The following is a 57,671-nucleotide window of genomic DNA, read 5'->3' on the forward strand; positions in this document are numbered from 1 at the left end:
GGCCCATGACCAGTACACGGAGCTGAAGACCATCTGGATCAACGCTTCGTGACCTGAGCAAGACCGGTGCTGTTCTGACGGAGTTCGGCACCTGGCCGCTTTTGTGGTGGCTTTGCTGGCCCTATCGCCGGCAAGCCAGCTCCCACAGGGACCCCACAGTCTTCACGGCCTGTGCAGTACCTGTAGGAGCGGCCTTGTGTCGCGAAAGGGCTGCGAAGCAGCCCCCAGGATTTTAATGCAGATGCACGAATTGCCGGGGCCTGCTCAGAACTTCGACAAGATCCAGTCCCGCATGCGGCAACAGGCGCTGTCGTCCTTCTTCTGCTCGTTGAAGGTCAGGAAGTGCTGGCTGTCCTTGTGCACCAACTCCTGCGCCACCGGCCGTACCAGCACCCCCTCCTCGATCAGCGGCTCGATCAGGTAATGCCAGCCCAAGGCGACCCCCTGGCCCTTGATCGCCAACTGAACCAGCGAGCCGTAATCGTTGGAATGCAGCAATTGCGCACCTGCCGCCACCCGCGCACTCAAGTCGACATTGTGGTACTCGAACCACATGTACCAGTCGATGTGCTCGGCAATCTGCGAACGGCCGTAAGGGCTGAGGTTCAGCAGTGAGCCCTGGCTGATACCGTCCAGCGTGGCCACTTCCGGGTGCTGTGCCAGGTAGCCCGGGCTGCAGATCGGGTAGATCACGTCATAGGCCAAAGGGTGGCTGCTGTAGCCTTCCCTGATCTTCGACAGCTTGTTGATGAACATGTCAGGCTGGACCCCAGGTTCCATGTTCACGAAATTCTGGGTGATGACCAAGTTCAGGTCGATGTCCGGGTTCGCTGCCAGAAACTCCGGCAACCGCGGCGTCAACCACAAGCCGGAAAACGCCGGTGTACAGCACAGTGTCACCACCCGCTTGCCCTTGTTCTGCCGACGTATGCGGCTCGAGACCTGGGCGATGTTGCTGAGCGATAGCTGTACGGCATCGAAAAAGATCGCGCCTTCGGGCGTAAGCGCCACCGCCCGCCCGTTGCGGATGAACAGTTCGGCGCCCATGAAACCTTCCAGCTCACGTATCTGTTTGCTGATGGCCGCCTGGGTGACGCACAGCGACTCCGCCGCGCGGGTGAAATTGAGGTACTTCGCCGCCGCGACGAACGCCTTTACGGCGCGCAGCGAAGGCATTTGTATAAGCGCCTGATCGGGCTCTGTGTGCTTGACCATTGACCTCTACCAGTTATCAGGAAACGGGGGGCAGTCGCCGCTGGCCCATCATACAAAAAAAGGGCCTCGATCGAGGCCCTTCGGTACTTCATCGACACGACTGGCGCGCGCTATTCATCGCCTGCACGCAGCTCCTTGAACTTCATGTTGGCCTTGGCGCCGATGGTCAGGAACGGCTGTGGCGGCAACGGCTTGGGCTTGTCATAGGCGCTGAGTATCTGCACCAGTTCACTGTCGATGCCCACTGCCAGGTCCGCCGCAGCGATGCCTGCCGCACTCGACTTGGAAGCACCCAGCCCGTTGCAACCACAGGCAGCGATCACTCCGGTATCGACTTCACCGAACGCTGGCACGCTGTTCCAGGTCAGTGCCATGGGGCCGCCCCAGCGGTACTCCATGCGCAACCCCTTGAGCGTGGGGAAACGCGTCGCGAACTTGCCGTCATGTACACGGCCGGCACTGTTCACCTGACCATCGCCAATGGTCAGGCTCGGGTTGTAGCTGTAGCGCCAGCGCACCAGAATCCGGTCACTCTCACCATCGCTGATCCGCCGCACCGTGGTGCCCATGGGCAACGCCGGGGTGGCCGCCCAGGTACGCTGGCCCGGTAGAAGTCTGGGGTCGAAGCGCTCGGTCAGCGAAGCGTAGGTGAACACATGCAGCAGCTTGCCCTTGAAGAAGCCGAAGCTCTGCGCATGGCCGTTGTTGGCGAGGATGATCTTGCCCGCGGAGACCATGCCGTTTGGCGTCTTGATCACCCACGCGCCCCCCACCTGCTTGAAGGACAGGGCCGGCGTCTGTTCATACACCTGCACCGGGTCAGCCAGGGCATCGGCAAAACGCCTGACGTAGGCCGCCGGCTGGATCATCACCGTGCCCGGCATGAACATGCCCGAGGTGTAGGCCGGGCTGCCCGTTACCTCGCCAATCTGCCGGGTGTCCAGCAGCTCATACCGCTCACCCAGCGCGTCGAGTTGCTTGCCGTAGGACAGGATGTGCTCGTCCCCCTGGGTGCCCCGGGCCACGCTGAAGCGCCCACAGGGGTCGAAGACTTCCTTGCCCCAGCCATGCAGGTCGGCCAGCTCCCTGCCCAGGTCGATGGCCGTGCGGTACAGCTTGATGTCACGCCGGGCGCGCTCGAGCGAACCACCACCCAAGCCCTCGGCGGACACTTCATGCGGCAGGTCGATGATGAAGCCGGAGTTGCGCCCGGAGGCCCCCTCGCCGACCAGCCCGGCCTCGAGCACCACGACCTTCAGCGTCGGGTCACGCCGGACCAGTTGGCGGGCCGCCGACAAACCGGCAAAGCCACCCCCGATGATGGCGACATCCGCCGTGACCGCACGGTTGAGCACGGCCTTGGCCTGGCGGCGTGGCAGCATCTCCACCCAACCCGAGCTGCCATTGTTGCTGGGCAATTTCGAAGCAGTGTACATAGTGAGCGCCCCTGCGAAATCAGGAAGCCGATGCTTCGCGTTCGATCAACGGAGCCAGTGCCTCACGCAACGCACCCAGCTTGCTTTCGGCCAGGCGGGCCAACGGACGGCGCGGGTTGCCTGCGTCATACCCCATGATCTGCGCGCCGGCGTACACCGACTGCACATAGTCACCCTGCCAGATCAGCGACATCACCGGGGCCAGGCTCTTCCAGATCTGCTGCACCTGGGCCCAGTTGCCTTCGCTGGCAGCATTGGCCACGGCAACGCAGGTCTTCGGCGCCATGTTCGCGCCACCCCAGATCAGCCCTGCCGCGCCGGCGAACAGTGCGTAGGGTACCAGCGGGTCCGCGCCGTTCATGGTCGGCAGGCCGGTGCGCGACAACGACGCCTGGGCTGCCAGATCGCCGCTGCTGTCCTTGACCGAGACAAAGTTGGGGATCTGGCTCAGTTGCTTGAACAGCGACGGTGTCACTTCGACACCGACGGCCTGTGGCACGTTGTAGCCGATGATCGGCAGGCCGGCCTCGGACACGCTCGAGTAGAAGTCGACAATGCCCTGGTCGTCGGTGGGGCCTTCGAAGTAGGGCGGCAGCACCATCACACCGTCGGCACCGCAGTCCTTGGCGTGGCGGGTGCGCTCGACCACTTCCTCGACCAGCAGCGCCGAAGTCTGCGCGATGACGCGGGCGCGGCCGTTGATGACCTTGGCACCAAAGGCCACCAGCTCCTTCGATTCATCCTTGCTCAGGTAAACGTGCATCCCGGTTCCGGAGCTGAGTACGAAACCATGCACACCTGCAGCGATGTAGCGCTCGATCAGGCTCTCGAAACGCGCGTAGTCGATCTTGCCCTGTGCATCGAACGGGGTGGTGATGGCCAGGTTTACGCCGGAAAACTTGAATGCGGACATTGGGGTAACTCCTTATTGTTTTCAGCTGGACGGTCCAGCCAAGGCATTGAGCGTGCTGCGGCTCCATGCAAAAGGCTAAAGTCTCATCCACTGTGCATACAGCGACATTTCGGGCGACGACTTGATGAGAAAAGGTTATGCCGCACACTGCACGAACCCCCGCAGGCCTGAGTGATCTGTATGGTTAGCGCCAGGCAAAAGCTGATTTTCGGAGACAAGCATGCTGCGTATTTTTGAACGATGGCTCGACCCCTTCCCCCCTGACGAGATACCACCGCCACCGGTTGGTCTGTTGCGCTTCATGTGGGCCTGCACCCGGGGTGCGCGCGGCTACATCCTGGCGCTTGCGCTGCTCAGTGCCGGGGTATCGATCTACGAAGCCTGGCTGTTCGCCTTCCTCGGCCAGGTCGTGGACCTGCTCTCGGCCTGGCAGGCCGGCGGTGCCGTCGGCCCCGAAGAAACCCGGGTGCTGTGGGGTATCGGCATCGTCCTGCTGGTCAGCATCGGGTTGGTGGCGCTGCGCACCATGCTTCAGCACCAGGTACTGGCGATCAACTTGCCGCTGCGCCTGCGTTGGGACTTTCACCGGCTGATGCTGCGCCAGAGCCTGTCGTTCTTTTCTGACGAGTTTTCCGGCCGGGTCACCACCAAGGTGATGCAGACGGCGCTGGCGGTTCGCGATGTGTTGTTCACCCTCATCGAGATCCTGCCCGGGATCGGTGTGTACTTCATCGCGATCATTGCCCTGGCCGGTGGCTTTGCCCTGAAACTGATGCTGCCCTTCATTGCCTGGGTCGTGCTGTTCGGCCTGGCCATGCTGTATTTCGTGCCACGCCTGGGCAAGGTCGGCCAGGAGCAGGCCAACGCCCGATCATCGATGACCGGGCGGGTTTCTGACGCCTACACCAATATCACCACGGTGAAACTGTTCTCGCACGCCAACCGCGAAGCGCATTTCGCGCGCGCAGCCATGGAGGACTTCAAGCAGACCGGTTTTCGCCAGATGCGTCTGGTCAGCCAGTTCGAAATCGTCAACCAGGCGCTGGTGGTGGGCTTGATCATTGCTGCCGGTGGCTATGCGCTGTGGCTGTGGCACCAGGGCCAGGTCGGCACCGGCGCGGTGGCGGCGATCACCGCCATGGCCTTGCGTATCAACGGCATGTCGCACTGGATCATGTGGGAGATAACCTCGCTGTTCGAAAACATCGGCACCGTGCAGGACGGCATGGCCACCCTCACCCGCGGCCCCAAGGTAACGGATGCGCCCGGCGCTGCCGAGCTGGTAACCAAGGGGGGCGCGGTGAGTTTCGACAAGGTCGGCTTCAACTACAACGGCGAGCGTCAGGTACTCGACGACCTGAGCCTGCACATCCGCCCGGGCGAAAAAGTCGGTTTGGTCGGCCGCTCCGGCGCTGGCAAGTCCACCTTGATCAACCTGCTGCTGCGCTTCTACGACGTGGACCGTGGGGAAATCCGCATCGACGGGCAGAACGTGGCCAAGGTCACCCAGGACAGCCTGCGCAGCGCCATCGGCATGGTCACCCAGGACACCTCACTGCTGCACCGCTCGATTCGCGACAACATCGCCTATGGCCGCCCCGATGCCACCGAAGCGCAGATCCGCGCCGCTGCGGCCAATGCCCAGGCCGATGGTTTCATCAGCCAGCTCAGCGACCGCCAGGGCAACACCGGTTACGACACCTTGGTGGGAGAGCGCGGCATCAAGCTGTCTGGTGGCCAGCGCCAGCGCATCGCCATTGCCCGGGTGATGCTGAAGAACGCGCCGATCCTGCTGCTGGACGAAGCCACCAGTGCGCTGGACTCGGAAGTGGAAGTGGCCATTCAGGAAAGCCTGGATGAAATGATGCAAGGCAAGACCGTCATCGCCATCGCCCACCGGTTGTCGACGATTGCCGCCATGGACCGGCTGATCGTGATGGATGAAGGGCACATCATCGAGCAAGGCACCCATGCGCAACTGCTGGCGAAGAATGGTACTTATGCGCGGTTGTGGCAGCACCAGAGCGGCGGGTTCCTGGGTGAGGACCAGGGCGTGGCCGAGGCGATGGAGTAGGCGCAAGGAGGGATCAGGCACCGCGTCGCCTGCTTCGCGGGCACGCCCGCTCCCACAGGGATCGCGCCAGGGCAGGGACTTCTGCACTCCTGCAGAATCAACTGCCCTGGCGCGATCCCTGTGGGAGCGGGTTTACCCGCGAAGACGGCAGCACGATTCCCGGACCATACCGCCTCAATCCAGCACCGGCCGCAACAACGCCTGGGCCTCGTACAGGGTCGGCAGATACCGCAAGCGTATTTCATCCACACTCAACCGCGAAGCATGGGTGGTGATGGTCAACGTCGCTTTCAGCCGGCCAGCCCGGTCCAGCAGTGGCACACCCAGCACGCGCATGCCGATTTCATACTCCTGGTCCACGATACAGAACCCCTGCTCCTTCACCCGCAGCAACTCCGCCTCCAGCTGTAACCGGTCCGTCTGCGTATAAGGCGTCAACCCCCGCAGCGGGTTACGCGCAAAGTAGGCATCCCGCTCCCCCTCATCCAGCCAGGCCAGCCAGACTCGCCCGCCGGCGGTGCAATACATCGGCACCCGCGAACCCGGCCGGATCGACAACGAGGCCACATGGCTGTAGCGGCTGCGTACCAGGTGGATGATCTCGTCACCATCACGGGTACCCACCGACACATGCTCCTGGGTCTGCCGCGCCACCTGCTCGACGATCGGCCGCAGCATGCGCGGCAGTTGTGCCGAGTCCACATACGCCTGGCCAAGGCGCAGCGCCTTGGGCGTAAGCCAGTACTCACGGCTGTCGGTTTCGGCAAACCCTTCGTGCACCAAGGTCAACAGAAACCGCCGCGCGGCACTGGGGGTAAGGCCGGACAACCTGGCCGCCTGCGGCACGCTAAGGCGCGGCTGCTCGGCGCTGAACAGCTGCATGAGTGCCAGGCCCTTCTGCAAGCCGGCGATCAGGTCACGGGGGTGGATAGCGGGGGTGTTCATCTATTCGACTCGCAAGCAGGGCAAATACAGCCGATTACCGCGATAACCGGATCAGTGATGCGATTATCGCATTAAACGCCCGATCAGCGCATTGTTGCCCACGCCCCCTTGCCTCACCCTTGGCCTGCATAACAACGCCAATAAGGAGGTCAGCATGATTCGTGGTTCCACTGAACTGGTCGCCATCGTCGGTTCGCCCATTGCCCAGGTGAAGTCCCCCGAAAACTTCAACACCTGGTTCGCCAACAACAACTGCAACCTCGCCATGCTGCCCATCGACCTGCATGAGGCCGCACTGGATACCTTCGCCGGCACCCTGCGCGGCTGGCAGAACCTGCGCGGTTGCGTGGTCACCGTGCCGTACAAGCAGGCCCTGGCCAGCCGCCTGGACGGCCTGAGCGAGCGCGCAGCCGCGCTGGGCTCGGTCAATGTAGTGCGCCGTGAGCAAGACGGTCGCCTGCTGGGCGACAACGTGGACGGCGCCGGCTTCCTCGGTGCTGCGCGCAAACATGGCTTCGAGCCGGCGGGCAAGCGTGCGTTGGTGATCGGTTGTGGCGGGGTCGGCAGTGCCATTGCCTATGCGCTGGGCGAGGCCGGCATCGCCAGCATCACCCTCAGCGACCCCAGCACCGCGCGCATGGGCGCTGTGTGCGAGTTGCTCGGCAATGCCTTCCCCGCGGTCGAACTCGCCACCCGGGTCGACGGGCTGGAAGGCTTCGACCTGCTGGTCAACGCCTCCCCTGTCGGCATGGGCGGCAGCGCGGAACTGCCGCTGCCTGCCGCCCTGCTCGCCACCTTGCAAGCCGAAACCCTGGTCGCCGACGTGGTCACCTCGCCCGAGATCACCCCGCTGCTGAAGCGGGCACGCCAGGTTGGCTGCGCGGTCCAGACCGGCCCGGAAATGGCCTTCGCCCAGCTCGGCCACCTGGGCGCCTTCATGGGCGTCACGCCGCTGGAGATCTGAAGCCATGCCGACGCATGAACATGCGCAACACAACTTTGACCTGGTCGTGCTGGGCAGCGGCGCCGGTGGCTTTACCGCTGCCGCCACGGCCGCGCGCCATGGGTTGAAAGTGCTGGTGGTGGAAAAGGCCGCACACTTTGGCGGCACCTCGGCGATTTCCGGCGGGGCGGTGTGGCTCTACGGTACCGATCAAGCCCGCGCCGCTGGTGCGGTGGACTCTCCCGAGGCCATTCGCACCTACCTCAGGCAGGTCATCGGCGACGGCTATGACCCCGCCCTGGTCGACGCCTTCATTGAGCATGGCCACCAGGCACTGCGCTGGCTGGAACAGAACACCGAACTGCGCTACGCCCTGCGCCCGCACTCGCCGGACTACTACCCGGACGCCCCCGGTGCCACCCAGTTTGGCCGGGCGCTGGAGATGGTCGAGTACGACGGCAAGCAGCTCGGCCCGCACTTTAAGAGCCTGAAGATGCCGCCGCCCGGCATGTTGCTGTTCGGCGGCATGATGGTCAACCGCGTGGATATCCAGCATTTTCTCAGTATCCGCCGCTCGCCCCGGTCGCTGTGGCATTGCCTCAAGCTGATGGCGCGTTATGCGCGGGACCGTCTGCATCACCCGCGCGGCACGCGGCTTACCACCGGCAACGCCTTGATCGCCCGCCTGGCCAGCAGCGCCTTCGCCCATGGCACGCAGCTGTGGTTACGCAGCGAAGCCCTGGAGCTGATCGTCGAACGCGGCGTGGTCACCGGCGTGGTGGTGCAACGCGAAGGGCGCCGTGAACGGGTGCTGGCCCGGGGCGGTGTGGTGTGCGCCATGGGCGGGTTCGCTGCAGGCGCGCTCGCCGACAGCTACCGGCCGGCCCGGCAAGCGCCGCACCTGACCATGTCACCGCCTACCAATGACGGCGCTGCCCTGCGCCTTGGCCAGGCCGTGGCCGCAGCCCAGGGTGAGGGCCTGGTGACCAACTTCTTCTGGGCACCGGTTTCCGAACTGCGCCATGCCAGTGGCGAGCATGAGCGCTTCCCGCACCTGGTCACCGACCGCGCCAAGCCGGGCGTGATCGCGGTGAGCCAGGACGGGCGACGCTTCGTCAACGAGTCCGATTCCTACCACCACTTCGTGCAGACCATGTTCGCCAAAGGCATTGCCAGCTGCTGGCTGGTCTGCGATGCCGAGGCGATGAACCGCTACGGCCTGGGCCTGGCGCGGCCAAAGCCGGTGGACAACCAGGCATTGATCGACGCCGGCTACCTGTACCGCGCCGCAACAGCGCAGGCCCTGGCCAAGGCCATTGGCGTCGACCCACAGGTGTTCATGCAGACCCTGGAGCAGTTCAACGCCGACGCCCGCAACGGCATCGACCGCGCGTTCGGCAAAGGCGGCAACAGCTACAACCGCTACATGGGCGACCCGCAACACACGCCCAACCCATGCCTGGCGCCGCTGACCAGCGGCCCGTTCTACGCCATCCGCATCCACACCGGCGACCTCGGCTCGGCCCGCGGCCTGGTGACCGACGCCCAGGCCAACGTGCTGAACCGCGATGGCCAGCCGATTGCCGGGCTGTATGCAGTCGGCAACGACATGAATTCACTGATGAAAGGCACCTACCCCGGCCCCGGTATCACCCTGGGCCCTGCCCTCACCTTCGGCTGGCTCGCTGCCAACCACATCGCCGCGCGCCTGCAGACACCAACCACCCACATGGAGACTCCAGCATGTACTACGAACTGAGAACCTACACCCTCGACCCATTGAAAATGGCCGACTGGCTGAGCCTGTACCAAAGCCACGCGCTGAAGGTGCAAAGCGAGCATCTCGGTAACCTGGTCGGCTTTTTCACCAGCGAGTTCGGCGAGGTCAACCAAGTGGTGCATATCTGGGGCTATGCCAGCCTCGACGAGCGCATGGCACGCCGCGCAGCCATGGCAGCGGACCCGCGTTGGGCCGAGTTCTCACGGCGCAACCGCGAGCTGGGCGCGGTACTGCACTTGCAGTCGCGAATGCTGCGGCCCACCGGTTTTTCGCCGCTGCAGTAAAACCTTCCTCCAACGCCTGAGCGGAACCCCACCATGCAACCCCTCGAATGTGACGTACTCGTCATCGGCTCCGGTGCCTCTGGCCTGGCTGCCGCCGTTACTGCCGCCCATCACGGCCTGCAGGTGATCGTCGCGGAAAAAGCCAGCCAACTGGGCGGCACCAGCGCCTGGTCGGGGGGCTGGCTGTGGACACCGCGCAACCCGCTGGCCATTGCCGAAGGCATCGTCGAGACCGACGATGCCCCGGAGCGCTACCTGCGCGCGCAAACCCATGTCAGCGAACTGAACCCGCGCCAGCGCGCCTTCCTGCACCATGGCCCGGAGATGGTGGCGTTCTTCCAGCAACACACTGCCGTACAGTTCCAGTGCGGCAGCCGCATGCCCGACATGCGCGAAGGCGACGGCAGCGCGCGCGGTGGGCGTTCGCTGTGCGCGCTGCCATACGACGGGCGCCTGCTCGGGCCCTGGCTGCACAAGCTGCGCCCACCGCTGGACATCGTCAGCCTGGCCGGCATGGGCATTGCCGGCGGCGCCGACATGGCCGCCTTCTTCAACGCCACACGCTCGCCCACGGCCGCGCTGCATGTGGGCAAGCGCCTGCTGCGCCATGGCCGCGACCTGCTGCTGCACCGGCGCGGCCTGCAACTGGTCAATGGCAACGCCCTGGTGGCACGGCTGCTGCGCAGCGCCCTGGACCTGGGCGTGACGCTACTGACCGACAAGCCGGCCAGTCGCCTGCTGGGCGAAGGCCGGGTCAGCGGCGCGCAGTTTGCCGACGGCCAGATGATCCATGCCCGCCGCGGTGTGGTTTTGGCCTGCGGTGGCTTTGCGCATGATCGCCAGCGCATCGCGCAACTGATGCCGCATGCGCCGGACGGTGACCAGCACTACTCCGCCGCGCCATGTGAAAACAGCGGCGACGGCCTGCGCCTGGGCGAACAGGCCGGTGGCCTGGTCCAGACGACTGCGACCCATGCGGGGGCCTGGGCACCTGTGTCGCGGGTGCCGCGCAGCGATGGCAGTTTCGGCCATTTCCCGCACTTGATCGATCGCGCCAAGCCCGGTTTCATCGCCGCGCGCCGCGATGGCCGGCGCTTCGTCAACGAGGCCGATTGCTACCACGACTTCATGAACGCGCTGTTCGCCGCCACGCCGCAGGGTGAAGCGCCGGAAGCCTGGTTGATCTGCGACCATGCCGCGCAACGGCGCTATGGCATCGGCTGGGCCAAGCCCTTCCCTTTCCCCACCCGCCACTATCAACGCTGCGGTTACCTGCACAGCGGTCGCACGCTGGCGCAACTGGCACAGCGCTGCGGGATCGACGCCGCGCAGTTGCAGCGCACGGTGCACGACTTCAACCGCCATGCAGCCCAGGGTGAAGATCCGCTTTTCCGGCGCGGTGCATCGGCCTACAACCGGGCGCAGGGCGAGCCGTTGCAAGCCCCCAATCCATCGCTGCGGCCACTGCTGCACGGGCCGTACCACGCAGTGAAACTGTTGCCGGGCAGCCTGGGTACCTTCGCCGGCCTGGGCACGGATGCCTCGGCCCGGGTGCTGGACCGCGAGGCGCGGCCGATCCCCGGGTTGTATGCGGTGGGCAACGATATGAACAGTGTGATGGGCGGTTATTACCCGAGTGGTGGTATTACCTTGGGGCCGGGGATGACATTCGGTTATCTGGCTGGTAGAGCATTGAGTACCTTGACCACCTGAAATCACGTTGCCCCTTGCCTTGCCCGCAGGCCCAACGCAACCGTTCGGTAACCGAACACTAGCCCTTCCCTTCAATTGACGCTGCCGCCTTCACTGCTCACCATGCACCGGCCTTGCGTGCCCCCCTGCCTGGGAACCGGTCACGTACTCGTAGCACCGCAGCTGAATACAATTTCAAGAATCGAGCAGTTTATGAACCACTCCAAGATCACCCCCGCCGCCCCCCGGATGCCCCAGGGTTCGATCGGCGACAAGCTTCGCGGCGCCTTCGGCGTCGGCAAGACCCGTTGGGGCATGCTCGCCCTGGTGTTCTTCGCCACCACCCTGAACTACATCGACCGTGCCGCGCTCGGCATCATGCAGCCCGTCCTGGCCAAGGAAATGAGCTGGACGGCCATGGACTACGCCAACATCAACTTCTGGTTCCAGGTCGGCTATGCGGTCGGCTTCCTGCTGCAAGGCCGGCTGATCGACAAGGTCGGGGTAAAACGCGCGTTCTTCTTCGCCGTGCTGCTGTGGAGCCTGGCCACCGGCGCTCACGGCCTGGCCACCTCGGCCGCTGGCTTCATGGTCTGCCGCTTCATCCTCGGCCTGACCGAGGCCGCCAACTACCCGGCCTGCGTGAAGACCGTGCGCCTGTGGTTCCCGGCTGGCGAACGGGCCATCGCCACCGGCCTGTTCAACGCCGGCACCAACGTCGGCGCCATGGTCACGCCGGCCCTGCTGCCGCTGATTCTGGCCGTGTGGGGCTGGCAGGCCGCGTTCATCGCCATGGGCAGCCTGGGCCTGGTGTGGGTGGTGCTGTGGGTGCTGAAGTACTACAACCCTGAAGATCACCCGCGCGTGCGCCAGAGCGAGGTGGAGTACATCCAGCAGGATGACGAGCCCGAGCCGACCCGCGTGCCGTTCAGCCGCATCCTGCGCCTGCGTGGCACCTGGGCGTTCGCGGTGGCCTACGCGATTACCGCACCGGTGTTCTGGTTCTACCTGTACTGGCTGCCACCGTTCCTCAACCAGCAATACAGCCTGGGCATCAACGTGACCCAGATGGGTATCCCGCTGATCATCATCTGGCTGACGGCAGACTTCGGCAGCATCGGCGGCGGCATCCTGTCTTCCTGGCTGATCGGCCGTGGCGTGCGCGCTACCACGGCGCGGCTGGTGTCGATGCTGATCTTCGCCTGCACCATGGTCAGCGTCACCTTTGCCGCCAACGCCAGTGGCCTGTGGGTCGCGGTGGCGGCCATCTCGCTGGCGGTGGGTGCACACCAGGCGTGGACGGCGAATATCTGGAGCCTGGTGATGGACTACACGCCCAAGCACCTGGTGAGCACGGTGTTCGGTTTCGGCAGCATGTGCGCTGCGATTGGTGGGATGTTCATGACGCAGATCGTCGGTAGCGTGCTGACCGCTACCAATAACAACTATGCCGTGTTGTTCACCATGATCCCGGCGATGTACTTCCTGGCGCTGGTGTGGATGTACTTCATGGCGCCCCGCAAGATCGAGAGCGCCTGAACGCGCTAGCCACTTACCTCTACGGGGCCCTTGCGGGCCCTTTTTTTGGCCAGTCAGCAAAACGTGTGATGGCTTGATTGGGGCTGCTTTGCAGCCCTTCGCGGGCTTGCCCGCTCCCACAGGAACCGCGCATTTTCTAAGTCCCGCGCTAAACCTGTGGGAGCGGGCAAGCCCGCGAAGGGCCGCAAAGCGGCCCCAATTTGCTTGACTGACCGGCATTAGGGCGTGCCATGCGCCGCGTTCTATCAATCAGACTCTGGCCAGCACTGCCATGGCCTTCTCCAGCGCCATGCGCGCACGCTGTTCGCCGCTTATGCCCTGTTCCAGCAACTGCCGCGTGGGGATCTCCAGGCTCAACGGCACACTTGGCGGCAAGCCGCGCAGCAGGCCGACCAGATCGGCATCGCCCTCGCCCGGGAAGCGCCGCTCGTTGCGTGCCTGGCGCAGGATCTCGTCCATGTCGGCCGGCACCGGGCCGGCAACGTCGCACAGCTGGGCATAACGCATGCGCTGCGGCGCCAGTTGTGCCAGATCGTCCAGCGAAGAGCCGGAGCGGTTGAAGTGGAAGGCATCCACCAGCACACAGCCATTGGCGCGGTCAGCATTGGCCACCACCCGCATGGCCTGGCGCAGGTCACGCACATCAGTCCAAGGCATGAACTCCAGATGCGGATGAATGCCATACCCCGCCGCCAGGTCACACAACGCAGCAAAGCGCTCGGTCAGCCGCGCTTCATCCGGGTCGTTGCCAGCCACCAGCAGCTCCGTGCCGCCCAGCTCGGCGCCCACCGCCAGGATCGGCTCGAAATCGGCTACACAGGTTTCCGGCTTCAGCCTCAGGATCTCCAGGTCGACCACCTTGATGCCCGTGTCGCGCAGGCGCGCCTGGGTCTGCCGGCGCAGGTCGGCATCGGCCACCAGCGGGAAATGCTGTTCCTGCTCGGTGGCGGGCACCAGGCGCAGGCCAACGTGGCTGTAACCGGCGCGGGCTGCTGCCTCGACCATGTCCGGCGGGGACAGCTCGAGTACCGTCAGGGCCGCCAGGGAGAAAATTCGTTCAGTCATTATCGTCACCAGACAAGTCAATCAATGTGCTCGGGCGCACAGGCCCGGCCAGTTTCCGCGGCCTGGCGGATCGCCTCGATCAGCGCCAGGGTACGGCCACCGTCGGCGGCATCGATCAGCGGCGCCTGCTCACCCCGGGCAACCCGCACGAAGTGTTGCAACTGCAAGGTCAATGCCTCGCCTGCGGGGATGCTTTCCTCGCTCTGCAACAACGGCGTGTGCCAGCCCGACCCGACCTCGGCGTAGTGCCAGCGCTTGAGTTGCGGAATGCTCAGCGCCCCCTGGGTGCCGGCCAGCAGGTAGCACGGCTGGCCATCCTGGCGCGGGTAGACCGGGCTTTCGCCGGAGTCCAGTTCCCAGCTCCATGGCGCGGCCACCGCGTCGGAGCCAGTCAGGCTGCCCAATGCCCCATTGGCGAACTGCAGTAGCACCGCGGCGCTGTCTTCGTTGGCAAAACCGCGCACATCGTTGCGGGTGAATGCCTGCACCTGTACCACCTCGCCGCACAGGTGGCGCAGCAGGTCGAGGTCATGGATCAGGTTGGTCAGCAAGAAGCCAGCGCCCGGCTCGCGGCGCCAGGGGGTTTCGAAATAGCTGTCGGGCTTTTGCAATTGCCACAGTGCGGTGACGTTGATCAGCCGGCCCAGCTTGCCGTCGGCAATCACCTGGTGAGCCTTGGCGATCAGCGGGTTGTGCCGGCGGTGATGGCCGACCAGCACAGGCACATTGTGGCGGCGCGAGGCTTCCACCAGCGCGCGGACTTCATCCAGGTGCACGCCCACCGGTTTTTCGACCAGCACCGGTACACCGGCCTCGACGCAGTCCAGGGCGGTGGCGACATGCAGGTTGTTCGGGTTGGCGACGATCACTGCCTCGGGGCGCGCGTGCTCCAGCATCTGGCGGTGGTCGGCAAAACAGGGCACGCCGCATTCGGCAGCAAAGGCCTCGGCCTGCGGGCCCGGGTCGGCCACAGCGCACAGCTGGGCCTGCGGCACATTTAGCAAATGCTGGTAATGCTGGCGGCCCATGCTGCCGGCGCCGATCAAGGCAATACGAAGGGGTGCGTTCAACAGCCTGTCCTCTTGTCATTGTTGTAATGCAGATTCCGGAATCTGATTCCACAATCTACATTGAACAATTTAGAACCAGGTTCAGCTTTTCAGAAGAAGCCGCAGAACAGAGTGTGCGGTAATCGACCGGAAATGCACCTTCAGGCGAACAACTCACTGGCCCGGCTGGCCGCCGACAGTTCCTCTGCCGCCGCCAGCAACAGCGGTGCCAGTTCTGCCAGGCGGCTTTGCGCCAGGCGCGCACTGGGCCCGGCGATGCTGAGCACACCGATCACCTCGTCACTTTGCGGGCGGCGCACCACCGCAGCCAGGGCCGAGGTGCCAATGGCCGAGGTTTCCTCGACCCAGGCATAACCGCGCTCGCGAGCGCGGCGCAGGTAGCTGAGCAACTCGTCGGTGGAGCGCGGCGCATTCGGGCCGAACTGCGCCGGGTCGGCAATGCCCTGGCGCAATACCATCTGCAGCGCCTGCTCATCGTCCAGGCTGGCCAGCCAGGCATGCCCGGACGCGGTATAGAACAGCGGTGCGTCGCGGCCCATGTCCGGGTCGTAGCGCAGCCCGGAGCGGGCGCCCTGGGACTTGGCGATCCAGGTCTGGCGGGCACCGTCGATCACGCCAAGGCGCACCAGTTCGCCGCTGTCCTGGGCCAGGCGGTCAAGAATCGGCTGAATGATGTCGGCACCGCTGCTGGCCAGGTAACGGAAGCCCAGCGCCACCAGCTTGGCCGACAGCTGGTAGCGGCTGTTGTCCCGGTTCTGCCGCACATAGCCCAGCCGCACCAGCTCGGTGAGCATGCGATGGGTGGCGCTCTTGGGGATGTCCAGGCGCTCGGCCAGGGTTTGCAACGGCAGCCCTTGCGGCTCACCGGTAAGGCTTTCTACAAGACTGAAGGCGCGTTCGATCTGACTACCAGCCATGACACAGGTCCCTGAAATTTTTGCGAATTCTAGAAGATGATTCCATATCGCCGATAGCCGCCGCAGCCAGGGCGGCACGAACTGTCCGGTTATCGCCCATTACTTGCCCGGCAGGGCCGCCACACCCTTGCGGGCCGATTCGCTGCCAATAAGAATGTGGAACCTTGTTCCAATAACAATACAGGAGTCCCGCAATGCCTTCCGCTCCCTACGAAACCGAATGCGATGTACTGGTCATAGGTTCTGGTGCCGCCGGGCTGGCTGCGGCCGTGACGGCTGCGTGGCATGGGCAGAAGGTGATCGTGGTGGAAAAGGAGCCAGTGTTCGGCGGCGCCACCGCCTGGTCCGGCGGCTGGGCCTGGGTCCCGCGCAACCCGCTGGCACGCCGGGCCGGTATCGAGGAAGACATCGAGCAGCCGCGTACCTACCTGCGCAATGAACTGGGGGCGTATTACAACGCCGAACGCGTCGACGCCTTCCTCGAAGCCTGCCCGCACATGGTGGCGTTTTTCGAAAAGCACACGGCGCTGCAGTTTGCCGACGGCAACGGCATCCCCGACATGCATGGCGACACACCGGGCGCGGCCCAGGGCGGGCACCAGGTGATTGCCGCGCCCTATGACGCCCGCGAGGTGGGTGCGCTGCTGCCACGCCTGCGCAAGACCATGCGCGAAACCTCGTTCATGGGCATGCCGATAATGGCGGGTGCCGACCTTGCCGCGTTCCTCAACATGACCCGCTCGCCCAAGGCCTTGCTGCACGTGTGCAAACGCTTTGGCCGCCACCTGTACCACCTGGCCCGGTATGGCCGGGCGATGCACCTGGTCAACGGCGTGGCGCTGGTGGCCCGCCTGGCCAGGTCGGCGCAGGACCTGGGCGTGCGCCTGCAGGAGTCGGCACCGGCCAAACGCCTGCTGGTCGAGGATGGCCAGGTGCGGGGGGCGCTGGTGGCTACACCGCAGGGCGAGCAACTGATCCGTGCCAAGGCCGTGGTGCTCGCGGCGGGTGGTTTCCCCAACGACAACGCCCGCCGCCGGCAACTGTTCCCGCGCGATGCCAGCGGCCACGACAACCTGGCCCTGCCCCCAAAGGGTTGTTCGGGCGACGGCCTGCGCCTGGGCGAATCGGCCGGCGGTGTGGTCGCCACCGACCTGAAGTCGCCGGTCGCCTGGGCGCCGGTTTCGCGAGTGCCGCACCGCGACGGCAGTGTCGGCCACTTCCCGCACATCATCGAACGCGGCAAACCGGGCATCATCGGCGTGCTGGCCGACGGCAAGCGTTTCGTCAACGAAGCGCATGGCTATTACGACTATGTGTCAGCGATGGTCGCGGCGGTGCCGCAGGGCGAAGAGGTGTGTTCGTGGCTGATCTGTGACCACCGCTTCCTGCGCCGCTACGGCCTGGGCCACGCCCGCCCGGCGCCGCTACCGGTGTGGCCGCACGTACGCAGCGGCTATCTCAAGCGGGCTGCCACCCTCGAACAGTTGGCCCAGGCATGCGGCATCGACCCGGTAGGGCTGCGCGCCACGGTCAGCGATTTCAACAACCATGCCCGCAACGGCCAGGACCCAGCGTTCGGCCGTGGTTCCACACCGTTCAACCGCAAGCAGGGTGACCCGCAGCACAAGGGGCCAAACCCTTGCGTGGCGCCCATCGAGCATGGGCCGTTCTATGCGGTGAAGGTGCAGCCCGGCTGCTTTGGCACCTTTGCCGGGCTGCGCACCGACGGCAATGCCCGGGTGCTGGATGAGGCTGGGCAGCCGATTGCTGGCCTTTATGCGGCGGGTACCGACATGGCCAGCGTGTTTGGCGGCTGGTATCCGTCGGGTGGCATCAACCTAGGCCCGGCGCTGACCTTTGGCTATGTGGCCGGGCGGCATATTGCCGGGGCGCAGGAGTATGAATGAGGTGAGCGATCACTGATGGCCATGCCCTGTTCCTCATGGACGGCGCGATTCCTGTAGGAGCGGCCTTGTGTCGCGAAAGGGCCGCAAAGCGGCCCCGGCGTTTTTGCGGTGATGCACAGATCGTTGGGGGCGCTTCGCACCCCTTTCGCGACACAAGGCCGCTCCTACAGGAAACCGCCCCTGAAATCTCTCGACTGCTTGCACTGGCCCTTTCGCGGGCACGCCCGCTCCCACAGGTACTGTGCAACTCTTGAGTACGGTGAAGATCCTGTGGGAGCGGGCGTGCCCGCGAAGAGGCCAGAGCAGGCAACACATTACTTCTGCCCTGGTGCAAAGTGCTTCGCCCATTGGGCATCTGCACCTGGATCAAGGTGTCTTCGAAGGAATGGGGAAGGAAGGGGCTAAATCTGATTTTTCGTTCAGGCTGGACAACGCATCTGCCCCAGCCAGTACGCCACATCCACCTCGTCGATCTGCTCGGTGCGCAGGAACCGCTCGGCATACTGGCGGTACACCCCGCTGCTGAGGAACAGCTCCAGCAGCTGGCCGTCGATGTGCCCGCCGCGGGCCATGCCCACCAGGATCTTCACCGACTCGGACAAGGTCTTCGGCGCCTTGTAGGGCCGGTCGGCCGCGGTCAGCGCCTCGAAGATGTCGGCAATCGCCATCACCCGCTCGGCAATACCCAGGTCCTGCTCGCCCAGCCGGCGCGGGTAGCCGCTACCGTCCATTTTCTCGTGGTGGTTGCCGGCGATGTCCGGCACCCGCTTGAGCTGGCGGGGGAACGGCAAGGAACTGAGCATGATGATGGTCTGCACGATGTGTTCGTTGATCTTGAAGCGTTCCTCATCATTCAGCGTGCCGCGGCGGATCGCCAGGTTGTACAGCTCGCCATAATTGCTGGCGTAGGCCGGCAAGCGCATGTCGAAGCCCCAGCGGTTGCGCGGGTCGCCCTTGACCACCGGTGGCTTGCGGGGGCCCCAGGGCACGCAATGCTCAGGGCGGTCGGCCAGCAGTGGTTCGTAAACCGGTAGCGCAGCCGCAGGCACGTCGGCAAAGCGCTCCACCTCATCACGGGAGATGCCCAGGCGGTTGTCGAAATGGCGCTGCCAGCGGTGCTGGCCAATCTGCTGCAGGCGTTCGATGTCGGCGTCCTGCATGAACTCGCCGCCGATGTTGGCCTGGGCGACGAAGGCGAAGTCGTCCTGCAGCTGGGCCTGGCTGCGCGCCAGGGTGGCTTGCAGCGCCTGCTGGTCGCCACCGCTGGCCAGGCCTTGCCAATAGGCCAGCTCGGCATCCCGCCAGAGCACCTCGAAACGCATGCGTACCTCGTGGATACGGTTGTACAAGGTTTCCAGCTTGGTCGCCTTGTCCACCACATACTCGGGGCTGGTGACCTTGCCGCAGTCGTGCAGCCAGGCCGCCACGTGGAATTCGTAGCGTTCAGCCGCGGTCATGCTGAAGCTGGCGTACGGGCCGGTTTCGGCCGCCACCGCCTGGTCCAGCAGCATCTGCGCCAGTTGTGGCACCCGCTCGCAATGGCCGCCGGTATAGGGGCTCTTGGCATCGATGGCATCGGCCAGCAGCTTGATCATGGCATCCAGCAGGCGTTGCTGGGCTTCGACCAGCTGGCGCGTCTCGATGGCCACCGCCACCACCCCGGACAGTTCGGCAACAAAGCTGCGGAACGGCTGGCCTGTCTGCTCGTGTACAGGCCCATCGCCCAGTTGCAGGACCAGGATGCCCAGCAACGCCTGGCTACGGTCATTCAACACCAAAGCCATGCTGCCCTCATGCAGGCCGAGGGCCTGGGTCACCGCCGTGGCGAGGTGCTGCTGGGCAGCCTCATCCACGGCCAGCTCGCCAGGGTACTGCTCGCCACGGCAGGCGGCGGCCAGGCGCAGCAAGGCGTGCTCGGCATCGAACAGGTACACCACGCCGGCATTGACCCCGGCGGCTTCCACCAGATGGGTCAACACACCGTCGAGCATGCGCTCCAGGTCGCGCTCGCGGCTGAGCGTGAGGGTAATCGCCTGGAAGCTGCGGATGGTGCCGGACATGCGGCTGAGCACGCGGCTCAGCTCACGTACCTCGGACACCCGCGAGCGCACCCCGACTTCGCGGTTGAAATCAAACCCGGCCAGGCCCTGTACCTGTTCAGTCAGCAGCCGCAACGGACGGCCGATACGCCGGCCGAGCACACCACCGAGCACCAGCAGCACGGTTATCAGGGCGGCGGTCCAGAGCAACTGTTCGAGCAGTACCTTGCGCGCACCGGCCAGCAACTCATGGCCTGGCACGGCAATCAGCACCTGCAGGTCCTGCCCGGCCAGGTTGGTCAGTTGCACGCGCATGCCATACCAGGTCTGGCCGTCCACCTGATAAGGCTGCGGGCGGGTGCCTTGCGGCAGGTCGGCGTAAAGGTGCTCCAGGCTGGGGATGCCCAGTTCGCCGATGCGCGACAAGCGCACGGCCTGCCCTTCGTGCACGATTACCCGCTGCAGGTCCGGGTAGGCCACCACGCTGCCCTGGTCGTCGACCACGACGATCTCGGTGCCGGGGGTCATGCGCAGGCCCTGGGTCTCGCTGGCCAGGTCGTCGACCGAAACGTCCATGCCGATCACCGCCCCGCCGTCGACGCTGCGCTGGGCCATGGTCAGGCCGATCTCGCGGGTGGTGAAGAACACATAGGGGTGGGTCAGCACCGTGGTGGGTTGGGCGCTGGCTTCGACAAACCACGGGCGCGTGCGCGGGTCGTAGCGGTATTCGGGCTTGGCCTGGGCCTGCAGCAGGTTCAGCGCGTGGTCGTAGAAGCGCCATTCACCCTGCACCGCCCCGCCCTCACGGCTGACGCTCTGCACCAGGAACACGGTGCCCGGCGGCGCGGCGAAACGCTGCAGCAACTGCGGGTCGCGCAAGCGGCGCACCAGCAGGAACTCACCACTGGGGTAACCCATGTAGGCAGCACTGAGCATGCGGTTGGCGTCCAACGTCTCGACCAGTTGCGGCAAGCGTTCCAGGCGCTGCGCCGGGGTTTGCGCGGCCGGGTTGTGGGCGAGCAGGCGGATACTGCTGTGCACCGGGTCTATCAGGCGACGGGCGCGCTCGTCGATGGTCTTGCCTATTTGCTGGGCAGAATCACCTGCTGCGGCCACCAAGGTCTGGCGAATGCCGTGATAGCCCTGCCAGGCCAGGGCGGCGCCGAGCAGCAACATGCCCAGCACGATGGCGAGTGCTACCAGCCACTGCAGTGAAATGCCACGTCCGGCGTTGCCAGCAGCACGACCATTCGACACGCAGCCCATCTCAGGTACTCCATGTATGGCGGTTTGACGGGGCAGCCAGGACGATCATGCAGGCCGAAGCCATTCGCAGGCAGCGAGACGGGGGCGTGGTGGCACATAGCCCAGCCCCATCTTGGCAGCAGTGTAGAGCGGAGCCGAGCTTTCTGCCGGGTTGGCAAGGAAAATTAACGGAACGCCATGAATGATCCGGATACCGCGTCGCCTGCTTCGCGGGCTTGCCCGCTCCCACAGGGACCGCGCAGCACCGGAGCCAGTGCAGTACCTGTGGGAGCGGGCGAGCCCGCGAAACAGGCGACGCGGTGCAAGACCGGATGTATCAGGCGCGCAACTGGTACCAGGTGGTCTTGAGCTGCGAATACTTGTCGAACGAATGCAGCGACAGGTCGCGGCCAAACCCGGACTGCCTGCCGCCGCCGAACGGCACCGTCACGTCCAGCGCATCGACCGTGTTCACCGACACGGTGCCGGCCTTCAACGCCCGCGCCACGCGGTGCACCTGGTTGAAGTCATCGCTCCACACCGACGCCGCCAGCCCATAGATGCTGTCGTTGGCCAGGCGCACGGCCTGCTCTTCACTGTCGAAGGCACTGACCGCCAGCACCGGCCCGAATACCTCTTCCCGCGCCAGGCTCATACGGCCATCGACACCGGCAAAAATGGTCGGCTCGATGTAATTGTCCGAGCCGTCGATGGTCAGGCGCCGGCCACCACACACCAACCGCGCCCCGTCCTGCCCGGCGCGGGCGATGGCGGCTTCGATCCGGCCAGTCTGCCCGGCATCCACAATGGCGCCGGCACGGCTCGCCGGGTCCAGCGGGTTGCCAGGCAGCCACTGGCGGGCCTTGGCCTGCAGGCGCTCGATGAACTCGTCATGGATGGAGCGCTGCACGTACAGCCGCGAGTTGGCCGAGCACACCTCGCCCTGGTTGAAGAAGATACCGAATGCCGCCTTTTCCGCAGCCAGGTCCAGGTCCTGGCAGTTTTCGAACACCAGGTTGGGGCTCTTGCCGCCGCACTCCAGCCATACCTGCTTGAGGTTGGACTGTGCCGAGTACTGCATGAAGTACTTGCCCACCTGGGTGGAGCCGGTAAACACCAGGCAATCCACATCCGGGTGCAGGCCCAGCGCCTGCCCGGCCTGCTCGCCCAGGCCCGGCACCACGTTCAGCACGCCTTCCGGCACACCGGCCTGCAGCGCCAGCTGGGCCAGGCGCAGGGCCGAGAACGGTGATTGCTCGGCGGGCTTGAGCACCACGCTGTTACCGGCAGCCAACGCCGGGGCGAGCTTCCAGGCGGCCATGTCGAGCGGGAAGTTCCACGGCACCACGGCGGCGACCACGCCGAGGGCTTCGCGGGTGATGGTGGCCAGCGCGTTGGGCGCGGTGGGTGCCACCTGGTCGTACAGCTTGTCCAGCGCCTCGCCGTACCAGGCGAACACCTGCGCCGAGCCCGGCACATCGATGTTGTAGGCGTCCATGACCGGCTTGCCCATGTTCAGCGAGTCGAGCAGGGCCAGTTCTTCGCGATGGGCCATGATCAGCTCGGCCAGGCGCAGCAGCACTTTCTTGCGCTCGCCCGGGGCCATGCGCGGCCATGGGCCTTGTTCGAAAGCCCTGCGGGCGCTGGCGACGGCCAGGTCGACCTCGGCCTGGCCGCAGGCGGTGACCTGGGCCAGCACCTTATTGGTGGCGGGGTTGATGGCGGCGAAGGTGGCGCCGTCCTGTGCGTTGACGGGCTTGCCGTCGATCAGTGCATTGGCCGGGAGGTAGAGGTCCGAGGCACGTTGTTGCCAGAATTCGAGGGTGTACATTTGTACTCCTGGTAGCTGTTGGAGCAATTTTCCTAGGGGCTACGCGGTTCCTGTGGGAGCGGGCGTGCCCGCGAATCAGGCGACACGGTGGATGGCACCGGCTTCGCCGGTGTTCGCGGGCTTGCCCGCTCCCACAGGGATCAGCGGTCTAGAGCTTGCCGACCAGGCGCGCCGTGCGGTCCACGGCAATGCGGGTCTTCTCCACCAGCTCATCCAGCTCGCTGTGGTTGGCGATCAGCGCCGGCGCCATGATCATTCGGCCCAGGGTGGAGCGAATGATCACCCCTTCCTCGAAACCGAAGGTGCGGCACTGCCAGGCGAGGTCATTCTCGTTGGCGAAGCGCTTGCGCGTCGGCTTGTGCTCGGCGAACTGCAGCGCCGCCACCAACCCGGCGCCCTGCACCTGGCCGATCAACGGGTGGTCGGCAAACACCTCGCGCAGGATGCGCTGCAGGTACGGCCCGGTGTCGTCCTTCACCTGGCGCACGATGCCTTCGTCACGCAGCGCCTTCAGGTTGGCGATGGCCACCGCCGCCGCCACCGGGTGGCCGGAATAGGTCAGGCCGTGGGCGAACACCCCGCCCCGCTCCACCAGCGCCTCGGCAATGCGCTTGCTCAGCACCAGGCCGCCCATGGGCACGTAGCCGCTGGTCAGGCCCTTGGCGATCGACAGGGTGTCGGGCTCGAAGCCGAAGTACTCGTGGGCGAACCATTCGCCAGTGCGGCCAAAGCCGCCGATCACTTCATCGGCGCACAGCAGCACGTCGTACTGGCGGCAGATGCGCTGGATCTCGGGCCAGTAGCTTTCCGGCGGGAAGATCATGCCGCCCGCGCCCTGGAACGGCTCGGCGATAAAGCCGGCGACGTTCTCGGCACCCAGTTCGAGGATCTTCTCCTCCAGCTGCAGGGCGCAGCGGCGACCGAACTCGGCCGGGGTCAGCTCGCCGCCCTCGGCGTACCAGTACGGTTCGTCGATGTGCGCCACATCCGGGATCAACCCGCCCATTTCGTGCATGAACTTCATGCCACCCAGCGCCGTGGCGGCCAGGGTCGAGCCGTGGTAACCGTTCCAGCGGCCGATCATGATCTTCTTGTTCGGCTGGCCAACCACCTGCCAGTAGCGGCGCACGGTACGGATCAGCACCTCGTTGGCCTCGGAGCCGGAGTTGGTGTAGATCGCGTGGCTGTAGTGCCCCGGCAACAGGCTGAACAGCAGCTCGGACAGTTCGATCACCGCCGGGTGGGTGGTGTGGAAGAACATGTTGTAGTAGGCCAGCTGGTCCATCTGCGTGGCTGCGGCGGCGGTCAGGTCGCGGCGGCCGTAGCCGAGCTGGGTGCACCACAGGCCGGACATGCCGTCCAGGTAGCGCTTGCCCTCGCTGTCCCACAGGTGCAGGCGTTCGCCACCGACGATCACTCGCGGCCCTTCGGCGTTCAGCGCCTTCTGGTCGAGGAAGGCATGGATGTGGTGCGCGGCATCGGCTGCCTGGTAGTCACGGGTCTGGCGTTGCGGGGCGAAAGGCGCATTCATTGTTGGTTTTCCTTTGCGGTGGGGTTGCAGGGTGGCTTGCGCTCAGCGCAGCTTGCCCATGTAGCTTTCCAGCGGGTCCTTGCCCAGCACGCCCTGGGCATTGGCCAGCGCGTCGATGAACAGGGAGAACAGCTCGGACTGGGTACCGATGTCGAGCTTGGCGTAGACGTTCTTGCGGTGTGACTTGATGGTGTCCTCCGACACCCCCAGGCGCTCGGCCAGCGACTTGGTCGAGTGGCCACGCAGGATCAGCTGGGCGATACGGCACTCACGCTCGGTCAGCAGCGAGCTGCCGAAGTTGTTCAACGCCGCGTGGATGCGCTGCTCGAGGATGTTCTCGAAGCGCCCGGTGCGGCTGTCCAGCCCGGCGAAGTGCTTGCCGAGCACCGCCAGTACCCAGGGCGTGATACGCGCGAACAGCGCACGGGTTTGCCCATCGAGCTTGTCGGTGAACGCCAGCGATACCGCCAGGCTCTGCCCGGGCGCGACCTGCAGGATGTAGTTGAGCTCATCCTCCAGGTGCGAGTGCCGGTAGAACGACTGGTAGTACTCGCTGACCTCGAAGTGGTCGGGCGCCACTTCGAACAGGCCGTAGCAACCGGACTCGACCTGCTCCACACAGGCCCCGTAGAACGGGTCGAGCAGATAGAAGCCGGACAGGTAGCGGCTGACATTGCCCTCGGGCTGCCAGGGCGCCTTGTCGTCCTGCTCGAACAGCGCGCAGGGCATGCCGTCGTGCGGGTACAGGTACACCGTGGTCGCCTGGATCGGCCGAATCACGCCAAGCGCAGCAAACAGGGTGGCGGCAAAGCCGGGGCGGCCGATCGCCTCGGTGACCTTGGCCAGGTGCTCGAACCACTGTTGCGAAAGCAATTGATCAGTCACTGTGGGCCTGCCGTCTCAAGTAAAGGCACCGCCGCCAGTGCGGTGCGTCGTTGGCCAGATACTCCCATGGCACTGCAAACACCGAAATCACCCTTTGGGGTGAGCAGGCAAAGCCCCCTGCCGGCTCACCCCAAAGGGTGATTCCGGGTACCGGCGGGGTGTGGGAGCATCAACCCGCCCCAGCGCTGCGAGCCACCCGCTCGACCTCCTTGCACAACACCCACCGGTATCGAGCCCGCTCGCATACCGCGGCGTCCTGCATCCCTTTCCAGGAGTTAGCAATGCATACAACAACAAGTACAGCCCATAGCCCTGCACATAGCCCGTCGCAACCCACCGCCAGCAACGGCCGTTTCCGCAAGTCCATGGGGCTGCCCGCCCTGGTGCTGTTCGGCCTGGCCTATATGGTCCCCCTGGCAGTGTTCACCACCTACGGGCTGGTCACCCAGATGACCAAGGGGCACCTGCCCACCGCCTACCTGCTGACCCTCGCCGCCATGCTGCTGACCGCCTACAGCTACGGCCGCATGGTCCAGGCCCACCCCTACTCCGGCTCGGTCTACACCTACACCCGCAAGGCCTTCGGCAGCCACATCGGTTTCATCGCCGGCTGGACCTTGCTGCTCGACTACATCTTCCTGCCGCTGCTCAGCTACCTGCTGATCGGCATCTACATGTCGGAGTACTTCCCGGCCATCCACGCCTGGGTGTGGGTGGCGGGCTCCATTGCCCTGGTCACCTTCCTCAACCTGATCGGCATCGAGTCGATCACCCGGGTGAACTGGATCCTGGTGGTGGTGCAACTGGTGTTCATCGTCGTGTTCGTCGCCCTGTCCATCCACAACCTCAGCGGGCAGGCGCAGCCGGTGTCGCTGCTGGCGCCGTTCCACCACGAAGGCTTCAGCGTGCCGTTGATCATGACCGGCGCCGCCGTGCTGTGCCTGTCGTTCCTGGGCTTCGATGCGGTCTCGACCATGGCCGAGGAAACCAGCAACCCCACCTACCGCATTCCCGTGGCGATCCTCGCCGTGTCGCTGATCGGCGGCATGTTGTTCCTGGTGGTGTCGTACTGCGCACAGATGGTGTTCCCTGACTGGGGCAGCTTCGCCGACCCGGACTCGGCGTCGGTGGACGTGATGCGCCGGGTCGGCGGCGAGCTGTTGGTGACCGCCTTCACCGCCACTTACGTGGCCGGCTGCTTCGCCTCGGCCATGGTGTCCCAGGCCAGCGTGTCGCGGGTGCTGTTCGCCATGGGCCGCGACGGTGCGTTGCCCCGTGCGTTCGGCCAGCTGGTGACGAAAAAGCGCGTACCGGCCACGGCCATCCTGCTGGTCAGCGTGCTGTCGCTGATTGCCTTGGTAATCACCCTCGACACGGTGGCCAACATGATCAGCTTTGGCGCGCTGTTCGCCTTCTCGGCGGTGAACCTGGCCGTGGTCAAGCACTACCTGATCGACCTCAAGCTGCGGGGTGGTCGCAACTACCTGCTGTATGGCGCCATTCCCGGCCTGGGCTTCCTCAGCACGCTGTGGCTGTGGAGCAGCCTGACCAGCCTGTCGTTCACCATCGGTTTGTGCTGGATGGGCATGGGCCTGGTAGTGCTGCTGGGGCTTACCCGGGCGTTCCGGGTAAAGCTGCCGGAGTTGCAGATGGCCGAGTGACACAAACAGCGCCCCCACAACCGCCTTGCCCAGACCTGGAAGCCTGCGCGGTCGTTGTGGGAGCGGGCGTGCCCGCGAACACCGGCAAAGCCGGTGCCATACACCGTGTCGGGCGCTTCGCGGGCGCGCCCGCTCCCACAGAAAATGGCACACGCTCGAACATCGTTCCTCAATAGCAGGCCACGCGATAACAGAACGTTATCACCTGATCTGCATTAATCATTATTCAGCACGCATTTCGCCCCCTACAGTCCCAGCCCAACGACTGTCATTGCCAACGGGAAACGAAATGTCCATCGAACATCGCCTGAACCACATCGCCGGCCAGCTCAGCGGCAACGGTGACGTGCTGCTGAACAGCGTCGACGCCCACACCGGCGAGCCACTGCCATACGCCTTCCACCAGGCGACCAGCGGCGAAGTCGAAGCCGCCGTGCAGGCCGCCGAGGCTGCCTACCCGGCCTACCGCAGCACCAGCCCGACACAGCGCGCCGCCTTCCTCGACGCCATCGCCAACGAACTGGACGCACTGGGCGATGACTTCGTCCAGCATGTGATGCGCGAAACCGCGCTGCCCGAGGCACGCATCCGCGGTGAACGCGCCCGCACCAGCAACCAACTGCGCCTGTTCGCCGATGTGGTGCGCCGTGGCGACTTCCTCGGTGCGCGCATCGACCGTGCGCTGCCCGAGCGCACCCCGCTGCCACGCCCGGACCTGCGCCAGTACCGCATCGGCGTCGGCCCGGTGGCTGTATTCGGTGCCAGCAACTTCCCGCTGGCCTTCTCCACCGCCGGCGGTGATACCGCCTCGGCGCTGGCGGCCGGCTGCCCGGTGGTGTTCAAGGCCCACAGCGGGCACATGCTAACCGCTGCCCACGTGGCCGCGGCCATTGACCGCGCGGTGACCGGCTGCGCCATGCCTGCAGGCGTGTTCAACATGATCTATGGCGCCGGCGTGGGCGAAGCACTGGTCAAGCACCCGGCCATCCAGGCGGTCGGCTTCACCGGTTCGCTGCGTGGCGGCCGCGCCCTGTGCGACATGGCGGCTGCGCGCCCGCAGCCGATCCCGGTGTTCGCCGAAATGAGCAGCATCAACCCGGTAATTGTCCTGCCCCAGGCCCTGCAGGCCCGTGGCGAGCAGGTAGCCGGCGAACTGGCCGCCTCGGTAGTGCTGGGTTGCGGGCAGTTCTGCACCAACCCGGGCCTGGTGGTGGGCATCAAGTCGCCGCAGTTCGAACGCTTCGTGCACACGCTGGTGGCGCGCATGGCCGACCAGGCGCCGCAGACCATGCTCAACGCTGGCACCCTGCGCAGCTACCAGAACGGTGTGCAGCACCTGCTGGCGCACCCTGGCATCCAGCACCTGGCCGGGCAGCCACAAGCCGGCAAGCAGGCCCAGCCGCAGCTGTTCAAGGCGGACGTGAGCCTGCTGCTGGACAGCGACCCGCTGCTGCAGGAAGAAGTGTTCGGCCCGACCACCGTGGTGGTGGAAGTGGCCGATGCCCAGCAACTGGCCGAAGCGCTGCGCCACCTGCAAGGCCAGCTGACGGCCACCCTGATTGCCGAACCGGACGACCTGCGTGCCTTTGCCACGCTGGTGCCGCTGCTGGAGCGCAAGGCCGGGCGCCTGCTGCTGAACGGCTACCCGACCGGCGTAGAGGTATCGGACGCGATGGTGCATGGCGGGCCATACCCGGCCACCTCCGATGCCCGAGGCACTTCGGTCGGTACCTTGGCCATCGACCGCTTCCTGCGCCCAGTGTGCTTCCAGAACTACCCGGATGCGCTGCTGCCGGATGCGCTGAAAAGTGCCAACCCGCTGGGGATTGCGCGGTTGGTGGATGGGGTGAGCAGCCGCGGGGCGGTTTGATCTGACATTGAGGTAGCCTGTACTGGCCTCTTCGCGGGCTCGCCCGCTCCCACAGGTACGGCACAGAATTCCAGAACTGTGCCGTACCTGTGGGAGCGGGCGAGCCCGCGAAGAGGCCGGCATAGGATTACCAGCCCTGTATACAATCCGCAAAAACCTTGCTTACAATGCCATGCGCCTATGACATCGGTAGTCGCCGATGCGTATTGCGACAGGCTTAAGCCATGTCATCTACAAATGCTCCAAGAACGCTACTGGTCAAGAACGCCGAACTTCTGGTCACCATGGACGGCGAACGCCGCGAGATCAGGAACGGCGGAATGTTCATCGAAGGCAACCTGATCCGCCAGGTCGGCCCCAGCGATACCCTGCCACAGCACGCCGATGTGGTGCTGGACATGGCCGGCAAGGTGGTCATCCCTGGCCTGGTCAACACCCACCACCACATGTACCAGAGCCTCACCCGCGTGGTGCCGGCAGCCCAGGACGGCGAGCTGTTCAACTGGTTGACCAACCTCTACCCGATCTGGGCACGCCTGACCCCCGAGATGATCGCGGTGTCGACCCAGACCGCCATGGCCGAACTGATCCTGTCCGGCTGCACCACCTCCAGCGACCACCTGTACATCTACCCCAACGGCTGCAAGCTCGACGACAGCATCCGTGCCGCCGACGAGATCGGCATGCGCTTCCACGCCGCGCGCGGCAGCATGAGCGTGGGCCGTAGCCAGGGCGGCCTGCCGCCTGATTCGGTGGTGGAGAAGGAAGCCGACATCCTCAAGGAATCCCAGCGCCTGATCGAGGACTATCACGACGCCAGCCACGGCTCGATGCGCCGCATCGTGGTGGCGCCCTGCTCGCCGTTCTCGGTCAGCCGCGACCTGATGCGCGAAGCAGCCGTGCTGGCGCGCCAGTACGGGGTGTCGTTGCACACCCACCTGGCCGAGAACGTCAACGACATCGCCTACAGCCGCGAGAAGTTCGGCATGACCCCCGCCGAATATGCCGAAGACCTCGGCTGGGTCGGCCACGACGTGTGGCACGCCCACTGTGTGCAACTCGACCAGCATGGCATCGAGCTGTTCGCCCGCACCGGCACGGGTGTCGCCCACTGCCCATGCTCGAACATGCGCCTGGCCTCGGGCATCGCCCCGGTGCGCAAGATGCGCGACCACGGGGTGCCGGTGGGCCTTGGGGTCGACGGTTCGGCATCCAACGACGGCGCCAGCATGATCGGTGAAGTGCGCCAGGCCCTGCTGCTGCAACGGGTGGGCTTCGGCCCCGACGCGATGACTGCACGCGAGGCGCTGGAAATTGCAACGCTCGGCGGTGCCAAGGTGCTCAACCGCAACGACATCGGCGCCCTGGCCCCAGGCATGGTGGCCGACTTCGTCGCCTTCGACCTCGGCCACGTGGCCTATGCCGGCGGCCACCACGACCCGCTGGCGGCGCTGGTGTTCTGCACCCCGACCCAGGTGCACACCAGTGTCATCAATGGCCGTGTGGTGGTGAAGGATGGCCAGCTGGCCACGGTCGACCTGCCACGGGTGCTGGAGCGCCACAACCAGTTGGCACGCCAGCTGGTCAGCGGCGAATAAGCAGCTATTCGGGGCCGCCTTGGCGGCCCATCGCCGGCAACGCTGCCGTGTCTTGCGAAATCAGAGGACCATGAGCATCTCATGCCAGGCCATGCCGCCGTGGTCCGACGGCGACGGTTTCACGTACTGATACCCCAGCTTCTGGTACAACGCCACATGCTGTTCCTTGCACATCAGGTGAATGGTCAGCTTGCCCGCCGCTTTCATGCGTGCGATGAATTCAACCATCAACTGCTTGGCGTAGCCTTTGCCCTGGTGCGCCGGGTCCACCACCACCGACATGATCACCACGTTTGGCGCCGCCGGGTCATGCCCGACCAGCTCCTTGAATGCCTCGTCGGACATCACCACTTCGTGGGCACAGCCGCTGTTGATGAAACCAACGATCTCGCCCGCGTTATCCAGCACCAGGAAGCCCTGCGGATACTGCGCGATGCGGGTGCGTATCTTCTCCAGCGTGGCCGCCTCATCGCCTTCATAGGCACCGATTTCGATGGCGTAGCAGCGTTCGGCGTCGGCGGCTGTGGGGGTGCGGAACTGAGGGGCGCTCATGGAGGGATTCCTTGGTAATGGCTAAAAACAGCCGCCATGGTAAATGAGCGCCGCTGCCACAGGTACAGCTTGTACCCGAAACCTGCGCAGTAACCGAACACATCCACCGCGTCGCCTGCTTCGCGGGCATGCCCGCTCCCACAGGTACTGCGTTGGCTTCGGGATCACGCTGTACCTGTGGGAGCGTCCGTGGCCGCGAACACCGGCGCAGCCGGTGCCATCCACCGCGCAGTCTGCTTCGCGGGTGAACCCGCTCCCACAGGTACGGCGCAGGCTTTCGGGCTCACGCTGTACCTGTGGGAGCGGCTTTAGCCGCGAACACCGGCGAAGCCGGTGCCATCCACCGCGTCGCCTGCTTCGCGAGCATGCACGGATGTTCAGCCCACCGATTTCAACGGCACACGCCCACTCAGCCGCTCGAGCATGGTCGCGCAGTACCAGTCATCGAACTGGCACACCCCGTTCTCGGCATTCTCCGAGAACGGCCCGGATTCATAGCTGGGCGAAGAAACGCCCGCATGAGTCCCTTCCACCAAGCGGCGGTCCTGGTCGTTGGTCGCCAGCCATACCTTGGTCAACCGGTCGAGGTCATAGTCGACCCCTTCCACCGCCGACTCCGGCACCAGCCACTTGGTAGTCACCAAGGTTTCCCCCGGGCCAATCGGCAGCACGCGGAAACTCAGCGCGTGGTCGCCAAGGAAATGGTTCCAGGTAGAGGGATAGTTGAAGTACAGCAAGGCACCGATATCCGCCTCGCCACTGCTGTCCAACCGCCCGTTGACGGCGGGCTTGCCGTCCATGGTGTAGCTGACGGCGCCGGCCGAGAGCGGGATGCGGGTCATGCGGAAGCGCCCCAGCGGGTCCATGACCAGGCGGCTGGGCATGCCGGCCGTTTCACAGCGGGTCCAGTGGGCCACCAGCTCCGGATCATCGTCACCGCCCACACCGGCCACCGACAGGTTCTCGACGAACGAGTTGAGCAGCTCGGGGTGGGTGCCGTCGCAGTGGTAGCACTCGCGGTTGTTTTCGAACACCAGCTTCCAGTTGCCCTTCTCGATCAGGTTGGACTCGAAGGCGACCTTGCAGTTTTCCAGGCCGTGCGGGGCGATGAAGGGGCTGACCGCCGCGCGGAAGCTGCTGAAGTCCGGCGCCTGTTGCGCCACGCACACGTAGATGTAGGTGTGGACGACCTCCACATGCACCGGCTTGAGGTTGTATTGCGACTTGTCGAAATCCGCGCCCATGTTGCCGGCATAGATCAGGTTGCCATCCAGCTCGAATGTCCACTTGTGGTAAGGGCACACCAGCTTGGCGACTTTACCCGCAGCGTGTTCGCACACCTTGGCACCGCGGTGGCGGCAGGCATTGTGGAACGCGCGCACTTCGCCGTCCTTGCCACGCACGACAGCCACCGGGTAGTCGCCGATCTGCAGGGTGAAATACTGGCCGGCCTTGGGAATCTCGAATGTATGGCCGGCGAAGACCCAATCCTTGTGCCAGATTTGCTCAAGGTCCTGACGATACACTTCCGGGTCCAGATACAGTTCCCGGGGCAATACATGCCGCGGTTTGCGCTGTTTGATCAGGCCAATGACGGATTCATTGCTATTCATTATTATCCTCCAGCCACACGGTGTTCACGACAACCGCTGACAATTACCGAACCATTATTCTTGTAACCAGCCAACTGAAACTTTCTCGCAAGTTAAACTTCAGCCCTGCCCGCTTCAAACGACATTTTCAAAGCACAATTCATAATGCGTTGTTATGCATTGACGGTTTCAGACTTTCCACCAGGTAAACTTTGACAGCACCCAGTCGCGTACCCGCCCGCAGGCGTCGTAATCGGTATTTTCCTTGCAGGCCAGGTAATGCAGGCTGTTGCGCAACGTGACTTGTTCACGCACCGGCCTGGTCAACCGGCCCTGCTCGACCAGGCTGGCCACCAGCTGGTTCCAGCCCAGGGCAACCCCCTGGTGGGCCAGCACCATGTTGATGATCAGGCTGTAGTCATTGGCATGGAACAGTGGTGGGCTGTCGGCGCCACGCTCATCGATGTCCACGTTGTGGAATGCCAGCCACACACTCCAGTCCACATGCTCGGCCACACCAGCCCGGCCGTACGGGCTCAAGTCCAGCAGCGCGCTGTTGCACAGGCCTTGCAGCGTGCCGATCTCGGGGTGACGCGCGAGGTACTGCGGCGTGCAAACCGGGTAAATCACGTCATGGCACAGCGGGTAGATGGTGTAGGCATCACCCACATTGGCGAACTTGGAGATGATCACATCCGGCTCCACACCCGGCTCCCGCGTCAGAAAGTTTTGCGTGGTGATCAGGTTGAGCTCGATATCCGGGTTGTTGGCGCGAAACTCGTTGATGTGATGCGACAACCAGAACGCGGAAAACGCCGGGGAGCAACAAATCGTCAGCACGTGCTTTTCCAGCGGTGTATGGCGTATCCGCTCCGCCGCCTGGGCAATATTGACGAATGACAACTGCGACGCCTCGAAAAACACCGAACCTGCCGGGGTAAGTTCAACCGCACGGCCCACGCGCTCGAACAACTGGGCGCTCAGGTAAGTTTCCAATTCACGAATCTGCCGGCTGATCGCCGCCTGCGATACACACAGCGCCTCTGCGGCCCGGGTGAAACTCTGGTACTTGGCTGCCGCGACAAACGCTTTGACAGCACGTAACGAAGGCATGCGAAGTAACAGGGTATCGGGATCAACTTGCCGCTGTGACATCCTGGTGTGTTCTCCTCATTCCGCGTACAAGACACTTGAATCGTACACAGCAGGTAAAAAAACACATCGGCACTTAAATTACTTTACGCATAACCTTGGGTTATGCGAAGAATCGCCGAACTCACCAATAACACTGGGTTATCAAAGAAACCGCACAAAATGTCGTTGGACTTCATCCTTGCTGCACCCATACATTAGTCGCCGACCTGTATGCCAGATCCACCCGCCTGGAATGGCTTTCACTCTATTAGTCAGCCGAACCTCGGGCCTCGGCATCTGGGTGACACATGACAATAACTACAAGAACATTCAGCCACACCTTCAAAGAGCGCAACCTGGGGTTCATGGCACAACCCATCACGCGCCCCAAGCCGTCGCGGGTCGGTTTTCTGCTGCTGGAGAACTTTTCCCTGCCCAGTTTCACCCAGGCGCTGGATGTGCTGGTCACCGCCAACCTGATCGCCCCTGGCTCGATCAGGGTGCATACCTTCAGCCACAACCACAACGAAGTGATGAGCGACCTGGCCATCCCCATTCGCCCAGACACGCCGCTGACCGATGTGCGCCTGTGCGACCTGGACATCATGGTGGTCTGCGGTGGCTTGCGGGCCGCGCGCACGGTACCCGGCTGGCTGACCGCCCTGCTGAAGCGGCTGGCCAGGTTCCCGGTGGTGCTGGGCGGCTTGTGGAACGGCGCCTGGTACCTGGGCAGCGCCGGCCTGCTCGACGGCTACCGCTGCGCCATCCACCCCGAGCAGCGCATTGCCCTGGCCGAGCGGGTGCCGCACGCATTGGTCACCCACGATGCCCTGGTGCTCGACCGCGACCGGCTGACCGCCGCCTCGCCGGCGGGCGCCTTCGAAATGATGCTGCAGTGGCTGAACATTGGCTGCTGCCGCGCGCTGGCCGATGCGGTGCTCGACACGCTGGACCACGACCAAAGCAAGTTCCGCAGCGTGCAAAAACCCCTGCAGCCCAAGGTCAGCCGGCCCATGCGCGAAATCATCAAGCTGATGGAGGCCAACCTCGAGGAGCCGCTGTCACCCGGGCAGTTGTCCCAGGCTGTCGGTTTGTCCGTACGCCAGGTGCAGCGCCTGTTCAAGGACCAGCTCGACACCACCCCGCAGAAATACTACTTCCAGTTGCGCATTACCGAAGCGCGGCGCCTGATCCAGAACTCCAATGCATCGATCTTCGATGTGTCCATCGCCTGCGGCTTTGTGTCGTGCACCCACTTCAGCAGGTCCTACAGTGCGTTCTTCGGCCACCCACCTTCAAAAGAAGTGCGCTATGAAATTTGAAATACAAGGAGCGCGCAAGGAAGGTTTCTGAACAGGCCGTCCCCGGCACTGACAATAAAAACAATCGTATAGCCATCGATCACTGAATTTTCGAGATGGCTTCACGGCCCCGCTTTGGAGGCCGCGCTGCCCTTTTACTCGAAAAACCATATCGGGAGACAAGAATGACAAGTCCACATATCTCAGTCGAAGATGTACCGCTGAACAGGTTCCACAAACTTCTCACGCTGCGCTCTGGCGGTGGCTCGTTCGTCGATGGCTATGTCCTGAGCATTATCGGCGTCGCCCTGGCGCACATCAGCACTGCGTTGTCATTGAACAGCTTCTGGGAAGGCCTGATCGCCGCCTCGGCGCTGATCGGTATTTTCTTTGGCGGCTTCCTCGGCGGCTGGCTGACCGATCGCCTTGGCCGCAAGCGCCTGTTCTTCGTCGGGCCAACCTTGTTCATCGTCGCCTCGCTCGGGCAGTTCTGGGCCGACTCGGCCTTGGCCATCTTCCTGCTGCGGCTGGTCATCGGCATTGCGGTCGGCATCGAATACCCGGTTGCCACCTCGCTGCTGGTCGAGTTCATGCCCCGCAAGTACCGCGGCCCACGCCTGGCCATGCTCACCATCCTCTGGTTTGCCGGTGCAGCGGCTGCCTACATCGTCGGCGAACTGCTGCTGCGCACCGGTGCCGAGGACGCCTGGCGCCTGGTACTGGCCAGCTCCGCGACCATTGGCCTGGCCCTTTTCATGGTCCGTATCGGCACCCCCGAATCACCGCGCTGGCTGCTGAGCAAAGGCCGCAGCGCCGAGGCAGAACAGGTGATCAAGGCGGTATATGGCAATGACTTTTCCCTGCGCAACCTGCCCGAGCAGGGCACCGAGCACAAAGTGAACATCTGGAGCCTGCTGTATGCCGGTTATGGCAAGCGCATGCTGTTCGTCATCGTGTTCTGGACCTGTTGCATCATCCCGCTGTTCTCGGTCTATGCGTTTGCGCCCAAGGTGCTGGCGGCGCTGAATGTGAAAGGTGACAGCGCCTCGATCGGTTCGGTACTGATCACGCTGTTCTTCGTGGTCGGCTGCATGGTCGCCACCCGCCTGATCAACGTCATCGGCCGCCGTAACCTGTTGCTGTACAGCTTCCTGGTGTCGGGGCTGGCCTTGCTGTGCCTGGGCGCGTTCCACAGCAGCGCGGGTATCTGGATCCTGGTGTTCTTCGCCCTGTATGCGTTGTTCATTGGCGGTGCCCAGGTGCTGACGCTGGTCTACCCGAACGAAATCTTCCCCACGGAAATCCGCGCCTTCGCGGTCGGCATGGGCACCTCCGTCTCGCGAATCGGCGCGGCAGTGGGTACCTACCTGGTGCCGGTTTCGTTAGACGTGCTGGGTATTGCGCAAACCATGTACGTGGCCGCTGCCATCACTTTCTTCGGGCTGCTGCTGTCCTGGGCCCTGGCCCCGGAAACCCGTTCGCTGAACCTGCAACAGGCGGCCGCCCTGGGCTAACGGTGCATGGCACCGGCTGCGCCGGTGTTCGCGGCTGAAGCCGCTCCCACAGGGGGGCGCGCCAACCGACTATCTGTTTTGAAGCGCAGAAGTTCTACAAGTTGTTGCCGCTGCGAACTTTTTCCCGTTTACCGGTCTATGTGGGAGGCACAGAAAGGTAGCGGAACGCGAGACAAGCTTCGCCGACCACCTGCTGGCCAGATGGCTCAATTGTTATCAGAGGTTGGCTTCGCTCATGAAAATACATGTCGCAAGGTTGATGTTGCTCGGCCTGTTCTCGTGCGCGGCGATGGGCACGGCATCGGCAACACAAATGAAGGCGCCCGTAGTGGCAGCCCCGGCGGTTCAATCACCGTTGCAGCCTGCCGGCAACCCCTGGTCCAGGGTGGCCAGTGTGGCCGATGAACAGCCAGCCACGCTGCTGGCCCACGATGACGACCGCTGGCATGACCACCGCAGCGACTGGCGCCGCGAACAATGGCGCCGCGAGCAGGCCCGCCGTGATTGGGAGCGCCGGCGAGACTGGGAACGCCGACGCGACTGGGAACGGCGCCGCGACTGGGAGCACCGCCATGAGCGGGCCATGCACCACCGCTACAACGATGACTACCGCTACTATCGCCGTTGACCGCAAGCAGCCAACGCGCCCCCTGTAGGAGCGGCCTTGTGTCGCGATCGGGCCGCAAAGCGGCCCCACGATTTCAGCATTGAAGCAGATATCGCCGGGGCCGCTCTGCGGCCCGATCGCGACACAAGGCCGCTCCTACAAGGTCCGCGCCAGTCAGTCAGGTGGGGGTATCCCCCGCCGCCTCGGCCTCCATCTTCAAACGGTCGGCCTTGCAAATGTACTTGGGCTTGCGCGGCGCCAGCTTGGCGCTGGCCTTCTTGGCATGCGCCTGCAGTAGCTGCTTGATCTTCTTGCGACGGTTCATTCTCACTCGACCTGTCAGTCCGGTTTGGCTGAACACATCATACCTTGCCTGGGCCAGCGTCTCGTTGACGTTATTTTCACGCTCGGCAGATTAGCGTCACGCCCTTTCCGGCCACGGGCACATCCGCTGGCCGCCAAGTACGACGAGGCATACGTGTCACACACTCCATCCCCCTCCTCGCCCAAACGCGTGGACTGGGCCGGCCTGGGCTGGCTTTTGCTGTTCTTCTGGTACTTCTCGGGCGTGACCCAGGCGTTGCTGCTGTTCAGTGGTACCACCGGGTTCGCCGGTTTTCGCGATGCATTCTTCCTCAGCAGCCTGTGGCTGGCCCCGGTACTGCTGCTGCCGCGCTTCACTCGCGCCACGGCAGCGGTCATCGGCCTGGTGTTGTGGGCTGCTTCGCTGGTGGGCCTGAGCTACTTCGGCATCTATCGCCAGGAGTTCTCGCAAAGCGTCATCTTCGTGATGTTCGAGTCCAACACCGCCGAAGCCGGTGAGTACTTCAGCCAGTACTTCAGCGCCTGGCTGGGCCTGGCACTGCTGCTGTACACGCTGGTGGCGGTGCTGCTGTGGAAGCGCGTACGCCCGGTCAGCCTGCCGCTGCGCAGCCGCCTGCCGGTGGTCGCCCTGTTGCTGCTGGCCAACCTGGTGTACCCGTTCTACAAGCAGATGGTCACCCAGGAACGCAGCTTCGCCGACGCGGCGGAAAAGGTGCAGCAGCGCATGGAGCCCGCCGTGCCCTGGCAACTGCTGGTCGGCTACCGCCAGTACCGCCAGCAGCTGGACAACATGCAGGAGCTGCTGGCCAAGAACGCCGCGCTGCCGCCCCTGCAAAACCTGCGGGACAGCAGCGGTGCAGCGCCGCGCACGCTGGTGCTGGTGCTGGGCGAATCCACCACCCGCGAGCACATGCACCTGTACGGCTACAACCGCGATACCACGCCCAACCTCGATGCGCTGGCCGCCAGCGACAAGAGCCTGACGGTGTTCCGCAACGTGGTGTCACCACGCCCGTACACCATCGAAGTGATGCAGCAGATCCTCACCTTCGGCGACGAGCAGAACCCGGACCGCTTCCTCACCGACCCGTCGCTGATCAACCTGATGAAACAGGCCGGCTACAAGACCTTCTGGATCACCAACCAGCAGACCATGACCAAGCGCAACACCATGCTGACCACCTTCTCGCAGCAGACGGACGCGCCGGTGTACCTGAACAACCAGCGCAACCAGAATGCCAGCCAGTACGACGACGTGGTGCTGACGCCATTCGAGAAGGCCCTGCAGGACCCGGCGCCGAACAAGTTCATCATCGTGCATCTGCTGGGTACGCACATGGACTATCGCTACCGCTACCCGAACGACTACGCGCACTTCAACGACCGCCAGGGGGTGCCCGGCAAGCTGACCGATGACCAGGTGGAAACCTACAACTTCTACGACAACGCGGTGCGCTACAACGACTACGTGGTGTCGAGCCTGATCAAGCGTTACTCGGCCAGTACCTCCAATGGCTTCCTGCTGTACCTGTCCGACCATGGGGAAGATGTGTACAGCTCTGGCAACCACGACCGCCTGGGGCGCAACGAAGGCGCGCCGACCCGGCCGATGTACACCATCCCGTTTTTGCTGTGGACTTCGCCCAGCTGGCAGGCCGAGCACCCGCGCGACTTGCAGGCGATGGCCGACCGGCCCTACAGCAGCTCGCACCTGATCCATACCCTGTCCGACCTGGCCGGGCTGAGCTATGACCGTTACGAACCGGCCAAGAGCCTGGTGAGCCCGCAGTTCGTGGTGGCACCACGCTGGATTGGCGACCCGTACCGCAAGGATGGGCTGCGCGAGTTCGACCACCTGCCGCTGGACAAGGCCGAGCGGGGGCAGGAGACGGTCAGTAGTGGCAAGACACAGAACGCTGGACGCCTGAACTGATTGCCTTGTAGGAGCGGCCTTGTGTCGCGATGGGCTGCAAAGCAGCCCCACTGGCCCTGCACCGCGAACAAAGGTTTACCGCCCCAGCGTAAAACGCCATGCTTGGCGCATCTTTGGAATGAGAGATGCCCATGCTCACGGTGCAGGACCTGATCGATATCGAACTGCTCAAGTTGCAGGCCGTGGCTGGCGCGGCCGGCACCGGCAGGCTGATCACCTGGGCCCACACCGTCGACTTGCCAGACCCCTGGCGCTGGGTATCGCCAGGCGACCTGGTGATGACCACCGGCGTCGGCCTGCCCAGCGCCCCGGCAGACCAGGTGAGCTGGCTGGAGCAACTGGTGCAGAGCAACCCCAGTGCCTTGGTAGTGGCGCCGCGGGCCGATGCGCCGGCGCTGTCCGGCGAACTGCTGGCCGCCGCCGACCGCCTGTTGTTCCCGGTGCTGCATGGCAGCTTCGAACTGGAGTTCGTCAAGCTGTCGCACTACGTGATCGAGAGCGTGCTGCAGGCCCAGCGCGAGCGTTTCAACGCCAGCGAGCGGCTGTTCCAGACCTACGCCGACGCCTTGCGCAAAGCCCCCGACATGGCTGGGCGCCTGGCGATACTGGCCGACACCCTCGGCCTCGACCTGGCCATCGAGGATGCCCCCAGCGGCACCACCGTGGTCGAAACCCGCCGGGCCGCGCAGGCTGTCGAGCGGGTGGAACGCATCCCGATCGGCGGCCGCGCCCGCGCCAACCTGCTGATGGCGCGCAAAGGCACCCGCACGCAGGATGACGCCATCCTGGTGCGCTCGCTGGTCGGCTTGCTGGGGGTGGAACTGGAACGCCTGATGATCCACCGCGACCAGCAGCGCGATGAAGGCGCAGCGCTGCTGCGCAGCCTGCTCGACAGCGAGACGGAGTTCAGCCTGGCGCGGCCGATGCTGGAGCGTCGTGGCCTGGTCGGCACCTTGGTGAGCCTGGCGATCAGGCCGGGAAGCCACGGCCCATGGAGCAGCGCCGACATTCACCAGGCCCCTGCCCTGCATCACTCCACACCGCTACTGCTCGACGACAAAGGCCTGCTGCTGGCGATCAGCCGTGACGACGCGCCAAGCCTGACGGCGCTGTGCCACAACCTCGGCGAGGGTACGGTGATTGGTATCAGCGGGCCGATCGCGGCGGCCACCGGCTTTCGCGAGAGCGTGCGCCAAGCCCGCCTGGCGCTGACCCAGGCCGAGGAAAGTGGCGCGCAGCAACTGCGTTATGGCGAGGCGGAAACCGGCCTGATCATGGCGCCCAAGTCGCTGGCCGAGGCGCGGGCGCTGGTGGGGCGTTACCTGGGGCCGCTGATCGAGCATGACCGCACCCAGGGTGCGGCGCTGCTGCAGACGTTGGTCACCTTCCTGCACAACGACGGCAACTGGAAGGCCACGGCGTATGATTTGGGGATTCACCGGCAGACGCTGGTGTACCGGCTGAAGCTGGTGGAGCAGCTTACCGGGATCAAGCCGACCACTACCGGCGGGATTGCGCGGTTCTGGATTGCGATTCAGGCGGGGAAGAATACCGACCTGTTCGAGCATCTGGTCTAGGCCTTTGGGGGCGCTTTGCGCCCCTGTCGCGACACAAGGCCGCTCCTACAAGGAGATCGCATACAGGTCCGACCTGGTGCGATCCCCTTGTAGGAGCGGCCTTGTGTCGCGATGGGCCGCAAAGCGGCCCCAGATACACCTTAATTCAACCCAACCTCTGCACCAGGCTGCTGCCCCCGCGGCCCCCGCACCATCGCATACGAAACCGCAATCACCACAATCGCAACCACGCATTGCCCCAGGCTCACCCGCATGCTCGGGTCGAAGGCCATGCTCACCAGCACCGCCACGATCGACCCGGTCACCAGCAACGGCAACCACGGATGCCCCCACATGGCGAACTTCAGCGTACCTTCCGCCACCCATTTGCGCCGCAGCCTGAGCTGCGACAGGCAGATCACCAGGTAGACGAACAGGAACACCGTGCCGGACGAGTTGATCAGGAACTGGAACACGGTATCCGGCCACAGCGCCGCAATCACCACGCAGCCATAGCCCACCAGGGTCGAGGCAATCACCCCGCGTACGGGTACGCCATTGCCGCTGACCTTGGCCACCCAGCGTGGCGCCTCACCGTTGGAGGCCAGCACATAGAGCAACCGCGACGAGGTATACAGCCCGGCATTGAGTACCGACAGCACCGCCACCAGGATGACCACGGTGAGCATGTCGCCTGCGCCGGGAATGCCGATATGCTCCAGGGTGGTCACGAACGGCGACTTGCCGGGGGTGATCGAGGTCCATGGCTGTGCCACCACGATGAAGAACGTCGCCAGCACGAAGAACACCAGGATGCGCAGCATCACCGTGTTCACCGCCTTGCGGATGTTGCGCGACGGGTCTTCCGATTCGGCCGCCGCGAGGGTGGCGACTTCCACACCGGTCATGGAGAAAATCACCACCACCACCCCGGTGAACAACGCGCCTACCCCATGGGGAAGGAAGCCGCCATGCTGGGTGAGGTTGGCAAAACTGGCGCTGGAGCCAGGCCACAGGTTGAACACGTACAACCCGGCCACGACCAGAAACACCACGATGGCCGCGACCTTGATGCCGGCGAACCAGTATTCGGCCTCGCCAAACGAGTGCACCGACATCAGGTTGAGCAAGGTCATGCCTACCATCAGGCCAAGGGCAATGGCCCACACCGGGATATCGGGCAGCCAGGCATTGATGATCTGCCCGCCGACCACGGCCTCGAAGCCGACCACGATCACCCAGAAGTACCAGTACAGCCAACCGGTCATGTACCCGGCCGGGCGCCCGAAGGCCAACCGGGCGTAGTCGACGAACGAACCTTTGGCCGGGTACGCGGCGGCCATTTCGCCGAGCATGCGCATCACCAGCGCGACGATCAGGCCGGTGATGGCATAGGTGATGAAGGCACCCGGGCCGGTTGATGCGATAACCGCGCTGGCCCCTACGAACAGACCGGCCCCGATCACACCGCCCAGGGCCAGCATGCTGATGTGCCGGGTCTTGAGGGCACGCTTGAGACGCGGGTCATGCTCCGACTGAATCGGCATTGGTTGTCTCCTTTTATTATTAGTAATCAACATTGCCGCTTCGCAAGGGTATGCAGGGGCCAGAGCATGGCCTATCGTAAAAAAACAGGTGCGCAGGCGCTGGCCTGTACAAATGTATGAAGGAAATTCGGGAAATTCGCAGAAGCGCGCTCTGTGTAGGAGCGGCCTTGTGTCGCGAAAGGGCCGCGAAGCGGCCCCCGGCTTTCAGCGTTACAGCAACAATTGCTGGGGCCGCTTTGCGGCCCTTTCGCGACACAAGGCCGCTCCTACAACGGTCGGCGAGATGCTCAGGCAGATGTAGAACAGCTGCCCTGCCGGGCACTCCCCCGCACCGCCTCGGCCAGTTTGCGCAGGTTGGCCTGGTGGGCATTGACCAGGCTGGCGATGCTGTTGTCCGCGGGCGTCTGCAGCGAGGTACGGCAGGTCAGTTCGGCCGCACCCGAGCGCGTCAGGCGCCATACCGCCTCCAGCGAGGCGTAGCGGCCCGGCACGCTATCGAAGCGCTGCACGTCCATCCACAGCAACGCCTTGCCGCCACCCACCGGCCCGCCCAACTGGTCCTGCAAAGCGCTGCGGAACTCATCCACCAGGTTGGCCCCCCACCACTCCGTCTCGAGGATGGCCAGGCCGCTCTGCCCTTGCCGCACCACCAACTGCGGGCGGTCCACCTGCGGCGGCACGGCCACCCTCGCCACCTGGATGCGCTGGCCACCGTCGCGCACCGGTTCGCTCGGTACCAGCGTGTGATAGTTGTTCGGGGTACTGCTGCAGCCCCACAGCACGGCCAGCAGGCCGGCGCCACACACATTGCGCAGTCGATGCATCGGCTGTCTCCTCAGGGTTCAAGGTCGGCGGCAGCGGCCGCTTTCGGTCGGCCGCGTATCAGCGACTCAGGGTGCCGGCCCAGGTAATCGGCAAGGTCACGCAGCGAACGCGACATGCGCTCCAGTTCGTCCAGGGTTTCGCCCATCCGCTCGCGCTGCGGCGAGTCCTCGGAAATGGCCGAATTGGCCGTGCGCAGGGTCTTGTGCACTTCGTCCAGCGCCACCTTCACGTCCGGCAGCGTCTGGCCATTGAACTGCTTGAGGCTGGCGCGCAACTCTCGCAGGCTGCCGTCCAGGTTGTTGGCGATGCTCTCCAGCGGCAGTTTGCTGATGCGCTCCACCACCCGCTGCAGCTGTTCCTGCAACTGCTCCAGGCTGCCGGGCAAGGTGGGGATGGTGATAGGGTCTGCGGTCTTGTCGAAGGCCACCTTGGGGGCGTCGGGGTAGAAGTCCAGGGAAATGAACATCTGCCCGGTGATCAGGTTGCCGCTGCGCGCCTGGGCCCGCAGCCCGTGCTCGACGAAGGTGCCGATCAGCCGGCGTGCGCCATCCATGTCGCCTTCGGCATGCTTGAATACGGACAGCATCTTGCGGTGCACCGGCCCCAACCGCTGCGGGTAGATCACCGCATCGACCACCACCGGGAAGTTCTGCCGGGTGGCATCGTAGTCGAGCTTGACCGAAGTGACCCGGCCAAACTCCACCCCCTTGAACTCCACCGGCGCTCCCACCGACAGGCCGCGCATGGCCTGGTCGAAGCGCAATTGCAGGTACTGCGCCTGGCCACTGGGCGGTGCCAGGGCGGTGTCGCGGTCGGCAAACAGCTGGAAGCGCGCCTGGTCGGCAGCGGGCTCGGCTTGCGGGGCGAAGTCGGGCGAGCCAAAGGCCAGCCCACCCACCAGGATCGACGACAGTGATTCGGTATCGATCTTCAGGCCGTTGGCACCGATCTGCATGTCGACGCCACTGGCGTTCCAGAAGCGGGTATCGGCGGTGACGAAGCTGTCGTAGGGGGCCTGCACGAACACGCCGATCTCCACGCCCTTGCCATCGCCCTGCAGGGCAAAGGACACCACCTCGCCCACCGGGATCTTGCGGTAGTAGATCGACGAGCCAATATCCAGCGACCCCAGGTCACTGGCGGTCAGGACAAAGCGCTTGCCCTTTTCGTCGTAGGTGATCGGCGGTGGCAGCTCCAGGCCGACAAAGGACTTCTCCGGCACTTTCGATGCGCCGGAATCCGCCCCGATGAAACTGCCCGACAGCAGCGTGTCCACACCGGACACGCCGCCCACGCCAATGCGTGGCCGCACCACCCAGAAGCGCGCCCCCTGGGTGGCGAACGCGCGGGCGTCGTTGGACAGCTGAACCTTGGCAACCACGCTCTTCTTGTCGTCGGCCAGGTCCACCGTGGTGACTTCGCCGATCACCACGCTGCGGTACTTGACCTGGGTCTTGTGCGCCACCAGCCCTTCCCCGGTGTGGAAGGAAATGGCGATGACCGGGCCCTGCTGCATCCAGTTGCGCACCACCAGCGAAGCGCCGATCAAGATCGCCAGTATCGGCACGATCCATACCAGCGACACACTCCAGCGCCGGGTGTGCACTTCAACCTGCCCCGCGCCCTCGCGCTTGTCAGTCTGTTGCACCATCAATGCGGCCTCCCTCGTTGGCACGGCTATCCCAGATCAGGCGTGGATCGAAGCTCATCGCAGAAAACATGGTCAGTACCACCACCATGCCGAAAAACAGGATGCCCACCCGCGGCTCGATGGTGCCCAGCCCGCGCAGTTGCACCAGCGCCGCCACCAGCGCCACCACCATCACATCGAGCATCGACCAGTAGCCGATCAGCTCGACGAAACGGTACAGCTGCGAGCGCTGTCGGCAGGCCCAGGTAGAGCCGCGCTGGGCGGTGAACAGCAACAGGCCGAGCGAAAAGAACTTGATGGCCGGCACGCCCACACTGGCGATGAAGATGATCAGTGCGATGTCCCAGGCCCCTGCCTCCCAGAACTCCAGCACACCACCGCCAATGGTGCTTGCGCTGCCACTGCCGAGCATTTCGGTGTGCATCACCGGCAGCAGGTTGGCGGGGATGTAGAAAACCAGCGCCGCCAGCAGAAACGCCCAGCCGCGGCTGATGGCATTGGCCTTGCGCCGGTGGATGGCGGCACCACAGCGCTCGCAGGTGTGCTTGCCGCTGCCCAGTTCGCAGGCCTGGCCGCAGCCATGGCACAGGCACAGGCCCAGGTCGTCGGCATTGGCCGGGGTATTCATACCTGCTCCCAAAGGTCGCGGATGTCCTTGCCGGCGATATGGATGATCAGCATGCTCAGTGCGGCCAGGGCCAGCAGGCCGATGCCGGGTATCACATCGAGCAGCCCCGCCAGCTTGATCACCGCCACCATCGCCCCCAGCAGGCACACCTCCAGCATGCTCCACGGCCGCAGGCTCTCCAGGCTGCGCATGCACAGGGCAAAGCCGGGGGCGCGCTGGCCGGCCAGGGCGAAACTCAATAGCCAGCACAACAGGGTAATCTGCAGCACCGGCGCAAAGATGATCGACAAGGCCATGACCAGGGCGATGAAAGTGATACTGCCGTGGCTGAGGATCTGCACCGAGTCCCATAATGTCGCGGAATGGGTGAGCCCCTGCATACCGATGGTCATCACCGGGTAGAAGTTGGCGAACACCAGCAGGATGCCACCCGTCACGCTCAGGGCCAGCCGCTGCTGCACGGTCAGCGAGGTGTGCCGGTACAGCACGCCGCCACAGCGCGGGCATACGGCGCGCTGGTGCTTGAGCAGCGGCGCACGGTGATACACCGTGTCACAGTACTCACAGATGATCAGGTGCTGGGTCTGGCTCATGGGGTTTCCACAGGTAGCCCGGATTCACGCCGTGATACGCAGGCGAACCACGCTTGATATCCGGTTTAGACCATCCCGGCAAAACTGCCATCATCGGCAGCAAAGGCGAACTATTCTGTGAAACGGGATCCCCACCCGCTGGAGGTTTGCCATGCGTACGATGACGTGGAGTTGCCTGCTGGTGCTGCTGTGCGCGGCATCGGCAACCCAGGCGCAGTCGGTGGTGCCGCTCAAGGGCCAGAGCAGCCAGCAGATGCAACTGGATATCAATGATTGCAATACCGTCGCGACCAATGCCGCGAACAGTGCCGCGACCTCCAGCGACCCCCATGTCGGTGGCCGGGTACGCGGTGCCGCTGCCGGCGCGGTTGCCGGTGCGGCAGGCGCGCAGGTGCGCGGCAACCAGCACGACGAGCTGTATGACCGGGTCGGTGACGATGCCAAGGAGCAATACCGGCAGAACCGCGCCGGTGAAGTGGCCGCCGCCGGTGCTGCGGTCGGTGGCATGCGCCAGCGTCAGGACCGCCGTCAGGACCGGCGCGGCCAGGACGAAGCGAAAGCCCAGGCTCATGCCAGTGCCTATGCCGGGTGCCTGCAAGGGCGCGGCTATCAGGTCAACCCCTGACCAACGGGCACGCCATGCTCCTGCACGGCGTGCCCGTATCAGAACTTCGCCAACTGCTCCCGGCAGAACTCCACGAACAACTGCGCCGGCTTGGTCAGTTGCACCCGCTTCAACCAGGCCGCCGCCAGCCCTGACAGCGCCACTGGCTCGGCGATATCCAGCATGGCCAGACGTTGCCCGTCGTAGGTGTACTCCGAGTGCGGCCGCGTCACCAGCAGCGAAAAACCGAAGCCCTGCCCGACCATGCCGCGCACCATCTCGATCGACGGCGAGCTGAAGACGATGTTGGGCGTGAGGCCCATTTCGTTGAACAGGCTGACGAAGTAGGTACGGCTGGGGGCAACGTCCAGCAGGATCATCGGCTCCGGGCACAGGTCACGCAGCGACACCTGGGCCTGGCCGGCGAAGCGGTGGTTCTCGGGCAGCAGCACATAGGGTTTCTGCGGCGGCATCAGCGGCTCGGCCTCGATGGTGCCGTCCAGGTCATGGTCGTAGAGGAACGCCAGGTCGAAGGTACCCGCGGTCAGGCCCTGGATCAGGTCCTGCTGCTCGCCGTCGCGCAGGCGGATATCCACCCCGGGGTAACGCTGGCGAAAGCCGGCGATCAGCCGCGGCAGGTACAGCGGTGCCACGGTCTCGAAGCAGCCGATATCGATTTGCCCGGCCACGGTGTCGTTGTCGGCCAGGGCGTTCTGTTCGAATTCGTGGGCCATCTGCAGCAGCGACTTGGTCTTGGCATAGAAGCGCTTGCCGCTGGGCGTCAGTGACACACCCTGGGCGTGGTGACGGATGAACAGCTGCACGCCGAAGCTTTCCTCCAGGCTCTTGATGGCCGTGGAGATGGAGGGCTGGGCGATGTACAGCTGGCGGGAAGCCTCGGCCACGCTGCCGGCCTCGACGGTGGTGACGAAGTACTTGAGTTGTCGCAATGTGTAGGCCGCCACGGGCACCTCTCTGACGCCGGTCTGGGCGCGCTGGGATCATGCCTGTCACTTTACCCTTGGCAGCGGCTGGGTGGGGGCCGGGTGATGAAGGATTTACCTATGGCTTGAGCAGGTTTTTTGTAGGGGGACTTTAGCCGCGAAGAATCCGACGCGGCCCATCGCCGGCAAGCCAGCTCCCACAGGTACAGCGCAGACTTCAAGAGTTACGTGGTCCCTGTGGGAGCTGGCTTGCCGGCGATGGGCTGCAAAGCAGCCCCAGTAAAGCCTGTAGAAACTGACTGACAGCAGGCTAAAGCCCACAGGAGCCTGGCAGCCCGCTGGTCAAATACCCCTGATTGTCTTTACTAGTACTCATCGGCTCCAGACATAGGGTGTGCGCTTATGAAGATCGTGGTCACCAGCATCCTCGTCGACGACCAGGCCAAAGCCCTGGCTTTCTACCACTACGTACTCGGTTTCGAGCCCAAGCACGATATCCCCATGGGCCGACACCGCTGGCTGACGCTCACCTCCCCCAACGACCCCAACGGCGTCGAGCTGCTGCTCGAACCCGACGCGCACCCGGCCGCCAGGGAATACAAGGCCGCGCTCAAGCAGGACGGCATCCCCGCCACCTCGTTCGGCGTGCGTGACATCCAGGCCGAATATACCCGGCTGTGCGCGGCAGGCGTGCAGTTCACCCAGACGCCCACTGACATGGGGCCCGTCACCGTAGCGGTGTTCGATGACACCTGCGGCAACCTGATCCAGATCGCCCAGAAACACTAGCGATGTTCAGGGCCCCACGGGCAGGCGCAAGGTCGCGCGCAAACCGTGTGGCGCCTGGTTGCGCAACTGCACGCTGCCACCCAGGCGGGTCATGATGGTGCTGACGATCGACAACCCCAGCCCGGCGCCATTGGTCGAGCCCTTGCTGTAGAAGCGCTCGAACACCCGCTGCTGGTCGACTTCGGCGATGCCTGGCCCTTCGTCGTCGACACTGACCAGCAAGGCCTGCCCTTCGCGCTGCAGTGTCACGGTGACCCGACCGCCTGCCGGTGAATGGTCCACGGCATTGGCCACCAGGTTCTGCAAGGCGATACCCAACGCGCCAGCGTCGGTGTGCAAGTGGTAGTCGCCGGCGGCGATGTCTAGCGAAGGCTCCAGCCCGCGCTCCAGAATCCATGGGGTCAGCTCGGCCAGGGTCTCGGCCACCACGCCTTCCAGGTCCACCCGCGGCCAGTCACGCCGGCCTGGCCGCGGCTCCAGGCGGGCCAGGGTCAACAGCTGGTTGACCACCCGGGCAAGGCGGTCGACACCGCCCATCAGGAACTGCAGGGCCTTGTCCCGCTCGGCAGCGCTGTCTGCATTGAGGGCGTTCTGCGCATGCAGGCGCAGGATGGCCAAGGGCGTGCGCATCTCGTGGGCAGCGTCGGCGATGAAACGGTGCTCGCGACGCAGCAGGTCATCGATCTGCCCGAGCAGGCGGTTGATCGCCGCCTGCATCGGTTCCAGCTCCTTCGGCAACGGCACCAGCTGCAACGGCTCGAGCGACTCGGCGTGGCGGGCGCGGATCACCCTGGCCATGTTCTGCAGCGGCCGCAGCCCCCAGCCAATGGCCGCCCACACCAGCAAGGCCAGGGCCAGGCTGCCGAACAGGAATGGCAACAGCGTGTGCCGCACGATGCGTTCGATCAGGTCGTCACGCACGTCGTTGCGCTCGCCCACCCAGATCACCCAGTGTTTTTCCGGCACCGGCAAGACGAAACTGCGCCAACGGCGCCCGTCCACCACCACGTCGGCAAACCCTGGCACCCGCGGCGCCTGCCCCAGCTGCGGGGCGCTGGGCGTGTGCACCAGCAGCCCGTTGTCGTCGGCCCACACCTGGAAGGCCAGCTTGCTCTCGTAGCGGTGCCCCACCTTGTGGTGCCCGGCCTTGCTCAAGGCCTCGTCGAAGGCACGGTACAACTCGTCACGGCTCTGCTCCTGCACCGGCAGGCTCATGATGCCCTGCAGCAGCCGGGCGTTCTGCGCCAGGTGGGCGTCGTACACCTCGTTAATTTCGTGGCGGCTGTCGTGGTAGTTGTACAGCGCCAGCAACCCGCTGCCGACCAGCAACAGCAGCATCACCCGCCACAGGGTGCGTTGGCGCAGCGAGCTCATGCCTTGCGTTCCACCAGGTAGCCGATTCCGCGCACGGTGCGGATCAGGCCGTTGAACAGCTTCTTGCGCAGGTGGTAGATGTTCACTTCCAGGGTATTGCTCTCCGGCTCTTCATCCCAGCCATACAGCAACTGGGTCAAGCGTTCGCGGGTGAACACCTTGCCCGGCTGGGCCAGCAATTCGTGCAGCAGCAGGTATTCCTTGGGCGTGAGCACCACCGGCAAGCCCTGGTAGTGCACCTGTTGGCTGACCGGGTCCAGGCACACCCCGGCGTGTTCGATCAACACCCGCGCACGGCCACTACTGCGCCGCAGCAAGGCCCGCAATCGGGCCTTGAGTTCGTTGAGGTCGAAGGGTTTGACCAGGTAGTCGTCGGCGCCGGCGTCCAGCCCGGCGATGCGGTCCTCGGTGGCGTCGCGGGCGGTCAACACCAGCACCGGCAGGCTCTTCCCGGCCGCACGCAGGCGCCGCAACAACTCGATGCCATCCAGGCGCGGCAAGCCCAGGTCGAGAATGGCCAGGTCGAACTCCTCGTGGCACAGGGCATGCAAGGCGCTGGCGCCATCCTGCAACCAGTCGAGGGTGTAGCCCTCGCGGCGCAGGCCGTCACAGATCCCCTCCCCCAACGCGGCATCGTCTTCTACCAGCAGCAGGCGCATGCTTAATCCTGTTTGTCCTTGATCGCTTTGAGTAAAGCATCGATTTCACCGCGCCGGCCCTGGTCGGCCAGCTCCCGCCCGGGCCGGGGCGGTGCCTGCAACGCCTTTTGCAGGGCGGCGCGGGCTTCATCGTAGCGGTTCTGCCGGTACAGGTGGTCAGCCCAGAAGTAGTTGCTGTCGATACCGTCGGGGTTGATCGCCAGCGCCTGGCGCAGCATGGCCTCGGCCTTGGTCTGGTCGCCGAAGCTCAGCGGCCAGCCGGGCACCTGGTCGTACAGCGCGCCCAGGCTGGTGTAGGCCGAGCCCTGCAGGGCCTTGGGGTCCATGGCCAGGGCCTTTTCCAGGCTGGCGCGGGCGGCCTTGACCTTGCCCAGCGCGCCCAACCCGCCGGTGGCACCGGCCCAGCTGCTGTTGACGATGCCGTCCCAGATCAGCGGCTCGGCCGAGCCCGGGTGCTGGCGCACCAACGCCGCCGACTGTACCGCCAGGGCCTCGAACGCCCCGGCACGCTGGGCTTCGGGCAGGTTGTAGCGAATCACCGCCCAGCGCTGCTGGATGGCATTGAGTTGCTGGGTACCGTTCTGGTCGAGGGCCCAGGTGAACGGGGCGATGGCCAGCAGGCCGGCCAGTATCAGACGTTTCATTTGCTCGACTCCTTGCTGTGCCAGGTGCTGTAGCGGCGGATCAGCGGCAGTTGCTTGCGCAGGGCGCGGTCGACCACGCCCGGCAGCATGCCGTTAAGGCGCACGAAGAGTTTTTCCGGCCAGCCCAGGTACAGTTCGCTGCGCTCGGCCTGCACCGCGTCGAGCACTGCCCGGGCGACATCCTGCGGGTCATCGACGCCTACCTTCAACGCCTGGTTCAGGGCCTGCGCGGCACTGCTGTTCATCGTCGTGCGGGTGGTGCGCGGTGCGGCATACAGCACGTTCACCGAGGTGTCGGCAAGCTCGCGGCGCAATGCCTCGGAGAACCCACGCAAGGCAAACTTGCTGGCGCAGTAGGTGGCATAGCCGGGGTAGCCGATCGAGCCGTAGATCGACCCCACGTTCACCACCAGCGCACTGGGCTGCGCGCGCAGCAACGGCAGGCACAGGCGGGTGAGCTGCACGGCGGCCTTGATGTTGAGGTCGAACAACTCGTCCAGGGCAGCCTCGTCCATCTGTTCGAGCAAGGCGAAGCGGTTGACCCCGGCGGCGTTGATCAACAGGTTGCAACTGCCCATCGCCCGCGCCGCCTCCAGCACGTCGCGGCGGCCTTCGGCGCAGCGCAGGTCGGCCTGCTGCCAACGCAGTTGCCCGGGGTAGCGCGCCATCAGCTCGGCCAGCTTGCCCTGCTGCCGGCTGACCGCCAGTACGCGGCCCCCGGCACTGCAAAGCTGGTCCGCCAGCTCCAGGCCGATACCACCGCTGGCGCCGGTGAGCACCGCCACGCAATCAGGCAAGCGCATGCTGTACCTCCTGCTGCGCGGCACGCGGCAGCCCTTCGAACATGGCGGTGTACAGGCGGTACACCACTTTGGCAGCGTGTATTACCGCCTGCTGGTCCTCGGCTTGGTCCAGGCGGTTCATCAGGCCACGGTAGGTGGCCATGTGGTCCTGGTCCAGGGCGCCATGGGAACTCAGGTAGCTGAACGCCTGGTCCGGCAGGCCGAGGCTGCTCTGCAGGGTACCGGCAGCCTGGGTGGCCAGGGCAATGCTGGTGCCTTCGAGCACGTTGACCATGCCGAACAGCCCGACCGGGTTGCCACGGGCAATCTGGTCGTAGAGAAAGGCCACCATCAGCTCGACAGGCAATGCCGGGCGGCCGCCCGCCACCTGGTGGGGGTCGCCACCGCAGGCGGCGATGTCATCGAGAATCCAGCGCTCATGGCCGTACTCCTCCTCGATGTACTCGCACACTGCGCCGCGCAGCCACTCCAGCCGCGCGGGCAAACGGGCCCCGCAGGCCATCATCAAGGGTACGGTGTGCCGCACGTGGTGGTAAGCCTGGGTCAGAAAGGCCACATAGGCCTCGAGGCTGGCCTTGCCGGCCAGCGCGTCGCGGATGACCGGGACGCTGAACAATGCCGTACGCTCGTCGGCGGTTTCCTGCTGCAGCGTATCGAAGAAAAGCATGGCAAACCTCGTGGGTCATTGAAGGTCGGATAACAGGGACTGGTAACACCGCAGGATCTGTTCGCGGCGTGGCCGGCCGTTGGCGGTAAGGGTTTGCCCGGCGGCACTCAAGGGTTCGGGCAGGCGCCGCCAGGCATGCACCCGGGCATAGTCCGGCAGGCCGGCATTGGCCTGACGAATGGCCTGTTCGAGGGTGTGGTCGTCAGCCTGCGGGTCCAGCGGCCAGATCAGCGCCAAGTTGTGTGCCAGGCCTTCGCCGTGGACGAATGCCTGGGCGATCACCCCGCCCTGGGTCAGTTCGGCCTCGACCCACTCGGGGTTGACGTTGCGCCCGAAGCTGGTGCTGTACTGGTGCTTCTTGCGCCCGGCCAGGTACAGGAAGCCGTCGCTGTCGAAGTGGCCCAGGTCACCGGTCGGCAACCACGGCTCGCTGAACGGTGGCTCGCCCAGGTAGCCGAGCAACGCCGAACCGGCCACCTGCACTTCGCCGTCTTCGGCAATGCGCACCTGCACATGCGGCAGCGGCCGCCCGACACTGCCCGGGCGGTGCGCCCCGGGGCGATTGAGGCATACCACCGAGGCGCATTCGGACAAGCCATAGCCCTCGAACACCGGCAGCCCGACGGCCTCGGCCCGGGCCAGCAGGCTCGGTGCCACCCGCGCGCCGCCCACCGCCACGAAGCGCAATGGGCCGACCCGCATCAGGCCGCGCTCAATGGCAGTGACCAGCCCAAGCAGCAGTTGCGGCACCAGGATCAGGCTTTCGGCACCACTCAAGGCGATGGCGCCCAGCAATTGCTTGAATTCGACCTGGCTGGCACCGCGAAAGCCCAGTTGCGCCTGCGGGTACAGGGCAATGCTCGCCCCGGCCAGCAGGGCCGCGTACAGGCCCAGGTTCTCCAGCAGCACCGCCAGGGGCAATACCGCCAGGTACTTGCCTGGCGCCGTGGGCCGGCTGGCGGCCTCCAGTTCACGCGCTACCCGCAGCATGGCATCGGCGCTCAGGCATACGCCCTTGGGTGCACCGGTGCTACCGGAGGTGTAGGTAATCTTCGCGGTACCCGGTGGCAAGGGTGCGGCCGCTGGCGGCTGCCGGCTCCAGAAGCGCTCACCGGCAATGAAGCCGCTGGCGTGCAAGTCGTCAGCGAAGGCCTCGTCGGCCAGCGCCAGCACCGCCCCGCTCTGTGCCAGGCAGTGGCGGCGCTGGGCGCTGCTGAAGAACGCCGGCAGGATGACGATGGGGCGCGCCGCGAACAGCGCTGCCAGGTCCCAGAACAGCGCCTCGGGGCCGTTTTCCAGGGCCAGGGCGAAGGTGCCCGGTGGCTGCGCGCTCAACCAGACCTGGCGTTGCTCGACCTCGTCCAGCAACTGTTGATAGGTAAATGGCCCGCCAAGACCCAGCAACGCCGGTTGTGCCCCTCGGTGACGGGCGTGCAGTTGCAACACTTCCCTGAACAGCTGGCATTCACGCGGCATGGCCGGCCTCCTGCACGCTCGCGGGCAAGCCCAGCCGCTCGAAAACGCCGCCGCGGGCCAGGGCTGCATGGCCGTAGCCGATGTTGCCGACGAACACTTGCGGGTGCTGCGCGTAGTAACTGCCCCAACTGTCGGCATCGCCGTTCAACCGGCCAGGGTCGGCCACGGCCAGCGCCGTGGGCACCAAGCCCAGGCGATGAAAGCTGTTGACCAGGGTCGCGGCACCGGTGAAGGCCACCCACTGCAAGCCTCGGGCGGCCAGCAACCAGGTCACGGCAATGATCATGATCCGCGCGCTGCCGGCGCTGAGCGCGGCCAGGTTGCCCACTTCGACCAACTGCGTACGGCTGACCGGGCTGGCCGACAGCCGGGTCACGGCCACTTCCAGCGGTTCATCCAGGTAACGCTCGATGAAGGTCGGGCCACTGCTGGCCAGGCGTATGCCGGCAGCGGCCATCAGGCGCCCGTGGCTGTCATGCAGACCGAGCAGTTCAGGCAGGTAGTGCTGCACGTCGGCATGGTGCGCGCAGGCAAAGCGGGCGTGGATGAACTGTTCCAGTTCGTCGCGCCCCGGCTCCCCCGGGTGTTTCAGTGTCATGTGGGCAAGGCGATCGCCGTGGCTGCCGATAGCCAGTGGAAACAGGCTGGCGCTGTCTGCCTGGGTCATGGCTGTCCCCCTTTCAAGTCAGGTCTCGGGGGCAGTATCAGGGGGCAATCTGAAGCCAATCTGAAGTGCTACATTTGCCATTGCCCCCATGCGCACCAATAAGGAAAACAGATGCGCCACGAATTCAGCGAAGTGCTCAACGACCTGGTCGACTACTTTCTGCTCGGCGATATCCAGCTGCTCGAGCGCTTCAAGCAACAACATGAATTGCCCGACGACCTGGCCCATGCGTTCACCCACGGCGACAGCGGCGACCAGGCCGTGCGCGAAGGGATCGTGCTGCCACTGGCCGGGGTCGATAACCTGCCCTACCGCATCCTGTTCACCCTGGACAACCACACCCCTGCCCTGCGCGAGCCCGGCAGCCGCCTCAAGCACCGCCGCAATGGCTATGTGCTGCAGGTCGAGCACGGTGCGCTGATGCTGTACACCTGGCGCATCCTGCAGCACTTCACGCCCAAGACACTGGGTGACCTGATGGCGCGCTACCAGGTGCCGGGGCGGCCGATCATCGAGCTGGACAATGGTTGGTATGACGTGGAGGTGCTGGCGGGTGCACTGGTGCGGGACGGGCTGTACGAGCCGGCGTTCGAGTTCGTGTTGAAGAAGCGCTGGAGCCGGGGCGAGGCTGCCGGGGTGGATACCGGGTATGCCTTTGGGTTGCGTGGCTATTTCGACTGATAGGTTGACTGTACCGGCCTCTTCGCGGGCTTGCCCGCTCCCACAGGGCACAGTGGTATCCCTGTGGGAGCGGGCAAGCCCGCGAAGAGGCCGGTACAGGCAGCCTAAACCTTCAAGTGTGGTTGATATCGCGGTCCTTGGTCTCCGGCAGGAAGAAGATCCCCAGCACCGCCGTCATCACCGCAATCACGATCGGGTACCACAAGCCGTAATAGATATCCCCGGTCGCCGCCACCATGGCAAACGCCACGGTCGGCAGGAAGCCGCCGAACCAGCCGTTGCCGATGTGGTAAGGCAGCGACATCGAGGTGTAGCGGATACGCGCCGGGAACAGCTCCACCAACCAGGCCGCGATCGGGCCATAGACCATTGTCACGTAGATCACCAGAATGGTCAGCAGCAACAGTACCATCGGGTAGTGGATCTTCGCCGGGTCGGCCTTTTCCGGGTAGCCGGCTTCCTTCAACGCTCCGCTCAAGGTCGCGGTAAAGGCGTCGCTCTGTGCCTTGAAGTCCGCTGCCGCCAGGCCACTGCCATCAAAGCTTGGCAGCACCCGTTCACCAATGCGGATCTGCGCCACGTTGCCAGGCTCGGCCGCTTCGTTGGTATAGGGGATGGCCCGCTTGGCCAGCAGGCTCTTGGCGATATCGCACGAGCTGGTGAATTTGGCCTTGCCCACCGGGTCGAACTGGAACGCGCACTGGGCAGGGTCTGCCATCACCACCACCGGGTTCTGCTCCTGGGCGACGAACACGTCCGGGTTGCCGTACTGGGTCAGTGCCTTGAAGATCGGGAAGTAGGTCAGCGCGGCGATGATGCAACCGGCCATGATGATTTTCTTGCGGCCGATGCGGTCGGACAGGCTGCCGAAGAAGATGAAGAACGGTGTGCCGATCAACAGCGAACCGGCAATCAGCAGGTTGGCGGTCTGCGGCTCGATCTTGAGCATCTGCAACAGGAAGAACAGCGCATAGAACTGCCCGGTGTACCACACCACGGCCTGGCCGGCGGTGCCGCCGAGCAGCGACATGATCACCACCTTTAGGTTGTCCCAGCGGGCGAACGATTCGGTCAGTGGCGCCTTGGACGCCTTGCCCTCGGCCTTCATCTTCATGAACACCGGCGACTCGTTGAGCTGCATGCGGATGTACACCGAAATCGCCAGCAGCAATATCGACAGCAGGAACGGCACCCGCCACCCCCAGGCCTCGAACACCTCGTTACCCATGGCCGTGCGGCAGGCCATGATCACCAGCAGCGAGAGGAACAGCCCCAGGGTGGCCGTGGTCTGGATCCAGGCAGTGAAGAAGCCGCGCCGGCCCTTGGGTGCATGCTCGGCCACATAGGTGGCCGCGCCGCCGTACTCGCCACCCAATGCCAGGCCCTGCAGCAGGCGCAGGCTGATGAGGATGATCGGCGCGGCCACGCCGATCGTGGCATAGCTGGGTAGCAGGCCCACCACAGCGGTGGACAGGCCCATGATGACGATGGTGATGAGGAAGGTGTACTTGCGCCCGATCATGTCGCCCAGGCGACCGAACACGATGGCGCCGAATGGCCGCACGGCAAAGCCGGCGGCAAAGGCCAGCAAGGCGAAGATGAACGAGGTGGTTTCATTGACCCCGGCAAAGAAGTGCTTGGCGATGATCGCCGCCAGGGAGCCGTACAGGTAGAAGTCGTACCATTCGAATACCGTGCCCAGGGATGAGGCGAAGATGACCTTGCGCTCCTCCCGGGTGATACCGCGTTGGGGCGCGCTGCCCGTGGATGTGCTGTCGAGAACCGCCATGGGGTGCCTCCGTCTTGTCGTCATGCAGGCCGGGAGCACCTCAAATCTTTTTCACCATCGCACCCAGGCCCTGGGGGGCTTGCTTTGGATATGCGAAGCACGACGAGGCAGGCCGCCTCGGATCGCAGCAAGGTAACTGAAGCATAATAGGCTTTGCCGGGATATCCACTTGAGCCTTGCGCAATCCGTGTAGGACCGCGTCAGCCTGGGGAGAAAGGTCAGCGCAAGAACTGCAGGACTTCCGCCAGTACCCGCTCGGCCTGCTCCCGATGCGGCACATGGCCACAACCTTGCAACAGGCGCATCACCCCCGGGCCACCAGTCAGCGCCACCAGCCGCTCGGGGTGTGCCGGCGAGCCGAACTCGTCGTTGTCGCC

General features: G+C 64.8%; 48 protein-coding genes (1 of these 48 running past the window's edge). 18 read left to right on the forward strand and 30 right to left on the reverse strand.

Annotation, left to right across the window (positions count from 1 at the left end; genetic code table 11):
• Positions 1-264: 264 nt before the first annotated feature.
• The 3 genes from CAG34_RS23125 to CAG34_RS23135 form a co-directional block, all read right to left on the reverse strand.
• A complete protein-coding gene (locus tag CAG34_RS23125) occupies positions 265-1,215 on the reverse strand; it encodes a LysR family transcriptional regulator (protein WP_025339615.1) in 951 nt (316 codons plus the stop codon).
• A 110-nt stretch (positions 1,216-1,325) separates the two neighbouring features.
• Positions 1,326-2,651, reverse strand: a complete 1,326-nt coding sequence (locus tag CAG34_RS23130) for an FAD-binding oxidoreductase (protein WP_085592615.1) — start codon at positions 2,649-2,651, stop codon at positions 1,326-1,328.
• A 19-nt stretch (positions 2,652-2,670) separates the two neighbouring features.
• Positions 2,671-3,564 carry a dihydrodipicolinate synthase family protein gene (locus tag CAG34_RS23135; RefSeq protein ID WP_085592617.1) on the reverse strand — a complete coding sequence of 298 codons (894 nt, stop codon included), beginning with the start codon at positions 3,562-3,564 and terminating at the stop codon, positions 2,671-2,673.
• A gap of 220 nt (positions 3,565-3,784) precedes the next feature.
• Here CAG34_RS23135 and CAG34_RS23140 point away from each other — a divergent pair, with 220 nt between their 5' ends.
• Entirely contained in the window at positions 3,785-5,638 is a 1,854-nt protein-coding gene (locus CAG34_RS23140; protein WP_085592619.1) for an ABC transporter ATP-binding protein, read from the forward strand.
• A 174-nt stretch (positions 5,639-5,812) separates the two neighbouring features.
• On the opposite strand, the gene CAG34_RS23145 is transcribed toward CAG34_RS23140, so the two are convergent.
• Positions 5,813-6,583, reverse strand: coding sequence for an IclR family transcriptional regulator (locus CAG34_RS23145; RefSeq protein WP_025339626.1), 771 nt, complete (start codon positions 6,581-6,583; stop codon positions 5,813-5,815).
• Between the two features lie 154 nt (positions 6,584-6,737).
• Between CAG34_RS23145 and CAG34_RS23150 the strand changes: the two genes are divergently transcribed.
• The 5 genes from CAG34_RS23150 to CAG34_RS23170 all read left to right on the forward strand — a co-directional run bounded on the left by CAG34_RS23150 (position 6,738) and on the right by CAG34_RS23170 (position 12,821).
• A complete protein-coding gene (locus tag CAG34_RS23150; RefSeq protein WP_085592622.1) occupies positions 6,738-7,547 on the forward strand; it encodes a shikimate dehydrogenase in 810 nt (269 codons plus the stop codon).
• Between the two features lie 4 nt (positions 7,548-7,551).
• Positions 7,552-9,285, forward strand: a complete 1,734-nt coding sequence (locus tag CAG34_RS23155) for an FAD-dependent oxidoreductase (protein ID WP_085592624.1) — start codon at positions 7,552-7,554, stop codon at positions 9,283-9,285.
• On the forward strand, positions 9,270-9,590 hold the full coding sequence (locus CAG34_RS23160) for an NIPSNAP family protein (RefSeq protein ID WP_085592626.1): 321 nt from the start codon (positions 9,270-9,272) through the stop codon (positions 9,588-9,590). The genes CAG34_RS23155 and CAG34_RS23160 overlap by 16 nt, the downstream gene beginning before the upstream one ends.
• A gap of 33 nt (positions 9,591-9,623) precedes the next feature.
• A complete protein-coding gene (locus CAG34_RS23165; RefSeq protein WP_085592628.1) occupies positions 9,624-11,303 on the forward strand; it encodes an FAD-dependent oxidoreductase in 1,680 nt (559 codons plus the stop codon).
• Positions 11,304-11,495: 192 nt separating this feature from the next.
• A complete protein-coding gene (locus CAG34_RS23170) occupies positions 11,496-12,821 on the forward strand; it encodes an MFS transporter (protein WP_025339631.1) in 1,326 nt (441 codons plus the stop codon).
• Positions 12,822-13,070: 249 nt separating this feature from the next.
• Here the strand turns inward: CAG34_RS23170 and CAG34_RS23175 are convergent, their stop codons facing one another.
• The 3 genes from CAG34_RS23175 to CAG34_RS23185 form a co-directional block, all read right to left on the reverse strand.
• The gene (locus CAG34_RS23175) at positions 13,071-13,886 is read right to left on the reverse strand and encodes a sugar phosphate isomerase/epimerase (RefSeq protein ID WP_085592630.1); all 816 of its coding nucleotides are present in this window, start codon (positions 13,884-13,886) and stop codon (positions 13,071-13,073) included.
• A gap of 17 nt (positions 13,887-13,903) precedes the next feature.
• Complete coding sequence (locus tag CAG34_RS23180) at positions 13,904-14,956, reverse strand: Gfo/Idh/MocA family protein (RefSeq protein WP_085592632.1); 1,053 nt, start codon at positions 14,954-14,956, stop codon at positions 13,904-13,906.
• A 140-nt stretch (positions 14,957-15,096) separates the two neighbouring features.
• Positions 15,097-15,873: an IclR family transcriptional regulator gene (locus tag CAG34_RS23185; protein WP_023662480.1), complete on the reverse strand. Its 777-nt coding sequence runs from the start codon at positions 15,871-15,873 to the stop codon at positions 15,097-15,099.
• A 194-nt stretch (positions 15,874-16,067) separates the two neighbouring features.
• On the opposite strand from CAG34_RS23185, the gene CAG34_RS23190 reads away from it, so the two are divergent.
• Positions 16,068-17,780 carry an FAD-dependent oxidoreductase gene (locus tag CAG34_RS23190; protein ID WP_085592634.1) on the forward strand — a complete coding sequence of 571 codons (1,713 nt, stop codon included), beginning with the start codon at positions 16,068-16,070 and terminating at the stop codon, positions 17,778-17,780.
• Positions 17,781-18,199: 419 nt separating this feature from the next.
• On the opposite strand, the gene CAG34_RS23200 is transcribed toward CAG34_RS23190, so the two are convergent.
• The 4 genes from CAG34_RS23200 to CAG34_RS23215 form a co-directional block, all read right to left on the reverse strand.
• Positions 18,200-21,085, reverse strand: a complete 2,886-nt coding sequence (locus tag CAG34_RS23200) for an HD domain-containing phosphohydrolase (protein WP_085592638.1) — start codon at positions 21,083-21,085, stop codon at positions 18,200-18,202.
• Positions 21,086-21,401: 316 nt separating this feature from the next.
• The gene (locus tag CAG34_RS23205) at positions 21,402-22,895 is read right to left on the reverse strand and encodes an aldehyde dehydrogenase (RefSeq protein WP_075044860.1); all 1,494 of its coding nucleotides are present in this window, start codon (positions 22,893-22,895) and stop codon (positions 21,402-21,404) included.
• Between the two features lie 148 nt (positions 22,896-23,043).
• The gene (locus tag CAG34_RS23210) at positions 23,044-24,426 is read right to left on the reverse strand and encodes an aspartate aminotransferase family protein (protein ID WP_025338659.1); all 1,383 of its coding nucleotides are present in this window, start codon (positions 24,424-24,426) and stop codon (positions 23,044-23,046) included.
• A gap of 42 nt (positions 24,427-24,468) precedes the next feature.
• Positions 24,469-25,311, reverse strand: a complete 843-nt coding sequence (locus tag CAG34_RS23215) for a helix-turn-helix transcriptional regulator (protein WP_075044859.1) — start codon at positions 25,309-25,311, stop codon at positions 24,469-24,471.
• A gap of 281 nt (positions 25,312-25,592) precedes the next feature.
• Between CAG34_RS23215 and CAG34_RS23220 the strand changes: the two genes are divergently transcribed.
• From CAG34_RS23220 to CAG34_RS23235, 3 genes are all read left to right on the forward strand, one after another.
• Positions 25,593-26,972, forward strand: a complete 1,380-nt coding sequence (locus CAG34_RS23220; protein ID WP_085592640.1) for an APC family permease — start codon at positions 25,593-25,595, stop codon at positions 26,970-26,972.
• A 289-nt stretch (positions 26,973-27,261) separates the two neighbouring features.
• Positions 27,262-28,842 (forward strand): aldehyde dehydrogenase (NADP(+)), encoded by a 1,581-nt coding sequence (locus CAG34_RS23225; RefSeq protein WP_085592642.1) that lies wholly within the window; start codon positions 27,262-27,264, stop codon positions 28,840-28,842.
• Positions 28,843-29,066: 224 nt separating this feature from the next.
• Entirely contained in the window at positions 29,067-30,440 is a 1,374-nt protein-coding gene (locus CAG34_RS23235) for an 8-oxoguanine deaminase (RefSeq protein ID WP_085592644.1), read from the forward strand.
• Positions 30,441-30,500: 60 nt separating this feature from the next.
• Here CAG34_RS23235 and CAG34_RS23240 read toward each other — a convergent pair whose 3' ends face one another.
• The 3 genes from CAG34_RS23240 to CAG34_RS23250 form a co-directional block, all read right to left on the reverse strand.
• A complete protein-coding gene (locus CAG34_RS23240; RefSeq protein WP_085592646.1) occupies positions 30,501-30,992 on the reverse strand; it encodes a GNAT family N-acetyltransferase in 492 nt (163 codons plus the stop codon).
• A 377-nt stretch (positions 30,993-31,369) separates the two neighbouring features.
• Positions 31,370-32,605 carry an SRPBCC family protein gene (locus CAG34_RS23245; protein WP_085592648.1) on the reverse strand — a complete coding sequence of 412 codons (1,236 nt, stop codon included), beginning with the start codon at positions 32,603-32,605 and terminating at the stop codon, positions 31,370-31,372.
• A gap of 168 nt (positions 32,606-32,773) precedes the next feature.
• Positions 32,774-33,697: a LysR family transcriptional regulator gene (locus tag CAG34_RS23250; RefSeq protein ID WP_249352826.1), complete on the reverse strand. Its 924-nt coding sequence runs from the start codon at positions 33,695-33,697 to the stop codon at positions 32,774-32,776.
• Positions 33,698-34,083: 386 nt separating this feature from the next.
• On the opposite strand from CAG34_RS23250, the gene CAG34_RS23255 reads away from it, so the two are divergent.
• The 3 genes from CAG34_RS23255 to CAG34_RS23265 all read left to right on the forward strand — a co-directional run bounded on the left by CAG34_RS23255 (position 34,084) and on the right by CAG34_RS23265 (position 37,161).
• The gene (locus CAG34_RS23255; protein WP_256573574.1) at positions 34,084-35,040 is read left to right on the forward strand and encodes a GlxA family transcriptional regulator; all 957 of its coding nucleotides are present in this window, start codon (positions 34,084-34,086) and stop codon (positions 35,038-35,040) included.
• A 164-nt stretch (positions 35,041-35,204) separates the two neighbouring features.
• Positions 35,205-36,533 carry an MFS transporter gene (locus tag CAG34_RS23260; RefSeq protein WP_085592652.1) on the forward strand — a complete coding sequence of 443 codons (1,329 nt, stop codon included), beginning with the start codon at positions 35,205-35,207 and terminating at the stop codon, positions 36,531-36,533.
• A gap of 259 nt (positions 36,534-36,792) precedes the next feature.
• Positions 36,793-37,161 (forward strand): hypothetical protein, encoded by a 369-nt coding sequence (locus tag CAG34_RS23265; RefSeq protein WP_085592654.1) that lies wholly within the window; start codon positions 36,793-36,795, stop codon positions 37,159-37,161.
• Positions 37,162-37,318: 157 nt separating this feature from the next.
• On the opposite strand, the gene CAG34_RS23270 is transcribed toward CAG34_RS23265, so the two are convergent.
• Complete coding sequence (locus CAG34_RS23270) at positions 37,319-37,465, reverse strand: DUF2986 domain-containing protein (RefSeq protein WP_023662626.1); 147 nt, start codon at positions 37,463-37,465, stop codon at positions 37,319-37,321.
• A 153-nt stretch (positions 37,466-37,618) separates the two neighbouring features.
• Between CAG34_RS23270 and CAG34_RS23275 the strand changes: the two genes are divergently transcribed.
• The gene (locus CAG34_RS23275; protein WP_085592656.1) at positions 37,619-39,397 is read left to right on the forward strand and encodes a phosphoethanolamine transferase CptA; all 1,779 of its coding nucleotides are present in this window, start codon (positions 37,619-37,621) and stop codon (positions 39,395-39,397) included.
• A 125-nt stretch (positions 39,398-39,522) separates the two neighbouring features.
• Positions 39,523-40,974: a PucR family transcriptional regulator gene (locus tag CAG34_RS23280; RefSeq protein ID WP_256573575.1), complete on the forward strand. Its 1,452-nt coding sequence runs from the start codon at positions 39,523-39,525 to the stop codon at positions 40,972-40,974.
• A 140-nt stretch (positions 40,975-41,114) separates the two neighbouring features.
• Here the strand turns inward: CAG34_RS23280 and CAG34_RS23285 are convergent, their stop codons facing one another.
• The 5 genes from CAG34_RS23285 to CAG34_RS23310 all read right to left on the reverse strand — a co-directional run bounded on the left by CAG34_RS23285 (position 41,115) and on the right by CAG34_RS23310 (position 46,197).
• On the reverse strand, positions 41,115-42,500 hold the full coding sequence (locus CAG34_RS23285) for an amino acid permease (protein ID WP_085592660.1): 1,386 nt from the start codon (positions 42,498-42,500) through the stop codon (positions 41,115-41,117).
• A 287-nt stretch (positions 42,501-42,787) separates the two neighbouring features.
• A complete protein-coding gene (locus tag CAG34_RS23295; protein ID WP_085592664.1) occupies positions 42,788-43,324 on the reverse strand; it encodes a membrane integrity-associated transporter subunit PqiC in 537 nt (178 codons plus the stop codon).
• Positions 43,325-43,335: 11 nt separating this feature from the next.
• Positions 43,336-44,976, reverse strand: coding sequence for an intermembrane transport protein PqiB (locus CAG34_RS23300; RefSeq protein WP_085592666.1), 1,641 nt, complete (start codon positions 44,974-44,976; stop codon positions 43,336-43,338).
• Positions 44,960-45,604 carry a paraquat-inducible protein A gene (locus CAG34_RS23305; protein WP_085592668.1) on the reverse strand — a complete coding sequence of 215 codons (645 nt, stop codon included), beginning with the start codon at positions 45,602-45,604 and terminating at the stop codon, positions 44,960-44,962. The genes CAG34_RS23300 and CAG34_RS23305 overlap by 17 nt, the downstream gene beginning before the upstream one ends.
• Positions 45,601-46,197, reverse strand: coding sequence for a paraquat-inducible protein A (locus CAG34_RS23310; RefSeq protein WP_085592670.1), 597 nt, complete (start codon positions 46,195-46,197; stop codon positions 45,601-45,603). The genes CAG34_RS23305 and CAG34_RS23310 overlap by 4 nt, the downstream gene beginning before the upstream one ends.
• Positions 46,198-46,348: 151 nt before the next feature.
• Between CAG34_RS23310 and CAG34_RS23315 the strand changes: the two genes are divergently transcribed.
• Complete coding sequence (locus tag CAG34_RS23315) at positions 46,349-46,822, forward strand: YMGG-like glycine zipper-containing protein (RefSeq protein WP_025338638.1); 474 nt, start codon at positions 46,349-46,351, stop codon at positions 46,820-46,822.
• 38 nt (positions 46,823-46,860) lie between these two features.
• Here the strand turns inward: CAG34_RS23315 and CAG34_RS23320 are convergent, their stop codons facing one another.
• Entirely contained in the window at positions 46,861-47,766 is a 906-nt protein-coding gene (locus CAG34_RS23320) for a LysR family transcriptional regulator (protein ID WP_025338637.1), read from the reverse strand.
• A 381-nt stretch (positions 47,767-48,147) separates the two neighbouring features.
• On the opposite strand from CAG34_RS23320, the gene CAG34_RS23325 reads away from it, so the two are divergent.
• The gene (locus CAG34_RS23325; protein ID WP_085592672.1) at positions 48,148-48,534 is read left to right on the forward strand and encodes a VOC family protein; all 387 of its coding nucleotides are present in this window, start codon (positions 48,148-48,150) and stop codon (positions 48,532-48,534) included.
• Positions 48,535-48,540: 6 nt separating this feature from the next.
• Here the strand turns inward: CAG34_RS23325 and CAG34_RS23330 are convergent, their stop codons facing one another.
• Genes CAG34_RS23330 through CAG34_RS23360 form a run of 7 tightly spaced genes read right to left on the reverse strand, consistent with a single transcriptional unit; the run spans position 48,541 to position 54,824 of the window.
• Positions 48,541-49,908: a sensor histidine kinase gene (locus tag CAG34_RS23330; protein WP_025338634.1), complete on the reverse strand. Its 1,368-nt coding sequence runs from the start codon at positions 49,906-49,908 to the stop codon at positions 48,541-48,543.
• The gene (locus CAG34_RS23335; RefSeq protein WP_085592674.1) at positions 49,905-50,567 is read right to left on the reverse strand and encodes a response regulator; all 663 of its coding nucleotides are present in this window, start codon (positions 50,565-50,567) and stop codon (positions 49,905-49,907) included. The genes CAG34_RS23330 and CAG34_RS23335 overlap by 4 nt, the downstream gene beginning before the upstream one ends.
• Before the next feature lie 2 nt (positions 50,568-50,569).
• Positions 50,570-51,211 carry a tetratricopeptide repeat protein gene (locus tag CAG34_RS23340; protein WP_085592676.1) on the reverse strand — a complete coding sequence of 214 codons (642 nt, stop codon included), beginning with the start codon at positions 51,209-51,211 and terminating at the stop codon, positions 50,570-50,572.
• Positions 51,208-52,014: an SDR family oxidoreductase gene (locus tag CAG34_RS23345; RefSeq protein WP_085592678.1), complete on the reverse strand. Its 807-nt coding sequence runs from the start codon at positions 52,012-52,014 to the stop codon at positions 51,208-51,210. The genes CAG34_RS23340 and CAG34_RS23345 overlap by 4 nt, the downstream gene beginning before the upstream one ends.
• Complete coding sequence (locus CAG34_RS23350) at positions 52,001-52,681, reverse strand: TenA family transcriptional regulator (RefSeq protein ID WP_085592680.1); 681 nt, start codon at positions 52,679-52,681, stop codon at positions 52,001-52,003. Before CAG34_RS23350 ends, CAG34_RS23345 begins: the two co-directional genes overlap by 14 nt.
• Before the next feature lie 15 nt (positions 52,682-52,696).
• Positions 52,697-54,157 (reverse strand): AMP-binding protein, encoded by a 1,461-nt coding sequence (locus CAG34_RS23355; protein WP_085592682.1) that lies wholly within the window; start codon positions 54,155-54,157, stop codon positions 52,697-52,699.
• Positions 54,147-54,824: a thermostable hemolysin gene (locus tag CAG34_RS23360; protein ID WP_085592684.1), complete on the reverse strand. Its 678-nt coding sequence runs from the start codon at positions 54,822-54,824 to the stop codon at positions 54,147-54,149. Before CAG34_RS23360 ends, CAG34_RS23355 begins: the two co-directional genes overlap by 11 nt.
• Positions 54,825-54,935: 111 nt before the next feature.
• Between CAG34_RS23360 and CAG34_RS23365 the strand changes: the two genes are divergently transcribed.
• Entirely contained in the window at positions 54,936-55,505 is a 570-nt protein-coding gene (locus CAG34_RS23365; RefSeq protein ID WP_023662794.1) for a hypothetical protein, read from the forward strand.
• A gap of 112 nt (positions 55,506-55,617) precedes the next feature.
• Here the strand turns inward: CAG34_RS23365 and CAG34_RS23370 are convergent, their stop codons facing one another.
• Both CAG34_RS23370 and CAG34_RS23375 read right to left on the reverse strand, forming a co-directional pair.
• A complete protein-coding gene (locus tag CAG34_RS23370) occupies positions 55,618-57,294 on the reverse strand; it encodes an MFS transporter (protein WP_075044823.1) in 1,677 nt (558 codons plus the stop codon).
• A gap of 218 nt (positions 57,295-57,512) precedes the next feature.
• On the reverse strand, positions 57,513-57,671 hold the end of the coding sequence (locus tag CAG34_RS23375) for an alpha/beta fold hydrolase (protein WP_085592686.1). It continues 621 nt past the right edge of the window; the window shows 159 of its 780 coding nt (coding positions 622-780); its start codon lies beyond the right edge, outside the window — the gene reads right to left on this strand; it ends in the stop codon at positions 57,513-57,515.

Origin of the sequence: Pseudomonas sp. B14(2017), from assembly GCF_002113255.1 — a bacterium.
Classification (GTDB): domain Bacteria; phylum Pseudomonadota; class Gammaproteobacteria; order Pseudomonadales; family Pseudomonadaceae; genus Aquipseudomonas; species Aquipseudomonas putida_Z.

Coding starts and splice junctions, on each gene's coding strand:
- CAG34_RS23125 (WP_025339615.1), bottom strand. CDS start 1,215: ATGGTCAAGCACACAGAGCCCGATCAGGCGCTTATACAAATGCCTTCG.
- CAG34_RS23130 (WP_085592615.1), bottom strand. CDS start 2,651: ATGTACACTGCTTCGAAATTGCCCAGCAACAATGGCAGCTCGGGTTGG.
- CAG34_RS23135 (WP_085592617.1), bottom strand. CDS start 3,564: ATGTCCGCATTCAAGTTTTCCGGCGTAAACCTGGCCATCACCACCCCG.
- CAG34_RS23140 (WP_085592619.1), top strand. CDS start 3,785: ATGCTGCGTATTTTTGAACGATGGCTCGACCCCTTCCCCCCTGACGAG.
- CAG34_RS23145 (WP_025339626.1), bottom strand. CDS start 6,583: ATGAACACCCCCGCTATCCACCCCCGTGACCTGATCGCCGGCTTGCAG.
- CAG34_RS23150 (WP_085592622.1), top strand. CDS start 6,738: ATGATTCGTGGTTCCACTGAACTGGTCGCCATCGTCGGTTCGCCCATT.
- CAG34_RS23155 (WP_085592624.1), top strand. CDS start 7,552: ATGCCGACGCATGAACATGCGCAACACAACTTTGACCTGGTCGTGCTG.
- CAG34_RS23160 (WP_085592626.1), top strand. CDS start 9,270: ATGTACTACGAACTGAGAACCTACACCCTCGACCCATTGAAAATGGCC.
- CAG34_RS23165 (WP_085592628.1), top strand. CDS start 9,624: ATGCAACCCCTCGAATGTGACGTACTCGTCATCGGCTCCGGTGCCTCT.
- CAG34_RS23170 (WP_025339631.1), top strand. CDS start 11,496: ATGAACCACTCCAAGATCACCCCCGCCGCCCCCCGGATGCCCCAGGGT.
- CAG34_RS23175 (WP_085592630.1), bottom strand. CDS start 13,886: ATGACTGAACGAATTTTCTCCCTGGCGGCCCTGACGGTACTCGAGCTG.
- CAG34_RS23185 (WP_023662480.1), bottom strand. CDS start 15,873: ATGGCTGGTAGTCAGATCGAACGCGCCTTCAGTCTTGTAGAAAGCCTT.
- CAG34_RS23190 (WP_085592634.1), top strand. CDS start 16,068: ATGCCTTCCGCTCCCTACGAAACCGAATGCGATGTACTGGTCATAGGT.
- CAG34_RS23200 (WP_085592638.1), bottom strand. CDS start 21,085: ATGGGCTGCGTGTCGAATGGTCGTGCTGCTGGCAACGCCGGACGTGGC.
- CAG34_RS23205 (WP_075044860.1), bottom strand. CDS start 22,895: ATGTACACCCTCGAATTCTGGCAACAACGTGCCTCGGACCTCTACCTC.
- CAG34_RS23210 (WP_025338659.1), bottom strand. CDS start 24,426: ATGAATGCGCCTTTCGCCCCGCAACGCCAGACCCGTGACTACCAGGCA.
- CAG34_RS23220 (WP_085592640.1), top strand. CDS start 25,593: ATGCATACAACAACAAGTACAGCCCATAGCCCTGCACATAGCCCGTCG.
- CAG34_RS23225 (WP_085592642.1), top strand. CDS start 27,262: ATGTCCATCGAACATCGCCTGAACCACATCGCCGGCCAGCTCAGCGGC.
- CAG34_RS23235 (WP_085592644.1), top strand. CDS start 29,067: ATGTCATCTACAAATGCTCCAAGAACGCTACTGGTCAAGAACGCCGAA.
- CAG34_RS23240 (WP_085592646.1), bottom strand. CDS start 30,992: ATGAGCGCCCCTCAGTTCCGCACCCCCACAGCCGCCGACGCCGAACGC.
- CAG34_RS23245 (WP_085592648.1), bottom strand. CDS start 32,605: ATGAATAGCAATGAATCCGTCATTGGCCTGATCAAACAGCGCAAACCG.
- CAG34_RS23250 (WP_249352826.1), bottom strand. CDS start 33,697: ATGCCTTCGTTACGTGCTGTCAAAGCGTTTGTCGCGGCAGCCAAGTAC.
- CAG34_RS23255 (WP_256573574.1), top strand. CDS start 34,084: ATGGCACAACCCATCACGCGCCCCAAGCCGTCGCGGGTCGGTTTTCTG.
- CAG34_RS23260 (WP_085592652.1), top strand. CDS start 35,205: ATGACAAGTCCACATATCTCAGTCGAAGATGTACCGCTGAACAGGTTC.
- CAG34_RS23265 (WP_085592654.1), top strand. CDS start 36,793: ATGTTGCTCGGCCTGTTCTCGTGCGCGGCGATGGGCACGGCATCGGCA.
- CAG34_RS23270 (WP_023662626.1), bottom strand. CDS start 37,465: ATGAACCGTCGCAAGAAGATCAAGCAGCTACTGCAGGCGCATGCCAAG.
- CAG34_RS23280 (WP_256573575.1), top strand. CDS start 39,523: ATGCCCATGCTCACGGTGCAGGACCTGATCGATATCGAACTGCTCAAG.
- CAG34_RS23285 (WP_085592660.1), bottom strand. CDS start 42,500: ATGCCGATTCAGTCGGAGCATGACCCGCGTCTCAAGCGTGCCCTCAAG.
- CAG34_RS23295 (WP_085592664.1), bottom strand. CDS start 43,324: ATGCATCGACTGCGCAATGTGTGTGGCGCCGGCCTGCTGGCCGTGCTG.
- CAG34_RS23300 (WP_085592666.1), bottom strand. CDS start 44,976: ATGGTGCAACAGACTGACAAGCGCGAGGGCGCGGGGCAGGTTGAAGTG.
- CAG34_RS23305 (WP_085592668.1), bottom strand. CDS start 45,604: ATGAATACCCCGGCCAATGCCGACGACCTGGGCCTGTGCCTGTGCCAT.
- CAG34_RS23310 (WP_085592670.1), bottom strand. CDS start 46,197: ATGAGCCAGACCCAGCACCTGATCATCTGTGAGTACTGTGACACGGTG.
- CAG34_RS23315 (WP_025338638.1), top strand. CDS start 46,349: ATGCGTACGATGACGTGGAGTTGCCTGCTGGTGCTGCTGTGCGCGGCA.
- CAG34_RS23325 (WP_085592672.1), top strand. CDS start 48,148: ATGAAGATCGTGGTCACCAGCATCCTCGTCGACGACCAGGCCAAAGCC.
- CAG34_RS23330 (WP_025338634.1), bottom strand. CDS start 49,908: ATGAGCTCGCTGCGCCAACGCACCCTGTGGCGGGTGATGCTGCTGTTG.
- CAG34_RS23335 (WP_085592674.1), bottom strand. CDS start 50,567: ATGCGCCTGCTGCTGGTAGAAGACGATGCCGCGTTGGGGGAGGGGATC.
- CAG34_RS23340 (WP_085592676.1), bottom strand. CDS start 51,211: ATGAAACGTCTGATACTGGCCGGCCTGCTGGCCATCGCCCCGTTCACC.
- CAG34_RS23345 (WP_085592678.1), bottom strand. CDS start 52,014: ATGCGCTTGCCTGATTGCGTGGCGGTGCTCACCGGCGCCAGCGGTGGT.
- CAG34_RS23350 (WP_085592680.1), bottom strand. CDS start 52,681: ATGCTTTTCTTCGATACGCTGCAGCAGGAAACCGCCGACGAGCGTACG.
- CAG34_RS23355 (WP_085592682.1), bottom strand. CDS start 54,157: ATGCCGCGTGAATGCCAGCTGTTCAGGGAAGTGTTGCAACTGCACGCC.
- CAG34_RS23360 (WP_085592684.1), bottom strand. CDS start 54,824: ATGACCCAGGCAGACAGCGCCAGCCTGTTTCCACTGGCTATCGGCAGC.
- CAG34_RS23365 (WP_023662794.1), top strand. CDS start 54,936: ATGCGCCACGAATTCAGCGAAGTGCTCAACGACCTGGTCGACTACTTT.
- CAG34_RS23370 (WP_075044823.1), bottom strand. CDS start 57,294: ATGGCGGTTCTCGACAGCACATCCACGGGCAGCGCGCCCCAACGCGGT.